Origin of the sequence: Pseudomonas sp. GL-B-26 (assembly GCF_019947405.1) — a bacterium.
In the GTDB taxonomy this organism is placed as follows: Bacteria; Pseudomonadota; Gammaproteobacteria; order Pseudomonadales; family Pseudomonadaceae; genus Aquipseudomonas.
This window is the reverse complement of sequence record NZ_JAGYGJ010000011.1, coordinates 113,849-162,218: the sequence shown is the minus strand read 5'-3', so window position 1 is coordinate 162,218 and position 48,370 is coordinate 113,849. Positions and strand designations below refer to the sequence as shown.

Annotated in this window: 42 protein-coding genes and 6 pseudogenes (1 of these 48 only partly in view); 24 read left to right on the top strand and 24 right to left on the bottom strand. The window is 57.7% G+C overall.

Translation table 11 applies throughout. The annotated features are described in order from the left end of the window. The 8 genes and pseudogenes from KGB23_RS10185 to KGB23_RS10155 form a co-directional block, all read left to right on the top strand. Positions 1 to 755: PfkB family carbohydrate kinase (locus KGB23_RS10185; protein WP_223430949.1), on the top strand; the 755-nt coding region annotated here is incomplete at its 5' end. A 560-nt stretch (positions 756 to 1,315) separates the two neighbouring features. After that, positions 1,316 to 2,980 (top strand): glucose-6-phosphate isomerase, encoded by a 1,665-nt coding sequence (gene pgi, locus KGB23_RS10180; protein WP_223430947.1) that lies wholly within the window; start codon positions 1,316 to 1,318, stop codon positions 2,978 to 2,980. Positions 2,981 to 3,108: 128 nt separating this feature from the next. After that, positions 3,109 to 4,341: pseudogene (locus KGB23_RS30390) on the top strand (chemotaxis protein); the annotation flags it as partial. A gap of 150 nt (positions 4,342 to 4,491) precedes the next feature. Continuing rightward, positions 4,492 to 5,247 carry a methyl-accepting chemotaxis protein gene (locus KGB23_RS30385; RefSeq protein ID WP_411741493.1) on the top strand — a complete coding sequence of 252 codons (756 nt, stop codon included), beginning with the start codon at positions 4,492 to 4,494 and terminating at the stop codon, positions 5,245 to 5,247. A 211-nt stretch (positions 5,248 to 5,458) separates the two neighbouring features. Continuing rightward, the gene (locus KGB23_RS10170; RefSeq protein WP_223430944.1) at positions 5,459 to 7,993 is read left to right on the top strand and encodes an EAL domain-containing protein; all 2,535 of its coding nucleotides are present in this window, start codon (positions 5,459 to 5,461) and stop codon (positions 7,991 to 7,993) included. A 256-nt stretch (positions 7,994 to 8,249) separates the two neighbouring features. Further along, complete coding sequence (locus tag KGB23_RS10165; RefSeq protein ID WP_223430943.1) at positions 8,250 to 9,221, top strand: magnesium and cobalt transport protein CorA; 972 nt, start codon at positions 8,250 to 8,252, stop codon at positions 9,219 to 9,221. Positions 9,222 to 9,441: 220 nt separating this feature from the next. Continuing rightward, positions 9,442 to 11,067, top strand: coding sequence for a methyl-accepting chemotaxis protein (locus tag KGB23_RS10160; protein ID WP_223430942.1), 1,626 nt, complete (start codon positions 9,442 to 9,444; stop codon positions 11,065 to 11,067). A gap of 395 nt (positions 11,068 to 11,462) precedes the next feature. After that, positions 11,463 to 11,823: pseudogene (locus KGB23_RS10155) on the top strand (histone-like nucleoid-structuring protein, MvaT/MvaU family). A gap of 280 nt (positions 11,824 to 12,103) precedes the next feature. Here the strand turns inward: KGB23_RS10155 and KGB23_RS30380 are convergent. Next, on the bottom strand, positions 12,104 to 12,190 hold the full coding sequence (locus tag KGB23_RS30380; protein ID WP_223430958.1) for a DUF2934 domain-containing protein: 87 nt from the start codon (positions 12,188 to 12,190) through the stop codon (positions 12,104 to 12,106). A gap of 474 nt (positions 12,191 to 12,664) precedes the next feature. Here KGB23_RS30380 and KGB23_RS10145 point away from each other — a divergent pair, with 474 nt between their 5' ends. Next, on the top strand, positions 12,665 to 12,982 hold the full coding sequence (locus tag KGB23_RS10145) for a hypothetical protein (protein WP_223430941.1): 318 nt from the start codon (positions 12,665 to 12,667) through the stop codon (positions 12,980 to 12,982). Positions 12,983 to 13,511: 529 nt separating this feature from the next. On the opposite strand, the gene KGB23_RS10140 is transcribed toward KGB23_RS10145, so the two are convergent. Continuing rightward, positions 13,512 to 14,801, bottom strand: coding sequence for an MFS transporter (locus KGB23_RS10140; protein WP_223430940.1), 1,290 nt, complete (start codon positions 14,799 to 14,801; stop codon positions 13,512 to 13,514). Between the two features lie 209 nt (positions 14,802 to 15,010). Next, positions 15,011 to 15,214, bottom strand: coding sequence for a hypothetical protein (locus KGB23_RS10135; protein WP_223430939.1), 204 nt, complete (start codon positions 15,212 to 15,214; stop codon positions 15,011 to 15,013). 609 nt (positions 15,215 to 15,823) lie between these two features. Between KGB23_RS10135 and KGB23_RS10130 the strand changes: the two genes are divergently transcribed. The 5 genes and pseudogenes from KGB23_RS10130 to KGB23_RS10110 all read left to right on the top strand — a co-directional run. After that, positions 15,824 to 16,009 carry a hypothetical protein gene (locus tag KGB23_RS10130; protein ID WP_223430938.1) on the top strand — a complete coding sequence of 62 codons (186 nt, stop codon included), beginning with the start codon at positions 15,824 to 15,826 and terminating at the stop codon, positions 16,007 to 16,009. Beyond that, positions 16,006 to 17,034 (top strand): LacI family DNA-binding transcriptional regulator, encoded by a 1,029-nt coding sequence (locus tag KGB23_RS10125; RefSeq protein ID WP_223430936.1) that lies wholly within the window; start codon positions 16,006 to 16,008, stop codon positions 17,032 to 17,034. The genes KGB23_RS10130 and KGB23_RS10125 overlap by 4 nt, the downstream gene beginning before the upstream one ends. A gap of 312 nt (positions 17,035 to 17,346) precedes the next feature. Then, complete coding sequence (locus tag KGB23_RS10120) at positions 17,347 to 17,484, top strand: hypothetical protein (RefSeq protein ID WP_223430934.1); 138 nt, start codon at positions 17,347 to 17,349, stop codon at positions 17,482 to 17,484. A 47-nt stretch (positions 17,485 to 17,531) separates the two neighbouring features. Then, positions 17,532 to 18,866, top strand: a complete 1,335-nt coding sequence (locus KGB23_RS10115) for an MFS transporter (protein WP_223430932.1) — start codon at positions 17,532 to 17,534, stop codon at positions 18,864 to 18,866. Between the two features lie 205 nt (positions 18,867 to 19,071). Beyond that, positions 19,072 to 19,362 (top strand): annotated as a pseudogene (locus tag KGB23_RS10110) (aminotransferase class IV); the annotation flags it as partial. A 45-nt stretch (positions 19,363 to 19,407) separates the two neighbouring features. Here KGB23_RS10110 and KGB23_RS10105 read toward each other — a convergent pair. Continuing rightward, positions 19,408 to 20,184: pseudogene (locus tag KGB23_RS10105) on the bottom strand (LysR substrate-binding domain-containing protein); the annotation flags it as partial. Positions 20,185 to 20,247: 63 nt separating this feature from the next. Between KGB23_RS10105 and KGB23_RS10100 the strand changes: the two are divergent. Continuing rightward, positions 20,248 to 20,586 carry a hypothetical protein gene (locus tag KGB23_RS10100; protein WP_411741491.1) on the top strand — a complete coding sequence of 113 codons (339 nt, stop codon included), beginning with the start codon at positions 20,248 to 20,250 and terminating at the stop codon, positions 20,584 to 20,586. Here KGB23_RS10100 and KGB23_RS10095 read toward each other — a convergent pair. From KGB23_RS10095 to KGB23_RS10085, 3 genes and pseudogenes are all read right to left on the bottom strand, one after another. Next, positions 20,552 to 21,027: pseudogene (locus tag KGB23_RS10095) on the bottom strand (DEAD/DEAH box helicase); the annotation flags it as partial. The gene KGB23_RS10100 and the pseudogene KGB23_RS10095 sit on opposite strands and share 35 nt — an antisense overlap. Continuing rightward, positions 21,024 to 21,236 (bottom strand): annotated as a pseudogene (locus KGB23_RS10090) (hypothetical protein); the annotation flags it as partial. The pseudogenes KGB23_RS10095 and KGB23_RS10090, both read right to left, overlap by 4 nt. Positions 21,237 to 21,746: 510 nt before the next feature. Further along, positions 21,747 to 23,411, bottom strand: coding sequence for a GMC family oxidoreductase (locus tag KGB23_RS10085; protein WP_223430931.1), 1,665 nt, complete (start codon positions 23,409 to 23,411; stop codon positions 21,747 to 21,749). 121 nt (positions 23,412 to 23,532) lie between these two features. Here KGB23_RS10085 and KGB23_RS10080 point away from each other — a divergent pair, with 121 nt between their 5' ends. Together KGB23_RS10080 and KGB23_RS10075 are read left to right on the top strand one after the other, a co-directional pair. Next, the gene (locus tag KGB23_RS10080; protein WP_150657463.1) at positions 23,533 to 24,417 is read left to right on the top strand and encodes a LysR family transcriptional regulator; all 885 of its coding nucleotides are present in this window, start codon (positions 23,533 to 23,535) and stop codon (positions 24,415 to 24,417) included. A 76-nt stretch (positions 24,418 to 24,493) separates the two neighbouring features. Beyond that, a complete protein-coding gene (locus KGB23_RS10075; protein ID WP_223430929.1) occupies positions 24,494 to 24,709 on the top strand; it encodes a DUF4287 domain-containing protein in 216 nt (71 codons plus the stop codon). A 34-nt stretch (positions 24,710 to 24,743) separates the two neighbouring features. Here the strand turns inward: KGB23_RS10075 and KGB23_RS10070 are convergent, their stop codons facing one another. Further along, complete coding sequence (locus KGB23_RS10070) at positions 24,744 to 25,847, bottom strand: DNA alkylation repair protein (protein ID WP_223430928.1); 1,104 nt, start codon at positions 25,845 to 25,847, stop codon at positions 24,744 to 24,746. Between the two features lie 198 nt (positions 25,848 to 26,045). Next, on the bottom strand, positions 26,046 to 27,857 hold the full coding sequence (locus tag KGB23_RS10065) for a monovalent cation:proton antiporter-2 (CPA2) family protein (protein WP_223430926.1): 1,812 nt from the start codon (positions 27,855 to 27,857) through the stop codon (positions 26,046 to 26,048). Between the two features lie 294 nt (positions 27,858 to 28,151). Here KGB23_RS10065 and KGB23_RS10060 point away from each other — a divergent pair, with 294 nt between their 5' ends. Continuing rightward, on the top strand, positions 28,152 to 29,057 hold the full coding sequence (locus KGB23_RS10060) for a LysR family transcriptional regulator (RefSeq protein ID WP_223430924.1): 906 nt from the start codon (positions 28,152 to 28,154) through the stop codon (positions 29,055 to 29,057). On the opposite strand, the gene KGB23_RS10055 is transcribed toward KGB23_RS10060, so the two are convergent. The 4 genes from KGB23_RS10055 to KGB23_RS10040 form a co-directional block, all read right to left on the bottom strand. Beyond that, complete coding sequence (locus KGB23_RS10055; protein ID WP_223430923.1) at positions 29,047 to 29,823, bottom strand: substrate-binding domain-containing protein; 777 nt, start codon at positions 29,821 to 29,823, stop codon at positions 29,047 to 29,049. The two genes, KGB23_RS10060 and KGB23_RS10055, sit on opposite strands and share 11 nt — an antisense overlap. Before the next feature lie 23 nt (positions 29,824 to 29,846). Continuing rightward, positions 29,847 to 31,151, bottom strand: coding sequence for an MFS transporter (locus tag KGB23_RS10050; RefSeq protein ID WP_223430922.1), 1,305 nt, complete (start codon positions 31,149 to 31,151; stop codon positions 29,847 to 29,849). 158 nt (positions 31,152 to 31,309) lie between these two features. Beyond that, entirely contained in the window at positions 31,310 to 33,232 is a 1,923-nt protein-coding gene (locus KGB23_RS10045; protein ID WP_223430921.1) for a M48 family metallopeptidase, read from the bottom strand. 24 nt (positions 33,233 to 33,256) lie between these two features. After that, positions 33,257 to 33,853 carry a LemA family protein gene (locus KGB23_RS10040; protein WP_223430920.1) on the bottom strand — a complete coding sequence of 199 codons (597 nt, stop codon included), beginning with the start codon at positions 33,851 to 33,853 and terminating at the stop codon, positions 33,257 to 33,259. Between the two features lie 554 nt (positions 33,854 to 34,407). Between KGB23_RS10040 and KGB23_RS10035 the strand changes: the two genes are divergently transcribed. Further along, positions 34,408 to 34,872: a hypothetical protein gene (locus tag KGB23_RS10035; RefSeq protein WP_223430919.1), complete on the top strand. Its 465-nt coding sequence runs from the start codon at positions 34,408 to 34,410 to the stop codon at positions 34,870 to 34,872. Between the two features lie 5 nt (positions 34,873 to 34,877). Here KGB23_RS10035 and KGB23_RS10030 read toward each other — a convergent pair whose 3' ends face one another. The 3 genes from KGB23_RS10030 to KGB23_RS10020 all read right to left on the bottom strand — a co-directional run bounded on the left by KGB23_RS10030 (position 34,878) and on the right by KGB23_RS10020 (position 37,439). Then, a complete protein-coding gene (locus tag KGB23_RS10030; protein WP_223430918.1) occupies positions 34,878 to 35,951 on the bottom strand; it encodes a sensor domain-containing diguanylate cyclase in 1,074 nt (357 codons plus the stop codon). A 103-nt stretch (positions 35,952 to 36,054) separates the two neighbouring features. Then, the gene (locus KGB23_RS10025; protein WP_095128151.1) at positions 36,055 to 36,378 is read right to left on the bottom strand and encodes a protealysin inhibitor emfourin; all 324 of its coding nucleotides are present in this window, start codon (positions 36,376 to 36,378) and stop codon (positions 36,055 to 36,057) included. Next, a complete protein-coding gene (locus KGB23_RS10020; protein WP_223430916.1) occupies positions 36,375 to 37,439 on the bottom strand; it encodes a M4 family metallopeptidase in 1,065 nt (354 codons plus the stop codon). Before KGB23_RS10020 ends, KGB23_RS10025 begins: the two co-directional genes overlap by 4 nt. A 146-nt stretch (positions 37,440 to 37,585) precedes the next feature. Between KGB23_RS10020 and KGB23_RS10015 the strand changes: the two genes are divergently transcribed. Continuing rightward, entirely contained in the window at positions 37,586 to 37,924 is a 339-nt protein-coding gene (locus KGB23_RS10015) for an FKBP-type peptidyl-prolyl cis-trans isomerase (protein ID WP_223430915.1), read from the top strand. Positions 37,925 to 38,028: 104 nt separating this feature from the next. Here KGB23_RS10015 and KGB23_RS10010 read toward each other — a convergent pair whose 3' ends face one another. From KGB23_RS10010 to KGB23_RS10000, 3 genes are all read right to left on the bottom strand, one after another. Beyond that, positions 38,029 to 38,364: a hypothetical protein gene (locus tag KGB23_RS10010; RefSeq protein WP_223430913.1), complete on the bottom strand. Its 336-nt coding sequence runs from the start codon at positions 38,362 to 38,364 to the stop codon at positions 38,029 to 38,031. Next, on the bottom strand, positions 38,361 to 39,599 hold the full coding sequence (locus KGB23_RS10005; protein WP_223430912.1) for an S-type pyocin domain-containing protein: 1,239 nt from the start codon (positions 39,597 to 39,599) through the stop codon (positions 38,361 to 38,363). Before KGB23_RS10005 ends, KGB23_RS10010 begins: the two co-directional genes overlap by 4 nt. Before the next feature lie 122 nt (positions 39,600 to 39,721). Next, complete coding sequence (locus tag KGB23_RS10000; RefSeq protein ID WP_223430911.1) at positions 39,722 to 40,753, bottom strand: D-cysteine desulfhydrase family protein; 1,032 nt, start codon at positions 40,751 to 40,753, stop codon at positions 39,722 to 39,724. 138 nt (positions 40,754 to 40,891) lie between these two features. Here KGB23_RS10000 and KGB23_RS09995 point away from each other — a divergent pair, with 138 nt between their 5' ends. Both KGB23_RS09995 and KGB23_RS09990 read left to right on the top strand, forming a co-directional pair. Beyond that, on the top strand, positions 40,892 to 41,773 hold the full coding sequence (locus tag KGB23_RS09995) for a LysR substrate-binding domain-containing protein (RefSeq protein ID WP_223430910.1): 882 nt from the start codon (positions 40,892 to 40,894) through the stop codon (positions 41,771 to 41,773). 81 nt (positions 41,774 to 41,854) lie between these two features. Then, on the top strand, positions 41,855 to 42,331 hold the full coding sequence (locus KGB23_RS09990) for an MEKHLA domain-containing protein (RefSeq protein ID WP_223430909.1): 477 nt from the start codon (positions 41,855 to 41,857) through the stop codon (positions 42,329 to 42,331). Between the two features lie 15 nt (positions 42,332 to 42,346). Here the strand turns inward: KGB23_RS09990 and KGB23_RS09985 are convergent, their stop codons facing one another. Next, positions 42,347 to 43,468 (bottom strand): cytochrome P450, encoded by a 1,122-nt coding sequence (locus KGB23_RS09985; RefSeq protein ID WP_223430908.1) that lies wholly within the window; start codon positions 43,466 to 43,468, stop codon positions 42,347 to 42,349. An 82-nt stretch (positions 43,469 to 43,550) separates the two neighbouring features. Between KGB23_RS09985 and KGB23_RS09980 the strand changes: the two genes are divergently transcribed. Next, complete coding sequence (locus KGB23_RS09980) at positions 43,551 to 44,315, top strand: ArsR/SmtB family transcription factor (RefSeq protein WP_223430907.1); 765 nt, start codon at positions 43,551 to 43,553, stop codon at positions 44,313 to 44,315. Here the strand turns inward: KGB23_RS09980 and KGB23_RS09975 are convergent. Then, positions 44,312 to 44,920 (bottom strand): LysE family translocator, encoded by a 609-nt coding sequence (locus KGB23_RS09975; RefSeq protein ID WP_223430906.1) that lies wholly within the window; start codon positions 44,918 to 44,920, stop codon positions 44,312 to 44,314. The genes KGB23_RS09980 and KGB23_RS09975 overlap by 4 nt on opposite strands. A 105-nt stretch (positions 44,921 to 45,025) precedes the next feature. Between KGB23_RS09975 and KGB23_RS09970 the strand changes: the two genes are divergently transcribed. Next, positions 45,026 to 45,952, top strand: coding sequence for a LysR substrate-binding domain-containing protein (locus KGB23_RS09970; protein WP_223430905.1), 927 nt, complete (start codon positions 45,026 to 45,028; stop codon positions 45,950 to 45,952). Here the strand turns inward: KGB23_RS09970 and KGB23_RS09965 are convergent. From KGB23_RS09965 to lpdA, 3 genes are all read right to left on the bottom strand, one after another. Then, complete coding sequence (locus KGB23_RS09965) at positions 45,942 to 46,283, bottom strand: hypothetical protein (RefSeq protein ID WP_150657482.1); 342 nt, start codon at positions 46,281 to 46,283, stop codon at positions 45,942 to 45,944. The genes KGB23_RS09970 and KGB23_RS09965 overlap by 11 nt on opposite strands. 134 nt (positions 46,284 to 46,417) lie before the next feature. After that, positions 46,418 to 47,437 (bottom strand): branched-chain amino acid aminotransferase, encoded by a 1,020-nt coding sequence (locus tag KGB23_RS09960; protein ID WP_223430904.1) that lies wholly within the window; start codon positions 47,435 to 47,437, stop codon positions 46,418 to 46,420. A gap of 299 nt (positions 47,438 to 47,736) precedes the next feature. Next, positions 47,737 to 48,370 carry the end of a dihydrolipoyl dehydrogenase gene (lpdA, locus tag KGB23_RS09955; RefSeq protein WP_223430903.1) on the bottom strand. Its footprint extends 749 nt past the window's final position, so only the last 634 of its 1,383 coding nucleotides appear in the window; its start codon lies beyond the right edge, outside the window — the gene reads right to left on this strand; it ends in the stop codon at positions 47,737 to 47,739.

Genomic DNA, 48,370 nt, shown 5'->3' with positions numbered 1-48,370 from the left:
TGAGCATGGATTCACTGGGTGACGAGATAGTTTCGCAGTCGGAAGCGGCAGCGTTAGATATGAGGTTTATCCAACGGGTAGACCGAGATCCTTTGGTCGCCATTGTTCCATCAAGCCGTCCTCCAAAGTACTTTTTTGCTGGAGATGCCGATCTGTTTTTTGATCCTGATCTGATGCCCGAAGGATGGATCAACCAAGCAGAGCTGTGTCATTTCAGCTGCATCAGTTTGGCTCGACAGCCACTCGCAGACAGGCTGGTTAAAATTGCTCGGCAGGCCAAAGAAGCTGGTAAACGGATTAGCTATGATCCGAACTGGCGCAATTTAATGGATAGCCATTATCGGGAGCAGACCTTCCCTACGATGACCACCCTTGCTGACATGATTAAGCTTTCCGACGAAGACCTTCGGCAAATTTATCCAGGGCTGACCGAGCACCAGGCAATGGATGAGCTTCGCGCTCTCAATCCTCAGGCGCAGATCCTGTTTACCCGAGGGGAACACGGGATGATTCTCCACACCCCGGACAGCCAACTCGAGCAGCCGGCTATTGCCGTGAAAGTGGAAGACACGGTTGGAGCAGGAGACGCTTGTATGGCTGGTTGGCTGGCGGCGGAGTTGCTGGGGATCTCAGACTTGAGCGCGCGCCTGCGATTTTCAGCGGCTTGCGCATCCATATCTTGCCGGTATGCCGGAGCCCATGCTCCAGCGCTAACTGATGTGGAAGGTTTGCTTCAGCGGCTAACACGTACCTGACCATGGTTGTCGGCGTCGAGGAGTTGTCCAAGTAAAACGACGCAACTCGTGGTTGTCTGATAGACCTTTTAAGCGTGAGCCCCTGAGTATGGGAATGCGGAACCTTCCCATACTCAGGGGCTTGGCCGCAGAAGCGCAGGCATGCGAGAGATTTAGCGACAGTCGTTACTTCTGTCGCCCTGCTGCACGACACGGATTGTCGCTAGGTTCGATGGTGAAGTAAGGCTGGTCGCGTTCAGCGTTGCCGACCTGAACTTTACGATGGTTTTACCTCGATGGAATGCTCTGCTTGGAGTTGATGAAGTTCTGTCCGGAAGGCGGCGGAGGTCGCCAAATAGAAAGTGGCAAACGTACCTCGCTGATGGACAGGAGAGTTAGGTGGCAAACGCGGGCGTAGTAATCGCCCCGTCGATTAGTTCAGCCAGAAGAGATGTCTTGTGGTGTTATTTCTGGCGAGCGAAGCAGGGGCGATGATCAACGGCGCGACCTAATTGTAGATGGTGGTTGCACCATCCAGGTGACACCAGTGAGCGAACAATTAATTATAGGCAGTGATTTTAATGGTGCATTACTCAAACTCTCATGATGTGACACTGACGCCCGGTTGGAAGGCGCTCTCCCGTCACCGTGAAGCGATGCAGGATTTCAGCATGCGCGAAGCCTTTAATGGCGATCCGCAGCGCTTTACCCAATTCACTCTTAGCAGCTGCGGCCTGTTTCTCGACTACTCGAAAAACCTGATCAACGCCGAGACCCGCAACCTGCTGGTGGGCCTGGCCAACGAAGTCGACCTCAAAGGCGCGATCAAAGCGCTGTTCGATGGCGAAATCGTCAACTCTTCCGAAGGGCGCCCGGCGCTGCACACCGCACTGCGCCGCCCGGTGGGCGACAAGTTGTCGGTCAACGGCGTCAACGTGATGCCCGATGTGCACAAGGTGCTGAACCAGATCACCGACCTCGTGGGCCGCATCCATAACGGTTTGTGGCGCGGTTACACCGAGAAGCCAATCACTGACGTGGTAAACATCGGCATTGGTGGCTCGTTCCTCGGCCCTGAGCTGGTGTCCGAAGCGCTGCTGTCCTACGCTCAGAAAGGCGTGCGCTGCCATTACCTGGCGAACATCGACGGCAGTGAATTTCACCAATTGACCATGAAGCTGCGCGCCGAGACCACGCTGTTCATCGTCTCGTCGAAATCCTTCAACACCCTCGAAACCCTGAAAAACGCCCAGGCTGCACGCGCCTGGTACCTGGATCAGGGTGGTTCGGAAGCCGAGCTGTACCGTCACTTCATTGCCGTTTCCAGCAACAATGCGGCGGCGATGGCATTCGGTATTCGCGAAGAAAACATCTTCCCGATGTGGGACTGGGTCGGCGGGCGTTACTCGCTGTGGTCGGCTATCGGTTTGCCGATTGCCCTGGCCATCGGCATGTCGAACTTCAAGGAACTGCTGTCCGGTGCCTACACCATGGACCAGCACTTCCAGAGCGCGCCTTTCGAACAGAACATGCCGGTGCTGCTGGCCTTGCTCGGTGTCTGGTACGGCAACTTCTGGGGCGCGCAAAGCCACGCGATCCTGCCGTACGACCACTACCTGCGCAACATCACCAAGCACTTGCAACAGCTGGACATGGAATCCAACGGCAAGAGCGTGCGCCAGGACGGCACGCCAGTGTCCACCGATACCGGCCCGGTGATCTGGGGCGGCGTCGGCTGCAACGGTCAGCACGCTTATCACCAATTGCTGCACCAAGGCACCCAGCTGATTCCGGCCGACTTTATCGTGCCGATCGTCAGCTTCAACCCGGTGTCCGACCACCACCAGTGGCTGTACGCCAACTGCCTGTCGCAAAGTCAGGCGCTGATGCTGGGCAAGACCCGCGCCGAGGCCGAAGCCGAGCTGCGTGACAAGGGCATGAGCGAGGATGAAGTGCAGAAGCTGGCGGCACACAAGGTGATCCCGGGCAACCGTCCGAGCAACACCCTGGTGGTCGAACGCATCAGCCCGCGTCGTCTTGGCGCACTGGTGGCGCTGTATGAACACAAAGTCTTCGTGCAAAGCGTGGTCTGGGGCATCAATGCCTTCGATCAGTGGGGCGTGGAACTGGGTAAAGAGCTGGGCAAAGGCGTCTACAACCGCTTGGTCGGTAGCGAAGAAGCGCCGGCCGAAGACCCGTCAACGCAAGGACTGATTAGGTACTTCCGTAGCCTTCACCGTGGCTGAGAAGCCCCATATTGTTTGAAAGAAGTCTTCCTGCTCCAGCGATTAGGCTCTCTTTTATTAGTCCTCAGTCGCAACCGGGTCGGGCCCCACTCACAGCCAATACTTCATCCATTCGCGAGTTCGCCCCAATGTTCGACTCTCTTTCCATCCGCCTGAAAATCGTTCTGCTGTCCGGCCTGTGCCTGCTGGGTGTGGTCTTCCTGATCGTCGGCATGAACATCTACCAAACCAATCGCAACGTTGAACTGGTCAGTGCCTCCAGCAGCAAGATGCTCACCGCCAGCGTGCAGGATTTGCTCCAGGCCAAGGTGGCCGAGCAAGCCATGCGGGTACAGAAGACCTTTGGCGAAAGCCTGTTGGTGGTGACCGCACTGGCCGATCAGATCAAAGACCTGCGCACCATGGCCGCCAAACGTTCGCTGGCAGCCAGCGTCCTGCGTGAGGAGTTGAACCAGAGCCTGAAAACCGCCTTCGAGCGCAACAGCAAAGTGCTGGGGATCTGGCTGGCATTCGAACCCGACGGCCTGGATGGCAAGGACAGAGAATTCGCCAATGATGCAGCTCGTCAGTCCAATGAGGCCGGTCGCTTCGCCAGTTATTGGAGTCGTGTCGGCGGTACCGGGATCAATACGATCATGGTCGAAGACGACATGACCAAAACCACTCTGAGCCTCAGCGGCACGCCTTACAACAGTTGGTACACTTGCCCCCGCGATAGCAAGCAAACCTGCCTGTTGGATCCGTATGCCGATACGGTTGCCGGTAAGGCAGTGCTAATGACCACCATTTCCGTACCGCTGCTGGTGGACGGCAAATCCATCGGTGTGGTCGGTGTGGACATCGCCCTCGATGCCCTGCAAGCCGCGGCGGTCGATTCACAGCGTGACCTGTTCAACAACGCCGGGCACATGCTGATCGTATCCGGCAGCGGTGTGCTGGCCGGTTACAGTATTGACGCGAGCAAGGTCGGCAAAAGCATTGGCGACACCTTGGGTATAGACGGCCAGGAGATTCTGCAACTGCTCAGCGCTGGCACGCCAAAAATCATCGAACAGGGTGACCTGATCCGTGCGGTGTACCCGGTCAGCCCAATCGCCGAGTCCAAAGCCTGGGGCGTGGTGATCGACCTGCCGAAACAAGTGATGCTAACCGACTCGGTAAAACTGCAAGCGGTGCTCACTGACGCACAGCAAAGTGGCACGATCAAAGCAATGCTGGTGGCAGTCGTTGCCGGCCTGGTCGGTCTGTTGCTGATCTGGCTCGCTGCTTCGGGCGTGACCCGGCCGATCAACAGCGTGGCCGAAATGCTCAAGGCGATTGCCAGCGGCGATGGTGACCTGACCCAACGCCTGCACTACAGCAAGAAAGATGAACTGGGCGAACTGGTCAGCTGGTTCAACCGCTTCCTCGACAAGCTGCAGCCGACCATCGCGCAGATTAAACAAAGCATCACCGACGCCCGTGGCACCGCCGACCAGTCTTCGGAAATCGCCCGTCAGACCAGCGAAGGCATGCAGGTGCAGTTCCGCGAAATCGACCAGGTTGCCACCGCATCCAATCAAATGAGCGCCACCGCCCATAACGTCGCCAACAGTGCGTCGAACGCGGCCAATGCGGCCAAAGGTGCCGACCAGTCGGCCCGCGATGGCATGTCGATCATCGAGCGCAGCACCCGTGACATCAATCAGTTGGCTGAAGAGGTCAGCAAGGCCGTGACCGAAGTCGAAGTGCTGGCGGTCAACAGCGAGCAGATCGGTTCGGTACTGGAAGTGATCCGCAGCATCGCCGAGCAGACCAACCTGCTGGCGCTCAACGCGGCAATTGAAGCGGCGCGTGCCGGTGAGAGCGGTCGCGGTTTTGCAGTGGTGGCCGATGAAGTGCGCAACCTGGCCAAACGGACCCAGGATTCGGTGGAAGAAATCCGCATCGTCATCGAACGCATCCAGACCGGCACCCGAGGCGTGGTCGCCACGATGCATTCGAGTCAGACCCAGGCCCACAGCAACGCCGGGCAGATCCAGCAAGCGGTCCAGGCGTTGAGCAAAATCAGTGAAGCGGTCACGGTGATCAGCGACATGAACCTGCAAATCGCCAGCGCTGCGGAACAGCAAAGCGCCGTGGCCGAAGAGGTCAACCGCAATGTTTCGGCCATCCGCACCGTCACCGAAACCCTGACGGGACAAGCCACTGAATCAGCGCAGATCAGCAGCCACCTCAACTCCCTGACCACCCAGCAGTTGAAATTGATGGATCAATTTCGGGTATAGCAAATACTCACAAATCACTGCGGGGGCTGTCTTGCCCCTATTCCGTAATGATGGCAAGTCACTTCTTACCGTCTGATTGACTAACAGGTGCCATCAGCGCATCGCCGCACCGACGATAGTCTCTTATCGTCGAGGCGATGTGGCTTACCACGACTCGCTCAGGCCTCTCATGCTTAAATCTGCTAATACCACTCTTTACCCGTGCGCTGAAATGCGCACCAGTGCCGCATTGGCAAATGCCTCTTTGATCACGTTCTCTGCGATTCTTACCGTCGTCTTTGCAATGGCGGTCTCACTGCTGTTGTATTTCGCCCAAGGCTTGAATCGTACGGAGATGGAACAAGCGCAGTCCCTTATTGAGAAAAGCATAAATGGGGCTGAAAAGTCCTTGCACTTGACCATTAAGGACTATGCATTCTGGGGTGATGCCTATAAGCATTTGCACCGTACTGTCGATTTCGATTGGGCGTATGTGCGAGAAAATTTCGGTCCGGCCCAATTTGATGACTTTGGTTTTCAGGGCATGTTCGTCCTGGGACCTTCCGATCGTACCGTATACTCCGTGATCGAGGGCAAGTTCAAGGATATATCGGCCGCGGAATGGATCGGGCGGCCTATCGGTGAGCTAGTAAGCGACGCTCGCGCCGAGTCCAAGTACGAAGAAGTTGTAACCCTGATTACGACGCTCAAAGGGACGCCGACATTGATCGCGGCAGCGGCCATTACGCCAGGCACGGACCCCACTGTAGAGCCGGATGGCAGGCCATCATCGGTGATGATGATCGTCAAAATACTAGATCCCGCCAAGTTGGATGCAATCGGCGAAAATCTGGGTATCAAAGGGCTACGCATTGCTACAGACAATGACACGACTGTGCCACGCGTCATATTGCATGGTGACCACAACAACGTCATTCAACTGCAATGGAGCGCAGTGAAACCAGGACGGCAATTGGTTATCTTCGTGCTGCCGCTGATAGTTCTGGCAGGGCTCACCATCTTTCTAATGACTTGGATCATTCTGCGTCGCAACACAAAGGACGCGCGCGCTCTGGACGAGAACCATGAGTTGTTGAGAAACAGCCAAGCCGCCCTTGCCATAAGCGAATCGCGCTTTCGCGACGTGGCGGAAGCCAGTTCTGATTGGATATGGGAAACTGATATTGAAGGGCGAGTAACTTATTTGTCCGATAGGTTCGAGACGGTAACCGGTCTGTCAAAGACCCAATGGTTAGGCATTCCGATCGACAATCTTGTCGACTTGCAACATGGGACGCTGTTGGATTGGCTTCGAAGCAACAATAGACTTTGTAACACGACCACGGAATGCAGCTACACCGATGTCCATCTATGTAAACGAATCGCCAAAATAGCAGCGCGCAATATTGATAAGCAGGGTTTTCGCGGCACCGCGACAGACGTAACTGAAGAAATAGAATCGCGCCAACGCATCGAATACCTTTCTAAACACGACGTGCTGACGGGGCTACCAAACAGGAGCCAGTTGCGCGAGTTTCTTGACAGCAAATTTTCCACAGTGCTTGCATTAAACTCACCATTGGCCATGCTGACCATCGACCTTGATCGGTTCAAGCCGGTCAATGATCTTCTTGGGCATGCTGCGGGGGATCGTGTGCTGAACAAGATTGCGGCTCGACTCAAACAGTGCGTCCGTAATGAAGACATTGTGGCTAGAGTGGGCGGTGACGAGTTTGTCATGGTCATCTCCGGCAAGGTTGAGCATTCGGAAGTCGAAACCATTTGCCGTCGATTGATTGGTTTGATCGAGCAAGCAATCGTGATAGATGGTCAAAACATCTTTGTCAGCGCTAGTGTGGGGATTGCAATGGCACCCCGGGACGCGTCGCAGGCAATTGAATTATTGCGCTATTCAGATATTGCGCTGTATGAGGCCAAAACCAGCGGCCGCGGTATCTGGCGATTTTATGATAGAGAGATGAATGATCGAATCATCGAGCGTAGACGACTAGAAAGTGATCTTCGATATGCTATCAACCATAGTGAGCTGCGACTTCAATTTCAGCCCAGGTTTCGAATTTCTGACGGCAAGATGATGGGAGCCGAGGCATTGGTTCGTTGGGAACATCCTATACGGGGCCTATTGACCCCTGAGGAGTTTATCCCGATCGCCGAAGAAACAGGGCTCATCACTGCATTGGGTGATTGGGTCTTGCACACAGCTTGCAGTCAAGCTATTCGCTGGCCCGAGGATCTATTCGTATCGGTCAACGTTTCCTCGAAAGAATTTCAGGGAGGTCAGTTGGTCGAGCGCGTAAAAACTGCCTTGATCACATCTGGACTAGTAGCGGCACGGCTCGAACTGGAAGTGACTGAAAGCGTCATGCTGGAAGATACCGATAATGCACTTCTCTTGATGCGAACCCTGAAATCACTTGGGGTCAGAATTTCGATGGATGATTTTGGTACGGGTTACTCATCCTTGAGCTATTTGCGGTCGTTTCCTTTCGACGGGCTTAAGATCGATCGTAGCTTTGTCAATAGGCTGAGCGAGGACCCAGTTGATCTGGCGATCATCAAAGCCGTGATCGGGCTGGGCCGAGCACTTTCGCTCACGGTGACCGCCGAAGGTATTGAAACACTTGAACATCTTCAGTTGCTCGATTCAGTTTCATGTGATGAAGGCCAAGGTTATTTTCTGTGTCGACCAATGTGCGCGAGCAAATTCGACGACTTGTTGCTATCAGCTAAGCATGTCAGTCGGTAGATGAAGATTGGCGACTAGTACTTGGATTTCAACGCCTATTAATACTGTGTCTATTAGCCGTGACGTTTACGTCACCGCCAATATTTAAAAAAACGAATACATTACTGACTGGCATTATCCTGTGCGGGTTTTCTTTTGTCTGCGAACTCTACAGATGTTGCTGACTCTGAAACAACAGACAAGATTAAGCTGAATCCCACTAGGCACTGCCAGTCTTCATCAATAGAAAGTGGCTAATAAGAAGTGAATCATCATTATGGGTAGAGTTGTTGCTGCTGCGGTTTACAGCGCCGGTAAAAAAGTCACCAATATCACCCTCGACGAAGGCGCTGCCTGGGCTGCGAAGCCTGGCCACTTTGTGTGGATTGGCCTCGAAGAACCGAACGCCCAGGAGCTGTTCAACCTGCAACGCCAGTTCAATCTGCACGAGCTGGCCATTGAAGACGCCATGGAAAAACACAGCCGGCCGAAGCTGGAAACGTTCGGCGACGCGCTGTTTATCGTCACGTATTCGCCGATCCGCAATGAAGGTAAACTGCAGTTCATCGAGACTCATATCTTTGCCGGCAAGGGCTACATCATTACCGCACGCAATGGTCATTCGGCGTCCTACGCCCATGTCCGACAGCGTTGTGAGGCGCGGCCGCTGTTGCTGGAGCATGGGGAAGATTTCGCACTCTATGCCATCCTCGACTTCGTGATTGAAAACTACCAGCCGATGGGCGAAGCGATCCATGCCGAGATCGATGAGCTGGAACGCAGCGTCATGTTCGGCTCTTTGAACGAGCACGACATTCAGAAACTCCACAGTCTGCGCCGCGATGTATTGCGCTTGCGCCGGTTTGCGGGACCGATGGTGGAGATCGGTGAGGAGCTGCAGAACCTGAGCTTTCCATTTATCGACAAGAACATGCGTCCGTATTTCCGCGATGTGCAGATTCACGTCACGCGGCAAATGGAAGACCTGACGACCCTGGCAGACATCGCCAGCCAGACCATCGAGGTCGGGGTGTTGCTGGAGGCGTCACGGCAGAGTGTGGTGCAGCGCAAGTTTGCGGCGTGGGCGGCGATTCTGGCGTTCCCGACAGCGATAGCCGGGATTTACGGGATGAACTTTCAGGACATGCCGGAGTTGAGTTGGCATTACGGGTATTTCGCGGTGTTGGGGTTTATCACTGTTGGGTGCGTCGGTTTGTGGACGAGTTTCAAGCGGTCGGGGTGGTTGTAGTCAATCCGATCTCCTTCGAACGCTTTGCACAATTGATTGATCCCGCATGGATCGAACAGGCGCTGGCGTTGACCGGTACGATCGAATAAGCGGGCAGAATCGCGAATTACCTTAGTCAGCTACATAGACGTTCGTAATGCCGTTTGGGCCGCGTCCGCGGCCCAAACATCCATTCACGCCCAACCAGGCGTGCCTTATCCCTGTCATGAGATATCACTCGATGTTTTTGCAAAAATCCCTGAGAGCACAAATTCTCGCCCTGTTGAGCGGCAGCCTGTTGGCGATGTTGCTGATCGCTTTGGCCTGCTTTCACTTTCTGTCCAGCGGCGTTCAGAGCTACGTGAACCTGATCGAAGGTCCGTTGCACACGTCGCAATTGATCGATGAAGCCAACCTGCAATTCAAGGTGCAGGTTCAGGAGTGGAAAAACGTGCTGCTGCGCGGCAAGGAACCTGCGAACCTGGACAAGTACTGGAAGCAGTTCGAGGAGCGCCAACGCGACGTGCAGGGCATCCTCGGTGAACTGGCCGGGCAGAAGGGCATCGAGCCGCAACTCAAAACTCGCATCGAACGCCTGCGTGAAGAGCATCGTGTATTAGGTGCGGCCTATCAGAAGGGCCGTGATGCCTACGTCGCTGCCGGGGCCGACCCCGCGGCCGGCGATAACGCGGTCAAGGGCGTGGACCGTGCGGCCAGCGAACAGATGAATGAATTGGTCAGCGAACTGCGCAAGCAGGGCATGGAGCAATCGAAGCTGATCAGCGCCAGTGCTGATGAAACGGTGTTGCTGGGGATCATCGTGATGTTGGTGTCGGGTCTGCTGATTGGCCTGTTGAGCCTGTGGCTGGTCAACCGCAACCTGGTGGAGCCGATCCGTAAACTGATCGACTATGTGGCACAACTCAGCCAGGGCCGCTTTGCCGAACGCGTGGCCAGTACCCGTCAGGATGAGTTGGGCAACCTGGCCAAGGCCGCCAACACCTTGCGCGATTTCCTCGCCGAAACCTTCAATCGTTTGCAGCGCAGTGCGACGGATCTGAACACCGCCAGCGGCGAGCTGAATTCGATTGCCGGCCTCATGGCCAGCGGCACCAACGAGCAGTTCAGCCGTACCGATCAGGTGGCCACGGCGATGAACGAAATGTCCGCCACTGCGCAAGAAGTCGCGCGCCACGCCGCCGACGCGGCACGTGCGGCCGATGATGCCGACCAGTCCGCCCAGCAGGGCGAAAAGGTCATGCAGGGCACTATTCACACCATCACCCAAATGCGTGGCGAAATTGCCAACACCGCCACGGTCATCCGTCGTCTGGAAGCCGACAGCGGACGCATCGGTAAAGTGCTGGAAGTGATTCGGGGCATCGCTGAACAGACCAATCTGCTGGCGCTCAACGCCGCAATCGAAGCGGCCCGCGCCGGTGAAGCCGGGCGTGGTTTTGCGGTGGTCGCCGATGAAGTACGCAGCCTGGCCCAGCGCACAGCGGCATCGATCATCGAGATCAACCAGATCATTCAAACCGTGCAAACCGGCGCAGTGGACGCGGCTCAGGCTATCGAAAGCGGCCAGTCGCGCAGCGAAGAAAGTGTCGAACAGGTGACTCAGGCTGGCGCCATGCTCGAGCGCATCACCCATGCCGTGGAAGCCATTCGCGACATGAACCGCCAGATCGCCACCGCCGCCGAAGAGCAGACCTCGGTGGCCGAAGACATCTCGCGCAACCTCACCGAAATCACCAGCATCGCCAGTACCAACCTGGACCACGTGCAGCGCACCGAGGCAGCCAGCCACAATCTGCATGGCTTGTCGGGGCAGTTAAATGAAGTGACGGCACGCCTTAGCGCCTAGTCGGGCCGTTGGGGGTTAGATCGGCTGCTTGCTGAGCTGCCATGTTGGAAGACATCGAGCCCCATATTTGGTCATAGACTTGCTCGGGGCAATGTAAAGACCAAAAACTCTCATCATTTGTGTAAGCTTCCGGCAGTGATACTTAATCTATTAAACGTGTGCTGTATTCCACTTTGGGCTAATTCCCAGTCAGTTAAGCCCTCCAGTTTTTTTTGGGGGTATTTGACTGGCCTAGGCTTGACAAGCCAGTCTAAGAGTCGGCGCCGTCGCAGCAACGTTTGCGCCTGTGCGAAGCCATGGATGTGTGATTTGCTGAACAACGCTAAATACGCATACTTCATACAAATCAATGTTTTTGGTGTAACGTTACGAGACTTATCACATAGAGATTTCCCATGTCCAAACTTGCAGAATTTCGCCAACTGGAAAAACATCTCGCCGAACAACTCCAAGCCCTCGAAGCTCTGAAAGGCGATGCTGGCCTTCAAAAAGAAATCGATTTCGAAAAGAAGCTGCGCAACTTGCTTGCCAAGTACGGCTACAGCCTGAAAGACGTAATCAACATGCTTGATCCACAAGCCGGTCGTCGTGCTCCCACTGCCCAGTCCAATCGGGCACGCGTAAGCCACGCCAGGTGAAGGTCTACAAAAATCCGCATACCGGCGAGATGATTGAAACCGTGGCAACCACAAAACATTGAAGGAGTGGAAAGCTGAGTACGGCTCTGACACCGTAGAGTCTTGGCTGACCAAGTGATTTTTGATTTGAGTACAGAGGGGCTCTGCGGGGCCCTTTTTGCTGTACGGGTTTTATGAAAGCAAGGTTTCTGCGCGACGATAGCGCGATCTCGACGATGCACACATCGATGGGCGAGATTCCATTATCGTCCTCTCACATGAACCATGGTTTCAGCGTACGTTCTCGTTTTTTACTTTACTACCCGAGGTGGAATTCCCTACAGACGAGTTAGTTCGTTTACTACTTGGCATCATCTGTGTGGGTGCATTATTGGAGGTTTTCTTCGGTCACTAATTATTCAGCAATGAACCAATGCTTGTCCTTGCGGTTTGCCTTGCTTTTCCCAAAGCCGATATGCCGCTTCTCGTATTTTTTGTTCGTCCATTTCAAATTCCTGCCGTTTTCCCAGTACAAAACGTGATCACCAGATCAACGATGACGTCGCCAGTTTGATCCGCGGTTTCCTGGCATTTGACTGTCCTGCATTCGTTTTCGCTCATGATCGTTTGACTCTCATTCCATCGTAGGAAAGGTTTCAATATGCTCATGTTGAGTTCTACTCGGACGTATATTACCGGCCGGTTCAGCACTCAGGCAGCGACGTGACTCGCGTCCGAGCCTCACCCTCAATGAATCGCTTCATGATCGCCCCCGATACGATCTAGACGATCAAAGGTTAGACAAACACTGGCGTTTTCACACCCAAAGCAGGCAGTGAAGAGTACGTATAAGGCCTTTTGTGACACGTTATCGACAATGAGTGGAAGGTCTGGGTCATTGTCTTTAAGCTTGGACGCCAGTGCTTTTTTTAAAAATTTGAAAAACTGGTCAATTATCGAAGGTGCAACGAGGCTTCTCAATGAAAGAAAATCTTAGCGAGGAAGAAATGCGCCAAGCGCTTTTTGGTTTGGGCAGCAATGAGACAATTCCAACGATTCAGGATTCGCTCATCACAGCAGACTCGCAACACGTGTCAAAACCTCGCAAGGTTGCCACCTCTCGGTCACCCAAACTGAGGGTGACACTGCGTGTTACGACAGAGTTCGAGGGCAAAGCGGACACGTTCGTCTACGAGGCGAACACGCTTAGTAGTCTTATCGCGGAACAGGAAGCAAAGGCTGAAGCAAAGAAGAAAAGATTTAAGTATTTTGAGCTGATCTCGATCAAAGCAATCTAGTAATCCTCTTGTCTGGAATCCCATCCACATCTAAATTTTGTAGAGTTGAATGCAGCTTAAGGAAGGCCCCTGACCTTTGATCTACACGCGGAATCAATGCGGTTCGAAAGATGGCAAAAAAACAGATACTGGCTTCCTATTATTTGTCTTTCGTATTTTTGAACAGAGAAGCAAAGAATCCAGGCTTTTTTCCTTGGTTTGGCAATAGGGCGGTGCGCAGCATGAATGGGTTGCAGCTTCAGGAGTTTTACGAGGCCTCAAACGACACCGTCATCCTTTTGCTAGTCGATGACCAGCAAATGAATTGGGTGAATTGAAGCGACTCGTTAATTCTGATGGGTTGATAGATTTAGCAAACTGCAGACATTTTGACGAACTTCTACAAGCCGAATTGCAGAGCGCTAACGAAGCACAACAACGAACGGCTGCACTCGAAACTGGGATACCTGCCACCGACCGTTTACGAGCGGGCGATGGTGTCGACCTCACCTATCAAGGTGTCCGGAATTTGTTGACCTCTACACACACTCTATTGGGCATGCTCAAGCCTCTTGAAACAAAGCAACCCGATCATGCTGACAAAGGCGAAGACGAGCCAACCCATGCTGATCGGCGTCCATCGTGCGCCCATACTCCCCAGATAGTTCCCCAATGCTCCGCCTATTGCCCAAGAGACTGCTGACGCGCCGAAATAGCTTCCAACATTGCTCTCGGTCGTCAGTTCAGCGAGAGCGATGTTCGACGCGGGTAAGATGAGGCTTTCACCGAACGTGAAAACTAAAGCTATGACGACGAGGATCACCAGAGACTGCTGTGAGTTCCATTCACGTAGGAAAATAAGCGCTGCCAGTGCAAAACAGGCGAGCAGCGCGAGATGACCGATTGACATCAGAGATTGCCACTTCGTGCGTTGAAACCATCGCATTCCCAGAAGCGCGGTTAAGACACCGAACAAAGCGTTCGCGATGTAGAACGGTCGCACACCGTTATACCCAGACACTCCCTGAGCGAAAGTCAGCGGGATGAAGACATAAATTTGCGTGTACACAGTCCAGAACGGGATAAGTGCGATGCAGAGTCTTCGAAATTGCCTGTCGTGGAAAGCATCAAAAAGCACAGAGGCAACACAGCTCGGTCTTTCATTCACGCGCGTTCGTACAGCCGCGAACGGTGCCACCAAAGCCAACGCAGCGAAAATATAACCGCTCACCTCAAATGGAAAAGCGCCGCTATGGGCAGGCAGTAAGAACAGCAGTGTTGGCCCGACCAGCGCACCCAGGTTAAGTACAAGATTATTCAAGACGAATACACGCGAACGAATGTCTGTTTTGAGGGTGCCGAACACGGAGTGCGCGGTCGTTTCATAGAGGGCTGCGCCGAATCCACTCAAGAAAGCACATGCGGCCAACGCGGGGAAATCGAGAACATGGCCCAAACCGATGAATCCCATAGCACGGCACACCAAACCCAACGAAGCCAGTACTCTGCTATTGAATTGGTCGGTAGCGGATCCTAGAATAAGTGGCAACAACCGACTCGACAGCAGGCTCACGGTGAGTACGCTCGCGACATCGCTGGCGCTCAAACCTCGCTCGATGCTCAGAAAGGCAGCCAGCAGCGGAAAAGACCCGAACACCGAGAGATTAACGAGAAACTGCAGAAAGAGCAGGACCGTTGTTGCTAAGCCGACTCCCCCCGTCAATCGATCAAAAAGCGGCGAAGCCCGGCGAACCTTCATTGATTGCCTGGCGTCACTCGCAGACCGAACGCTTTGCAAATCGAGTTTATTTCCCAATGCGCGGTGATCAAAATCGTCCATCCTTCTCTCCCTGATGTATTTATGGACCGGAAGGACGAAGAGCACAAAAAAGCCCCGTCCGTTTCCGGCGGGGCTTTTCGGTTAAATTATGGCAAGTGTTTAGAGCGCACAACCTCCCCGCGGCCCGCCGATGGCGGTCGTGGTGGTTGTCGTGGTGGTGACGAAAAGTGCGTTCATTAGATTCAACGTAACGCCTTCCGTATTGTTCGTCAAAGGCAGATTGGTGTTTTTTCTAAGGAAACTCTGAAAAACACCTCCAGATTTGGTGAAATACCCGCCTCTTCACCCCACTGAACGGTTGAGCCCCGATGATAAGTATGCCGGTATCCATCTTCAAACAGACGGATGATGGTATTGCCGTACGCATGGCCATCTTTGCCACGCTGCTGGGTGTTCAGAACCAGATCCAGCACTCATTACGCGATGTAGGGTGGCGTGTGCCGATCTTTCTGCGGCCGGACGAGGCAGCGCCATACCGGGAGCAGTGACCACGGGCGACTACTTTTGGCCGTTTTCTGCCTGTGTTGACCGGCTGAAATCGACCCAAACGAGACGGTCAACGCAGGTCTCGCAGGCGTCCGTTACCTTACGTAGTGCGGACGTGTCCCTGAAAGCTCTACCTTTAAGTTCGGGCCAAGAGGCGGTGTTCAGTCAACTGGAATTGATATGGCGGGATAAAAGTATTGGCAGTTCTCGGGTGAGCAAGTAGTGAATCGCTGACTATCAAAAACGCACTATTAACGATACTCAAAATGATCGTGAAAACATTGAAAAATTCAGCACCGAGCAGGGTTAAGATGGATCCGCGCACCAAGCCACTACAAGCGGCGCCCACCCGAACCTGGCCAAGCTGTACGATAAGCTGGCTGAGCGCGCCTCGTTCAAGGACACCGTGCCACAGTAAACGCCGCGCCACTGGACAATTAGGACGCGTTAAAAAAATGGGACGTTTTGGCGGACAACAACGGAGTGGAGCAGGGGTTTCACGGGGTCTGGCCCGTGCCTGCGCAACGGATCGCCACATGGCGATCCCCTCGATGCAGGGCACCAGGCGCGCCGCAGTGCGAGCACTGCAAGCGATTGGGAACGCGGCAGCGCGCCGGTTGCGGTCAGCAAAAACGGCCAAGTTGTTTTTTGACGCGGCCTTAGTGGAAAACGACGCGCCGCCCGGCTTCCAGGCGGCGTTTTTTATCGGAAAGCACGCATGAGCAAAACCCCCAACGACAAAGCCCAGCAGCGCCTGCAAATGGCCGACATCGCGCGCATTGCCGGCGTCTCCACCTCGACCGTCTCGCGCGCCCTCAGCGGCAGCAAGCTGATCAACGACAAGACGCGCCAGCGCATCCTGGAACTGGCGAGCTCGCTCAAGTATTCGATCAACATCGGCGCGCAAAACTTGCGCCTGAAGCAGAATCGCACCGTCGGCGTGGTGGTGCCGTACGACTCGCGCACGCCCCAGCACCTGTCCGACCCCTTCTTTTTGAGCATGCTGGGCAGCCTGGCCGACGCCCTCACCGAGCAGGGCTTTGACATGCTGCTGTCGCGGGTCGACGCCGAAACGCTGGACGCCGCCGCCCGGCCCTTCGACAGCGGCCGCGTCATCGGCGTCATCCTGATCGGCCAGTGGCGCCACCACGAGCAGCTCAACGAGCTGGCGGCGCGGCGCGTGCCCATCGTCGTCTGGGGCGCGCAACTGCCGCAGCAGTTGTACTGCACCATAGGCGGCGACAACGCCGCCGGCGGTCGGCTGGCGACCGAGCACCTACTCGGGCGCGGCCGCCGCGGCATCGCGTTCTTCGGCGACACCCATTTGCCCGAGGTGGAGCAGCGCCACCGGGGTTACCGCGAGGCGCTGGCCGCGGCCGGCATGGCCAGCGACGAGCGGCTGCGCGTGCCAGTGTCGTTCCTGCCGCAGGGCGGCGCCGAGGCGGTCGACGAACTGCTGCGCCGCGGCGTGCCTTTCGACGCGGTGTTCGTCTGCAGCGACTTGCTGGCCATGACCACCATCAACGCGCTGCGCCAGCGCGGCAGGCGCGTGCCCGAAGACGTGGCCGTGGTCGGCTACGACGACATTGAACTGTCGAGCTACTTCCACCCGCCGCTGAGCACCGTGCGCCAGCCGGTCCACGCGGCCGGGCGGGCGCTGGTGGAGGCGCTGCTGGCGCTGCTCGACGGCGAAGCCGTCCCCTCGCGCCAGCTGGCCACCGAGCTGGTGGTGCGCGCCACCAGCTGAACGGCCGGCGACAGCGGCATCAGTGCCAGCCAAACCGCCGGCGACGCCACCTAAACCAGAAGCGTGAATCCGGGGTCGGACCTTAAAATCTGACCCCAGCTCTTTGCTGCCGTTTTTCAAGTGCCTCCAAACGATCGTATTGAATTCAGAAAAACATCAAATATTTATGCCGCGCTATGCAACATAAATCAGCGCGCAGTCTTGCCGCAACTACATGTTTTAGTTAGATAAACTCCCCAAATATTTGTATAAAAACAACGAAAAATCTTTTTTAAATTTACATGTGCAATCGATTGCACATATTTATTTTTAATGAATAATGTCGGCGGCACCGACGTGCGCTACCAGCTCGATTCGGGCAACTGGACCGATCGCCTAAGCGGCGAGATGTGCAGCGGCAGCGTCACCTTGCAGCCGTGGGCGATGCTTTGGTTGGAGCTGGCCATGTAACCGTGGCGCGGCGGCATCAAGTCAACAAAAATAAATATGAGACTAATATGACTAAAAACTTACAAACGCCGGCACAGCGCAAAGTGCGACTAACGTTCTGGCAGATCGTCAACATGAACATGGGATTCTTCGGCATCCAGTTCAGCTTTGGGCTGCAGCAAAGCAGCATGAGCCCGATCTACGCATACCTCGGCGCCGACGAGGCGAGCCTGCCGTATCTGTGGCTGGCCGGGCCGCTGACGGGGCTGCTGGTGCAGCCGATGATCGGCGCGATGAGCGACCGCACCGTCACCCGCTGGGGGCGGCGCACGCCGTATTTCCTCATTGGCGCCATTCTGTGCAGCCTGGGCCTGCTGGCCATGCCGTTCAGCCCGACGCTATGGATGGCCGCCAGCCTGCTGTGGATACTCGACGCCTCCAACAACGTCACGATGGAACCGTACCGCGCCTTCGTCAGCGACAAGCTCGACAAATCGCAGCACTCGCTCGGCTTCCTGATGCAGAGCGCCTTCACCGGGCTGGGGCAGACGCTGGCCTACCTGGCGCCGACGCTACTGGTGCTGATGGGGATGGACAAGGACGCCGTCAACGGCAGCCACATCCCGCACATCGTCATCGCCGCTTTCCTGGTCGGTGCGGTATTTTCGATCACCACTGTGCTGTGGACTCTCAAGACCACGCCCGAGTACCCCTTGAGCGCCCTGGAGCTTGTGGAGATCACCTCCCGGCCACCGGGCTGGCGCAACACCCTGGCCGACATCGCCCTGGCGGTGCGCGAAATGCCGGACACCATGAAACAACTGGCCTGGGTCAAACTGTTCCAGTGGTACGCCATGTTCTGCTACTGGCAATACATCATGCTCTCGTTGGCATCGAGCATGTACGGCACCGGCGACTCGACCTCGCAAGGCTTCCGCGACGCCGGCCTGCTCAACGGCCAGCTCGGCGCCTTTTACAATTTCATCGCCTTCGTCGGCGCCTTCGCCCTGGTGCCGTTCACCCGCCGCTACGGCCCCAAGAATATGCACAGCGTCTGCCTGGTGCTTGCCGGCGTGAGCATGCTCTGCATCCCGCTGATCCACAGCCAGGCGTTGATGTTCATCCCGATGGTCGGCATCGGCCTGGCGTGGGCCAGCATCATGGGCAACCCTTACGTCATGCTCGCCGGCAGCATTCCGCCGGCACGCACCGGCGTCTACATGGGCATCTTCAACATGTTCATCGTCATCCCGATGATCATCCAGATCTTCACGCTGCCGCTGTACTATCACACCTGGCTCGGCGGCCACCCGGAAAACGTCATCCGACTGGCGGGCGCGCTGTTGCTGTGCGCGGCCGTGGCCGTCCTGTTCGTCAAAATCAAACCCCCATCGCAGCCGTAATCGGGGGCCGAGGTGGCCGACGCGCCACCGGCGGCCGCGCTGGAGCCGCTGGGCCAGCCGTGGCAGGTCGCAGACCCCGGAGTTGCTCTGCGTCGACCGCATCCGCGGCCACGCCGAGCTCCGGCGTTTTGCCTTGCAGGCGCGCTTCGGCGCGCCGCGGCCGAAGCCGCCTGAGGCGGTCACGCTGATGAAGGCCAACATCGACGTGCCGGGCATCACCCGTCTGTCGTTGATCGAGCTGGCCAAAACACGTCTGGGCCTGGAAGTCATCGAAGGTGACGTGTTCATCGACAAGCTGTCCGACTTCAAGGAAGCCGGTGCTTGCGGTACTGCCGCAGTGATCACCCCGATCGGTGGCATCAGCTACAACGGCAAGCTGCACGTGTTCCACAGCGAAACCGAAGTCGGCCCGATCACCCAGAAGCTCTACAAAGAGCTGACTGGTGTACCGACCGGCGACGTCGAAGCGCCAGCAGGCTGGATCGTCAAGGTCTGATTTGACGTGGCCTGGCCCCAAGTGGCACATAGCCCATCCATCGCTTCAGCGGTGGATGGGTTTTTTTTTCGAAGGAAACGAGCATTTCGCTTCCCGGTCTATCTGGGCGAACATCCAGTCAATAAAGAGCTGAGTGTCCGGCACCGCCTCCTGCGAGACGCCGTAGTAATGGAAGGCGCAGGTCGGACAACGGGCAGATCAGGCGCCCGCTCGACAGGTCTTTTCCCAGCAGCGAAGCAGGACACAAAGCAACGCCAAAGTCCATCCATGGCAGCCTGAAGCACCAGATGCATGTGATCGAATCGCAGCGTCGCCTGAGTCGGCCGCCGCGCTATCGCGAAATGTTTGGCCCATTGTTGCCAGTCTGAGCTTCTGGTCTTGCCTGCCAGTAGGTTGTGTCGGCTCAAGGCGTTGACGTCGTCCAGGGGCAAGCTCCGGATCAGCGACGGTGCCGCGACCATCAGGATTTCATCTTCAAGCAACACGTGCGCGGGCACATTCGCAGACCAGCCGGCCTGACCGCGGCGAATGACGATGTCGAACACTTCACGGGACTGATCAGGCGCCTGAGTACTGGTGACCACTTCGGGCTGAATTTCCGGGGCCAGCACCATGAAATTCGGCAGCCGGGGGAATCAGCCAGCGCACGGCGAAGGATGGGTGGACATTGATTTTCACTTTACGCAACGAGGCACGCTGGGTGAGTGCCATTGCGGCATTGGCGATTTGCGTGAGAGCTGCGCTGACCTGTTCATAGAAGGTCTGGCCCGCGGGAGTCAGCACCGACTGTCGCGTCCGGCGCTCGAAAAGCAGCACGCCGAGGTTGACACAGCCATTTTCGACGGGGTTTGCCGGTCACCTCGCATCGTTCTGCTAGATAACCAGATGCTGAGTCTCAAAGAAAATTCTGCGATCGATAGCACCGTCAAACTGTTTTCCAGCATTGCTAAGCTATTGCGCGAATCTCCGGTCTCATATGAGGACCTGGTTTGTCATGAAGACGCGCTGAACCAGTTGCTTGACTTGGGAAGCAAGAAACTCGATGAAGTGCGAATGCACAAACCGAATGCTGCGGGCTTGGTTGTTGCTACGAATATCGAGCATGCTCACCAAATTGCGTTGGCGCTAAAGGACAAGGGCGAAAGCTTTCAAGTCGTGACCACCAGAACCCCAGACGCACAGCAGGTCATGAGCGCCATGGAGTACCCGACAAAGCCAGGGTAAAGCAGCCCGGTCCTGCATTTTCAAAAGAATTTGCTGCCCCCAAGCGTTGCTCAAAAGCGGATCATAACCTGAACAATGATGGATCTCGTCGAATACCGCAAACACACGGTAGTCATCGAAAAGCCTCCAGAAGGCTTCATCCTGATGTTCCATCGCTTGATAGGTACTTGCAGTTCCAACGGCACCGATAAGTCCATCCAAGCGCCTCCCCAATACAGTGGAGAATGTCGAGCGAAAGCCGTCAACGACTTGGCATGACGGAGCAAAACAGAGCACGAGATCAATCTTTTCCTGCTCCAACAGCTGTCGAGCCAGCTCTGCGGCCATTCGCGTCTTCCCAGCCCCTGGAGTGGCTTGACAGAAGAAATGCGGCATTGCGGTGTAGTGCTCCAGCGCAATTTCAATGCATTGGCTCTGCCATTTTCTCGGCGATGCTTTCATCGTGCGGACATGACTGTCTTGAGCGTCTTTTCCACCGCTCGGAGATGTCCTAGAAGACGGGAACTTTGGTCTCGAGCCTCAATATACTCATCTTCGACTTGGTCTTTCAGATGCGGCATTTCGTCGAGCAACTGTTTATAGCGCTCCGCCTCTCCCATTGAGGAAAGGAAGTCGAGCCGAATCTCTTTGAGTATGGATTCCAAGTGCTCGATTAAACCTGCCCCTGGCTGCACTGGGTACACGCAAGGACATGCAAGCGGTCTCACGTCGCTGTTCCGGAGGATTGGAAGCTGCGTGCAAGACTTTGGCCGCTCGGGATTGGGATCGTCTTTTCTCTGCTGATGACAACTCCCAATCCGTGTAAAACCGCATGGCGTCGCTCCAATACGACAGTTCAACAAAAATGGCTTCGATGCAGGCCCGGCTTTTGTCAGATGAGTTCCAGACCGGCCCAACGTATCGAGAGGTGCTCCAAATTCAATTAATAATGAAAAAAGTTCAAAGAATCGTGAAAAACTACGGCGCTACGCACGGCTTCCAGAGGCTGAACATGTTCTGACATATCGGTATCCCTCACAGTGATTGTTTTTTTTGTTCCACTGGTGTTGCGTGTTCCTTGCAGGGTTAAAGCTCAATGTCCGTGAATCAAATACAAATCCCCTGTGGGAGCGGGCTTGCTCCGGGCGGCGTTCCGACGAAAGCGGTGGGTCAGTCGACCTCTATGTTGAATGTAAAGCCGCCTTCGCGAGCAAGCCCGCTCCCACAGGGGATAGGTCTACTGTCGAAGGGTTAAGGATCAGTTGTGCTGCCTTTTCGGCAATCATCAGCGTAGGCGAGCAGGTGTTGCCCGAGGTGATGCGCGGCATGATCGAGGCGTCGGCGATGCGCAGCCCCGGGATGCCGTGGACTTTGAGTTGCGCATCGACCACGGCGTCCGCGTCGTTGCCCATGCGGCAGGTGCCGGCCGGATGGAAGATGGTGGTGCCGATGCGGGCGGCGGCTTCGTGCAATTGTTCTTCGCTCTGCAAGCTGTCGCCGGGCAAGTACTCCACTGGATTAAACGCTTGCAGAGCCGGTGCGGCGACGATGCGCCGGGTCAGGCGAATGGCATCCGCTGCCACCCGCAAGTCTTCCGGATGGCTCAAGTAGTTGGGTTGAATCAGTGGCGCTTCCTGCGGATCGGTGGAGCGAATCTCGACGCGACCACGGCTTTGCGGGCGCAGATCGCACACCGACGCCGTGAAGGCGGGGAACGCATGCAACGGCTCGCCGAAACGCTCCAGTGACAGTGGCTGAACGTGGTACTCGAGATTCGCCGATGTCTGCTCCGGTCCCGAACGGGCGAAGGCCCCGAGTTGGCTCGGCGCCATGGACAGCGGGCCGCTGCGGTCATACAGGTAACGCAGGCCCATGCCCATCTTGCCCCACAGGCTGCCGGCGATCTGGTTAAGGGTGCGGGCGTTTTCCAGTTTGTAGATCAGCCGCAGCTGCAGGTGATCCTGCAGATTGCCACCCACGCCGGGCAGCTCATGGGCAACGCCGATTCCCAATCGTTGCAGCAGCGGGCGAGGGCCGATCCCGGAACGTTGCAGGATGCTCGGTGAGCCGACGGACCCGGCGCACAGCACAATCTCTTTGCGCGCCTTGAAGGTTTTCGCCTGACCCTGCCAACGCGCACTGACCGCTGATGCACGGCCATTTTCCAGCAGCACTCGATCCACTTCGACATCGGTCAGCACGGTGAGATTGGGCCGGTTGCGGATCGGTTTGAGAAACGCCTTGGCCGCGTTCCAGCGAATCCCGGCCTTCTGGTTGACCTGGAAGTAGCCACAGCCTTCGTTGTCGCCCTGGTTGAAGTCATCGATGCTGGCGATGCCGCTTTGCTCGGCGGCGCTGCGGAAGGCATCGAGAATCGGCCATGACAGCCGCTGACGTTCGATCCGCCATTCTCCGGCGGCACCGTGGAATTCCGAGTCGCCAGCAAAGTGGTTTTCGCTCTTTTTGAACAATGGCAGCACGTCGTTCCAGCTCCAGCCGGGATTGCCATCAGCGGCCCAGCCGTCATAGTCGCCGGCCTGGCCGCGCATGTAGATCATGCCGTTGATCGAGGAGCAGCCGCCGAGCACCTTGCCACGTGGATAACTCAGGGCGCGGCCTTGCAGGCCGGGTTGCGCTTCGGTCTTGAAGCACCAGTCGGTGCGCGGGTTGCCGATGCAGAACAGGTAACCCACGGGGATGTGAATCCACGCATAGTTGTCGCGGCCGCCGGCTTCGAGCAGCAACACGCGATTCTGCGGGTCGGCCGACAACCGATTGGCCAGCAAACAACCGGCCGGCCCGGCCCCGACCACGATGTAGTCGTATTCATCCAGGGAAGTCTGCATCCGTGACCTCAATTTGTTGTTCTTGTTGTCGGTCATCCTAGTTGTTAGCTTTCGTCAAAAGAATGTTAGTTTTTGCGCAGCCGCTGTGCGTTTTTAAACAGCCCCACCTCAAGGACGGTTCATGTTCGACTGGAATGACCTGCGGTTTTTTCTCGAGTTGCAGCGCAGCGGGCGTCTGCTCACCGCTGCCCGCCGTTTGAACACCACCCACGCCACCGTGGCCCGGCACATCGAGGCCATCGAAAAGAGCCTCGGTACTGCGCTGTTTGTTCAGCACGCCCAGGGTTATGAGTTGACCCCGGCGGGCGAAGCGTTGCTCAAACATGCCGAAGCCATGGAAAACGTCGCGTTGCTGGCGCAGGAAGAAATTACTCAGTCCACGGCGCCGCTGGGCAAGATCCGCGTCGGCGTGACCGAAGGGCTGGGCATCATGTTCCTCGCCAGCCGCATGAACGGGCTGTTCGAACGTTATCCGGGGCTGGAAGTGGAACTGGTGGCGGTGCCGCGCTTCGTCAGCATCCTCAACCGCGAAGCCGAGATCAGCATCCACCTGGAGCGTCCGGCCGCCGACATGCTGGTCACGCGCAAACTGACTGACTATCGATTGGCGCTGTACGCCAGCCAGGAGTATCTGGATCGTTCGCCACCGCTGCGCAGCCGCGAAGACCTCGGTCGCCACGCCTGGATCGGCTATGTCGATGACTTGCTGTTCAGCCAGGAACTGATGTTCCTCAACAGCTTCTGCCGCAATCCGCAGGTGGTGTTTCACAGCACCAGCGTCATCGCCCAACAACAGGCCGCTCGTTCCGGGCTGGGGATCGCCGTGCTGCCTTGTTACATGGCCAGCGCCGATCCCGGCCTGGTGCCGTTGTTGCCGGATGAAAGCATCCAGCGCAGCTACTGGATCAGCACGCGGCGTGAGCTGCACAAGTCGGTGCGGTTGCGGGTGTTGTGGGATTACGTGGTGGGGTTGTGTGAGGCGGAGCAGGGGTTGTTGCTGGGATAAGGTTTGTCGTCCAGTCTATTGGATGACGACAAGGAGCGTTATCCGACACTCCGTCGCGATAAAGGGAGCTTGCAGCATGACCGAAGATACAAAAGTGAAAGGCCCGGCGTCGTACTTCCCGTCAATCGAGAAAAAGTACGGGCAGCCAATCAGTCACTGGCTGGATCTACTGGGAACAGTGAGCGGTAAGAAGCATATGGAAATGGTGGCGTGGCTGAAGACTGAACATGGTATGGGGCATGGCCATGCGAATGCGTTGGTTGCGCATTATTTAGCGAGCGCTAAAACGTGAGCCACCTGTAAGTGCTCCTACAGGGGAGCGTGTTTCAGGCGAGGATTTCGAATGAGGTGCTGGCCAGGCGCTCCCCATTCACCAGCACGTGCACGGCGTGTTTGCCCACGTAGTGTTTGCGGGTGGTGAGTTCCTTGATCTGCTGGCTACGGGCAATGGTCTCGGTAGCGTTACCGGAAAGCGTCAGCGCCTTGAGCTTGAACACCTTCGCCGACGTGCTGCCATTGGCTTTGACGTAATCGATGGCGTAGTCGATCACCAGTCGCTGACTGTCCTGGACCGTGGATTTCACGGCGAAGGACAGGGTGATTTTTTCACCCAGGCGAATCACCGCCGGTTCCACCTTCACATCGATGATCTCGACCTCAGGCTTGCCACCCGCGCCAATGATCGCCAATGCGCGTTGGTTGCCCTGTTTGATCAGGCTGCGCAGGGCGTGTTTGGCGATCCACGCGGTGTGTTTGTTGTCCAGCGACCAGCCTTCGATCAAGTCCAGCACCCATTCGGGATGATCCTTGGTGATGTCGTTGAGGTGGTTGGCCACGGACTTGCGCACGTAGAGGCTGTCGTCGGCCTTGAGGTTGTCGAGGATCGCGGCCGCCAATGTCGGGTCAGCCTGAATCTGTTCCAGCCGAAACGACCACGGCAGGCGCGGTCGGCTGCCTTCACTGGCCAGGCGGCGGACATGCTCGTTTTCGTCCAGGGACCACTCGTGCATGACCGCCAGTGAGCGTTCGATGTCGCTGCGCAGGTAATGGCGGATCGCGAACTCCGCGGAGCCGAAGGTGGTGAAGTATTTCAGCGCCTCCATGGACTGTTCGAAGGCATGTGCGCCGTAGGTCGCGACGTAATGCGGTAATGAGATGCTGACGAAGCCGCTGTTCAGCCGCGGAGCGAGGGCGCGCAGCACTTCAAGCGTCTCTTCATAGCTCAACGGCAGGACCGCGTGCAGGCATTCGCTGACCCGGGCCATGCGCTGCATGATTGATAATTTGGCTAGCCCGTCGTTGGCCAGTTTCAGGAAGGCCTTGGTGTTGAACGCTGGGTAGACGGCGGTCATCTCGGTGGCGATGTGCTTGAGGCGGTCGGCGTTGAAGATTTCTTTTAGGGCGGGGGCGGGTTGGTTGGTGGTGGTCATGGGATGGGTTTGCTCGAATGGTTGTGTGTCAGTTAGATCCACCCCCTCTCCCCACGGGGGAGAGGGGGAAAGGGAGCCGATCTCCATTGCTTTCAAATCCTGAGTTCGACTTGATATCTCAGGTCGATGTAGCTCTTAAGAACAACTCGGTCAGTCCCCTCGCCCCCCTGGGGAGAGGGTTAGGGTGAGGGGTGATTCTCAAGCCTTACCCGATTCCTGTTCCCCCAACTGATCCGACTCAAACAATCTCGCCAGTTCCACCCGGGCTTCCTGCGCCGTCTGCAATACCTTCGCCGCATCGTCATAAATCGCATGCTGGGCCTCCAGCACCTGCTCGTCGTGATGCTTGAAACGCTTGATTCGCGCATCGGCCTGGGCTTGGGTCAAACCGAGGCCAACCAGCGTGCGCCGGCTCATTTCCAGACTCGAATAATAGGTTTCCCGAATGGCCTCGGCGCCAAGGTCCACCAGCCTATGCACATGCTGACGGTTACGGGCCCGGGCGATGATTTTGATGTGCGGATAGAGTTTGTGCACCAGTTCGGCGGTCTTGATGTTGGTGTCCGGGTCGTCGGTGGCGATGACAAAGTATTCCGCCTGCTCGACCTTGGCCGCACTGAGGATCTCCGGGCGCATCGGGTCGCCGTAGAACACCGGCACGCCGCCAAAGCTGCGCGACAGTTCGATGGTTTCCACCGAGGTGTCGAGGGCGACGAACTTGATGTTCTGCGCGCGCAAAATCCGCGCAACGATCTGCCCCATACGGCCCATGCCGGCGATCACCACGCGTGGCGTGTCGGTATCGATCGCGCGGAATTTCTCCGGCACCACCACCGGTTGAACCCTGGGGCTGACCAGTCGAGCGCACACCAGCAACAGCAGCGGCGTCACCGCCATGGACAAGGTGATGGTCAGCACCAGCAAGTCGTACAGGTGCGGTTCGAACAGCCCCTGGTCGCGGCCGATCTTGAACACCACAAACGCAAATTCACCACCGGCCGCGAGTACGATGCCGAGGCGAATCGCACTGACCTTGCCCAAGCCACCGGCCAACCGCCCGACGACAAACAGCAGCGGCAGTTTGATTGCGATCAGCAACAAGGTCAGGCCCAGCACCGTGATCGGCGCGCTCAGGAGCAGACTCAGGTTGGCGCCCATGCCGACACTGATGAAAAACAGCCCCAGCAGCAATCCCTTGAACGGCTCGATTTGCGCTTCCAGTTCGTGACGGTATTCGGAGTCCGCCAGCAACAACCCGGCGAGGAACGCCCCCAGTGCCATGGACACGCCGACCAGGTCCATCAGCCACGCCGTGCCAATCACCACCAGCAACGCGGTGGCGGTCGAGACTTCCGGCAAACCGGTCTTGGCCACCACCCGGAACACTGGGCGCAGCAGATACCGGCCACCGATCACCACCACCGCGATGCTGCCCAGTACGCGCAAGCCGTGATTGACGCCTTCGCCAGCGCTGCTGGTGTGATCGCCGCCCGCCAGCAACGGCACCATGGCGATCAACGGGATAGCGGCGATGTCCTGGAACAACAGAATCGCGAACGCCAAGCGCCCATGGGGGCTGGTCAGTTCCTTGCGCTCGGCCAGGCTTTGCAAACCGAACGCCGTGGACGACAGCGCCAGGCCCAAGCCCAGCACGATCGCGCTGTTCAACGGTTGGCCGAACACGAACAACGCCAGCACACCAATCACCGAGCCCGTCAGCAGCACTTGCGCCAGGCCGACGCCGAACACCGATTTGCGCATCACCCACAAACGTCGCGGCGACAGTTCAAGGCCAATGATGAACAGCAGCAACACCACCCCGAGTTCGGAAATGTGGCTGACGCTTTGCGGATTGCCAATCAAGCCCAGCACCGACGGGCCGATGATCACGCCGGCAAACAGATAACCCAGCACCGCCCCCAGTTGCAGGCGCTTGGCCAAGGGAACGGTGAGCACGGCCGCGAACAGAAACACGACAGCGGCTTGCAACAGGTTGCCTTCATGGGGCATGACAAAAACTCCATTAACTCGGTACGGCGGGGGGGACAAGGATAAAGGGTGATGCTTCATGCGTCAGCCATGACATACAACGATGTTGCCTGATCCACCGCCTTCGCGAGCAAGCCCGCTCCCACAGTGGATCTCCAGCGAGCATGGAACTCGTGGGCGACGCTGATCAAATGTGGGAGCGGGCTTGCTCGCGAAGGCGGTGCATCAGGAGAAATAGATTTCGTTACATGCTGCATCAATTGGTTACATTCATAGGATAAGCTGATCAATCTTTCCCGTTCCCGAGTGCGCACCATGGCCATCAATTTCGACCTGAACGACTTGCAAGCGTTTCGCGCCGTGGTGGAGCAGGGCAGCTTTCGCAAGGCGGCCGACGCGGTGCGCATTTCCCAACCGGCGCTGAGCCGGCGCATCGAAAAACTCGAAGACGCCCTCGGTGTGAGGTTGTTCGAACGCACCACACGCAAGGTCAGCCTGACCCAGGCCGGACGCGGTTTTATGCCGAGCGTCGAGCGTCTGCTGGACGACCTGGATGTGGCGTTATTGGGCATCAGCGAAGTCGCCTCGACCCGCCTCGGCCACGTCACCGTGGCCTGCGTGCCTTCGGCGGCTTACTACTTCATGCCGCGAGTGATCGCCCACTACCACCGGCAGTTTCCACGGATCAAGGTCAAGGTGCTCGACTCCAGCGCCCATGAGGTACTCAGTGCGGTGGTCAACGGCGAGGCGGATTTCGGCCTGAGCTTCATGGGCACACTGGAGGCGGAAGTGGAGTTCGAGCCGCTGGTACAGGAAGGTTATGTGGTGGCGTGCAGGCGCGATCATCCGTTGGCCGGGCGCAGCAGCGTGACGTGGGATGAGTTTTATCAGCAGGACTACATCTCGCTGGACAAGACCTCCGGCAATCGCTTTCTGCTGGATCAGGCGCTCACGGGCATCGTGCCGCAGCGGCCGAGCATCTGCGAAACCCGGCATGTGACGACGATGATTGGTTTGGTCGAAGCGGGGTTGGGTGTGGCAGCGGTGCCGTTGATGGCGATGCCGGCGGCGGATCACCCGATCCTGACACGGGTGCCGCTGACCTCACCGCAGGTGATGCGCAGTGTCGGCTTGATCAAGCGCCGGGGTCGTACCTTGACCCCGGCGGCATTGGAACTGGAACGTCTGGTGGTGGAAATGAAAATCCAGGTCAGCGACTGACAGAGTCCAGCCCGGTGGCTTTCACATCTGGCTGAGCGGCGGAGGAGGCCAGGTAATCGAGCAATGCCTTGGCTTGCGCCGGGTGTTGCGCACCGACTGGAATGCCGGCAGCGAAACGCGTCACTGACTGTACCGACTCTGGAATCTTCGCCACAAAACTCACGCCCGGCACTGGCAGCAACTCGCTGACCTGCTGAAAGCCCAGTTGATAGTCTCCGGTGGCAACCACCGAGCCCACCGGGATTTTCGCAACCATCGTCGATTTGGGTTTGAGCTGGTCTTCGATGCCCAGTCGTTTGAACAGTTGTTCCTCGATGTACACGCCACTGGCGCTGTCGGAATAGGCCACGGACTTCGCGTCGAGCAAGGTCTTTTTCAGGCCGTCGACTGAGCTGATGTCCGGCTTCGGCGCGCCTTCACGTACCACCAGGCCGATCCGCGAGTCAGCCAGTTCGACCCGTGAGGCTGGGTCGACTTTGCCTTGCTTGATCAGGTCATCGAGGGCGTAGCCAACCATGATCACCACGTCGGCTTTTTCACCGCGAGCCAGACGATTGGGGATCGCTTCCGGCGCCTTGCCCATCGAAGGGCCGAGGGCGGTGTCCAGTGTGTTTCCGGTGGAGGCAGCGAATTTCGGGCCGAGAATTTTGTAGGCCGCGGTGAAACCGCCGGAGGTCATCACGCGGATCTCTTCGGCCTGGGCGACGCTGCTCAGACCGAGGGCGGCCACCAGTGCAAGGGCTGCAAAACTGAATAGCTTTTTCATGGTCATTTTCTCGAAAGGGGGGCTCAAGACATCGCCGGTTGCAAGCGACCGGTCGAACGGCGATAGAGATACAGCGTCGCGCACAGGGCACAGAACGCGGCAAAACTCATCCAGTAACCGGGCGCAGCCTTGTCGCCGGTGTACTGGATCAGGAAGGTCGACATCGCCGGGGTGAAACCGCCGAACACCGCCGTGGCCAGGCTATAAGCCAGGGAGAAACCGGCAACCCGAACTTCGACCGGCATGATTTCCGTCAGCGCGGCGATCATTGCGCCGTTGTACAAACCGTAAATGAACGACAACCACAGCAGCACCAACAGCATGTTGATGAAACTCGGCGCCTGCACCAGATACGTCAGCGCCGGATAGGCCGTGGCCAATGTCAGCAGGGCCATGGCGATCAGCACCGGGCGACGGCCGATGCGGTCCGACAGTGCACCGCCAATCGGCAGCCAGAAGAAGTTCGAAACGCCTACCAGCAAGGTCACCAGCAGCGCATCAGACGTGCTCAGGTGCAGCACGGTTTTGCCGAAGGTCGGTGCGTACACGGTGATCAGGTAAAACGCGGTGGTGGTCAGGGCGACCATCATCATTCCGGCGAACACGATCACCCAGTTCTGCGCCAACGTGCGGAACACATCGCCCATGCTCGGGCGGTGTTTGCGGGCGGCGAACGCTTCGGTTTCCTCAAGGTTGCGGCGCAGGAAGAAAATGAACGGCACGATCATGCAGCCGACGAAAAACGGAATCCGCCAGCCCCAGTCGGCAATCATCGCCGGCGCCATCCATTGGTTCAGGCCATAGCCCAACGCCGCCGCGACAATGATCGCCACTTGCTGGCTGGCCGACTGCCAACTGGTGAAAAAGCCTTTGTTGCCGGGCGTGGCGATCTCCGAGAGGTACACCGAGACGCCACCCATTTCTGCGCCGGCCGAGAAGCCTTGCAGCAAGCGGCCGATCAACACGATGGCCGGGGCGAACAGCCCGATGGTTTCATAGCCGGGCACCAGCACAATCAAAATCGTGCCGCTGGCCATGATCGACAGGGTGACGATCAACCCTTTGCGCCGGCCCACATCATCGATGTAAGCACCCAGCACTACGGCGCCCAACGGTCGCATCAGAAAGCCTGCGCCGAACACCGCGAAGGTCATCATCAGCGAGGCGAACTCGCTGCTGGCCGGGAAGAACACGGCAGCAATCTGCGTGGCGTAAAAGCCGAAAAGGAAGAAGTCGAATTGTTCGAGGAAGTTGCCCGAGGTAACCCGGAAAATCGCACTGGCCCGGGAGCGACCGGAAGTCGCGGGCCGTTGGGTTGATGCTGTCATAGACGTGTACTCCACCGCTTTTATGACGTGCACCGCCTGGACGCGGCGCACGGTTCTTATTGGGGCGGATAGTGGAGCAGGGTGATCGATATGTTAATTGCATTGTTGGCATGTATTAATGCGTGAAGCGGATCAATGCGAATGCGCAGCCCTGCGAATCAATTTGTAGTCGTTGGCGCGATATCGTGTTGCGCAAACAGCACAGGCGGCATGGGGCAGTCCAGCAGGTCTGCGATTGCCCGCATCAATTGCGCTTCCGCCACGGTGACCTTGCCGTCATGCTCCACACAGCGAACCAAGGCGTTCAACAGGGCGGGTTTTTCCTCAGGCATAAGGTGACGCAGGCGCTTGAGTGCCGCTTCGAGGTTTTCCAGTTCGCTCGGCAGTTCGTGCCCGCGTTCGAACGGCAGGCCTTCCCAGGCGTATTCAAGGGCTGCTAAAGCGTCTTTCGGGTCTGGCTGGCCCGCGATGGCCAGGGTGCTCAGCAGTACGGTGAGCTCGTCGGCGCACTGGAACAAACCGAACTTGAATTGAACGGCGGGCGCGCCTTCGACGTTGCGCTCGACGATGCGCAGAAGGGTCCACTCCAGCAAATCGACGTCGTTATCGGCTTCAATCAACAGGCTCAAGTTACGTTTAACCGCCGCAAAGGGTTTTTTACCGAGCTGCTTGAGGCTCGGTATCGCCAGATCCAGCAGCGGTAAACGCAACCCGGGGTTGAGGGTCGAGAGCGAATCGCGCAACAGGTCCAGGGTATTGAACACCGTGCTGTCGACCTGTGGCTGCAGCGTCTCGAGTTGCATCGCCAGCAGCGGCGCGGAAGGTGATAACACCAGACCATAGAGCAAGGCCTCGGCGCCGTCAGTACTGCGAGCCGCGAGTTTGAGCGCCTGCGGAATGTCTTCCAGCAACCGGCGAGCCTCGGTGATGTGCTCGGGCTGTGGGGAACCGATCATCGCGATCGACGCCTGCACTGCGCTGACGTCGTAGAGCACCGCTGTGGCGGCAGCGGGCAAACCACTGAAGGCGTCAGACACCGGCAATACCATTGCGACGTCCATCGCCGCCAGCGCCGGTGCTTCGATTATCGGGAAGCTGCCGTCCCAATGCGCGTCAATGCGCCGGATGCGCTCACTCAGTTCAGGGTGGGTCGAGAACATGCCATCTATCGCCGTCGACACGCCCGCGCCAAAGTACAAGTGACTGAATTCGGCGGCAACGGGCGATTTGAGGTTCGAACCCTGTTCATACCCGCCGATCTTTTTCAGCGCGCCGCTAATGCTTTGCGGGTTTCGGGTGAACTGCACCGCAGTCGCATCGGCCAGGAACTCTCGTTGTCGGCTGACGGATGCCTTGATCAGATTGCCAAAAAAGCTTCCGGCAAACCCGACCACACACAGCACCATGCCCACGACGAAAGGCAGCAGCACCAAGCGGCGGATTGCCACTTGGTCGACCTTTTCCAGTTTGCGCAAAATGAAACCGCCCGTCAGGCTAAGCACCAGAATCCCGTGGACGATGGCGATCAGTCGGGTATTGAGGCGCATGTCACCGTTGTAGATGTGGCTGAACTCGTGGGCGATCACGCCTTGCAACTCATCACGAGAGAGCAGCGAGATCGCCCCCTGCGTGACGCCGATGACGGCATCCTGAGGCGTGAAACCGGCGGCGAAGGCGTTGATGCCGGGTTCCGGCAGCAGGTACACCGACGGCACAACGGTGCCCGAGGCGAGGGCCATTTCTTCAACCACGTTAAGCAGCCGCTGTTCTTCCAGGGTGCGTGCACTGTGGTTGATCAAGCGGCCCCCGAGGCGCCGGGCGACCACTTTACCGCCTGTGGCGAGCTCGGAATATTTCGCCACACTGCCCAGCAGCACAATGCTCAATACGACCGCCGAAACCACCGTGACGAGCCGCAGGTCCAGGGTCAGGTATTGTCGCAGGACGTAGGGGATTTCTTCCATTGGCAGGGTCAATGCCAGGCAGGTGATGGCGATCAGGCTGAACACGGCCAGCGTCATCAACAACACGAGCAGCACTGTGCGGCGCTTGGCCTGGCGCTGTTGTTCAAAAAAATTCATGGGTCCGTCCGTGGATAAGGGGCGTCAAAAAGAGACTTTCGGAGCGTCCTGAATCACCGCGCTGTCGGCAAATTCCAGCAGGCTGGCGTCGGCGCCATGGCCGAAGATGGCAGCCAGCAGCACGGCCGGGAAGCTCTGCTTGAGCGTGTTGTAGGCCATGACCGCATCGTTGAACGCCTGACGGGCGAACGCCACCTTGTTTTCGGTGCTGCTCAACTCTTCACTGAGCTGCTGCATGTTCTGCGAGCCCTTGAGATCGGGATAAGCTTCCATCGTCACATTCAGGCGTCCCATGGCGCTATTGAGCGCACCGTCCGCAAGGCTCAATTGCGCGATGCTGCCCGCATCACCCGGTTGTGCCCGGGCGGCCTGGAGTCCGGCCAGTGCGGTGTTGCGCGCGGCGATGACAGCTTCAAGGGTGCCACGCTCGTGGGCCAGATAGCCCTTGGCGGTTTCCACCAGATTGGGGATCAGGTCGTAGCGACGCTTGAGCTGCACTTCAACCTGGGCGAAGGCATTCTTGAATTGGTTGCGGCGGGCGACCAAGGCGTTGAAGACGCCAATGGCATAGAGAATGAAGAGGGCCAGAATGACCAGAATAACGGCGCTGGAAGCTGCCATGTGATGTCCTTATCAGCGTGCGGGATGGGGCGCGGGATGTTATCTGAAATCAGCAGGTTTGGCTGCTGCCGGTCGCCCCGATTGAAATGATTGGGCGTCACTACGGTCCCGGATCGGGTACCACGAATTTACTGGGGGTTCATCGATGAACAACAAGACCCTTATCGCCAGCCTCGCCCTTGTCGCAGGCATTGCCGGTATCCAGCCCGATCGTTCAAGCGGATGACCCACCGCAAATAACCGTTCAGCCAGGGGTTAACAACTCCCAGGATTTAGTGGTCGCGCCCGCGCCCCGGACGTTTTTCAGCGCAGCGCAAAGGCCTTGAGTAACTGGAAACAGAAAGGTCTGAAAGCCCCGAAGGGGCAGGCGCAATGAGTGCAGAACAACGACAAGTACATGATGGTGATGATTACTAACGGGACGATTATTGCTATCACGCCAGTGGAGCGTTAAACCGCCAGCAACAATTGGCCATCGAGGGTTGATTGAAATTGCCAGCGGTTCCGGTAAAGCTCTGCGGCGATTTCATTGACTGGATGTCAGGAGCGACTCGTTGGAAAAGAAACCCCTTTACCGCAAGGTTAATACCCGCACTTGGGGTGTCCGGTGTAACGAAATCACGGGGCATTACCGGCATCAGCGCAATACCAAGACTGAAATCCAGAACGATGCGCTCCGGGGATCGATGCATGGGACTCGTCGGCACGGGTTCGATTACACGCCGTTGTTCCGGTTTTTGCTGTCCCGCGTCGGTGGGCGGTGGGATGAAGTGTTCAGCGAAGCGGTGGCTCGCCTCGATCGACCTGAACCGGTGTTCTGGATGGTGGCTCTGCATGAAAACGAAAGGCAGGAGCAGGTGCGATTGGGGGAGTCGAGCTACTTCAGTGGCTTGTATGTCGATGATCAAGGGTGTCTGCGGATCGTCAATCCCGAGCTGACGGCCGAGCGCATGACACCTAATTGTTATTGCTGCACCCACACCTTCAACGGCATTCCATTCGGCCAGCGCAAGGATTGAACGGGTCAATCAACCCGGCTAGGGCTCATCGATTGTTCACCCAACCGATACTGATTATTCCCACTGCGCTTCGCCTCATACATCGCCAGATCCGCAATATGAATCAACCGGTCCATGCTCGGCGCATGGTCCGGGAACACCGCGACCCCCAGGCTGGTGCCGATGTGGCGTTGATCATTACCGATGGTCACCGGTGGCGACAGTTCGACGAAGATTTTCTGGCAGATGCTGCGGGCTTCGTCTTGCAGGCTGTTGCCCTGGGGCAGGCCTTGAAGGATGACCACAAATTCGTCGCCACTGATCCGGGCGACGGTGTCGGTTGAACGCAGGATTTTCTTCAGGCGGGTGGCGGTGGTGATCAGTACCCGGTCGCCGGCGGCATGGCCGTAATGGTCGTTGATTGCCTTGAAACCGTTGAGGTCGACAAACACCAGCGCAACCCTCGTGGCGCTGATGCGCGCCTGTTCCAGCGCTTCCGACAGACGCTCCTCGAGCACCAGACGATTGGGCAGGCCGGTCAGCGGGTCGAAGTGGGCCAGGTGTTGCAGGTAGCTGGCGGAGGCTTTTTCCTCAGTGATATCGCGTACCACGCCCATCATCTTGATCGTTGCATCGTGGTCGTTCTTGACCACATTGCCGGTTTCCCGAAGCCAGCGGATCGTGCCGTCGGGCCAGATCACCCGGTATTCCTCGTCATGGTTGTCGCCGGTTTCCAGGCAGCGCAATTCCCCGGCCCGGACCCTGGCCCGATCGTCGGGGTGAACACATGAGCAAAACAGGGCGTAGGAGGGCGTTACTTCGTCGATCTTGAAGCCAAACATGCCGTAGATCGCGTCCGACCAGTAGAGCTTGTCGGTGTCGACATCCCAGTCCCACGTGCCGATGCGGGCGAAGTACTGGCTACGCTTGAAGCGTTCGGCATCGCCGTCCTGACGGATGTTTTGCCCGTCAGTCAGGCTGGTGATCAGCACGCGATACTCGGCCAGCTGCTTTTGCAGCGAGCGCTCGCGACAGATCAACGCGACGATCAGGGCTAGCATCATTGAGCCGATGGCGGCGCTGGTCCAATCCACATTCATTCAGGTTTCGCCATCGTGGCGTATCAGCCGTATCGGGAGAGATGTGCCTATGTTAGTTCACACGGCCTTCGATCATCAGCCTCTATTACGAGGGGCGCCAAACTTATAGCAGTTCACCTTTGTCCCACAGATGCACCAATTCCCCTGGCGCCTGATCTTCAGGCACCTTCATCACCATCCGGTCGTCCTGTTCGCCGCTGCGGTAGCGCACTTCGATTTGATAGAAGCGCTGATCGCCCCGACCGGCGGAAGAACTCGTCATAAGCAGGCAACCCTCGAGCAACGAACAAATGCGGGTGCGTTGGTCGGCATTGCATTGGGCGAATTCGATCTCTCGAGGGCGGGTCAAGGTGTGGATCGCCGCTATGCCGCCCTGGCGGGAGACACAGACCACCGCGTTATCGTCCAGTGTTGGCAAGGTTTTCATTGTTCCTCCGGCGTCAGGTCGACGCCCACTTCAGACCAGCCGTGCCGCACCGCCTCGACTGCCTTCGCCCCAAATCCTTGCCGGGCATGCTCGACGGTCAGTTGCGCGAAGGCACTGAATGTCGCTTCGCTACTCAGGCGTTTGTCGCACAGCGCGTCGTACCAGATGCGGCCGGTTCTTTCCCAGGCAAAGCCGCCCAGCGCCATTGCGGCCAGATAAAACGCCCGATTAGGGATGCCCGAATTGATGTGCACCCCTCCATTGTCTTCCTGGGTGATGACGAACTTGCGCATGTGATCCGGTTGCGGGTCCTTGCCAAGCAACGGGTCGTCATAGGCCGTGCCCGGATGGGCCATCGAGCGTAAACCGATACCTTTGATGCGTGGTGCCAGCAGGTCCGCACCGATCAGCCAGTCAGCCTGTTCGGCGGTCTGGCCCAGTACATGTTGTTTGATCAGTACCCCCAAAACGTCCGATATCGATTCGTTCAATGCGCCGGACTGGCTGGCATAGACCAGACCGGCTTCGCTTTCGATAACGCCGTGCGTCAACTCGTGGCCGATCACATCCAGAGAGCGGGTGAAGCGCTCGAAGATTTCACCATCGCCGTCGCCGAACACCATTTGCGCGCCGTTCCAGAATGCGTTCTGGTAATCCAGGCCGTAATGCACGCTGCCGATCAGGGCAAAACCCTTGTTGTCGATGGAGTCCCGACCCAGCACCTTCCAGAAGAAATCATAGCTGGCACCCATTGCGTCGTAGGCCTCGTCGACCGCCGGATCGCCGGTTGTCGCCTGGCCTTCAAGTCGCACAGGCATCCCCGGCAGAAGCATTTTCCCTTGCGCGTCATGAATGCTGCGCTGTGCCAGGCCGGGGCGGCCGGGCAGCGGCAGGATCGCTTTGGCGGGTGGTCGCGATGGCGGGCCGGGATTGTGCCGCAAACGACGGACATGGATCAGTGTGGTCTGGGCGCTGGAGCGCTGACGGTCGGAACCGTGGGCGATGATTCGGTTGAGGATGTAGGGCGGGATGAAACTGTACAGCGGTGATGAGTCGGTCATCAGAGCATCCTTTCCTTAATACGAAGTCGTTATTCATGTGAGCCGGATGACGGTCTTTCGGTTCCGTGGATTGCCTTGCGCGCCGGTTTCTGCGAAAACCTCCGTCCGCGCCCCAATCACTGGGCGACAGTGAACGAGTAGGAATCATGAACGACGAGTTGCAAATCATTGACCTTGAGCCGGGCGACGGCAAAGCCGCCGTCAAAGGCGCGCTGATTACCACCCAATACCGCGGCTGGCTGGAAGACGGGACTGAATTCGATTCTTCCTACAACCGGGGCAAACCTTTCCAGTGCGTGATTGGCACGGGGCGGGTGATCAAGGGTTGGGATCAGGGGATTATGGGCATGCAGGTCGGCGGCAAGCGCAAGTTGCTGGTGCCGGCGCATCTGGCCTACGGTGAACGGACCATGGGCAAGATCACGCCGAATTCGAACCTGATTTTCGAGATTGAGTTGCTGGAAGTGCTGACGCGCGATGATTGATTTGTTGGGTGTGGGCTGAAATGGCGAACCCCGCCATCTCTGTTAGAAGAAATGGTGGGGTTTTTATGTGTTGGGAGGGTGATTTCTGGTTTTGATTTAGTGAGTCAGGTGAACATTTCAATATCGTCGAGCGTGTCAGCAACTGTGGCTTCTAGTGCAGGGAATTTTCCTTTCACGTAATCAAGGGCGGGCATCACGGCTTGTATTTCAAGCTCACCGAATCTGCGGGCTACATGGCCGAGTGCGGTGATTGCTGCCGCAGCCACCGACTGAGTGCCACTCTCGAGATGTTTCAGGCAAATGGTCTGAGCCCAGGCACTGTCTTGCTCATTTAGTCCGATGGAAATCAGCGCGGTGACAATGTTCTTTTCTAAGCCGCTATCAAAGAGACTGATTGCTTCGTCATGGCTAATCGACGGATCGTGGTAGATAAGACTCACTGTTTAGCTCCCAGGATGTTTCCCTTGGTGTCGGCTTTTTTTGCCTTGATCAATACATTTTTCATATCTTGATGGAGTTTATTCCATGCTCTGACATGTCCGTGGTAGTCGTCCCCTCCCGTATGATCAAAGACGACAAACTCGTTGGTTTTGGGATCAATACCAATCCTGCGTTCCGATGTAGGTTTTATCTGTACCGAATTATCCAAAGCTTCCTGGCCATTCTCGGGACCCTTACTTTTAACTGGTGTATCCGTCTTTCCATGGTACCTGGCAGCATCGAATCGCAGGGAAAAGACAATGTAAAGAGGCTTGATGCCGGAATCAGCCGGGAAAACAAGGATGAAGTCCTTGTACTCAGGCGGATAGATTGGGTTAACAATGATGCTGTCAGCCGCTGGTGTAGGCGGATAAACCCAGATTTGCGGAGCTTGTGGAGCTCCTTCTAGCGGCGGGATTCCCGAAGTGCTCGACGGATCTACGGCTGGTGTCCATATCAGCGTTACCCCGTTACCAAAGTCAGCCACTTGCTGAGAGCCTTGAGCTACGAACTGCACGACAGGAATCATTTCCCAGTCGCTGCGCTTTTGAGTGTTGTATCCGTATGCCTTCAAGGTGCCATTGGCCTGGTGTTCAATATGCAGGCGAACTCGGGTGCGACCTTCTTTGAGTGATTTGAGCTGTACTTCCGAATACAGGGAACTGTCCCCGAGCGTCGATGGCCAGAGCAACGCAACGACTCCCGCCAAAGCGCCAGCAACAACACCAGCCGTCACTACCCCCGCACCGCTTGCAGCCGCCCCGGAGCCAGCAGCTCCTACGCCACCCAAAATCAGTGTTCCAAATGAGCGAGGTAATGCGCTACCACTGATTTTTTTTAGAGGTATGTTTCCTGCTTCATCCCTTTCACGGCCACCTAAAAGCGAGAACTTTCCGTAGTCGGCCAATTTCTCGACCGGGACAAACCCGGTTGGATTGTCGTGGTTGATTACGCCGTCGGGGAGGTTGCAGCTTTTGGCGAATACGCAACCCATGGAGCTGGGCTGGTCATGTTGCTGAGGTTGCCTTATGAAACGGTCTTCATATGCCTGTTGTCGGGCCAACATGTCGTCATATTTTTTTTGTCTGGCGTCCCGCTCTGCCAGTTCGGTGGCGTTCATGTAGCGGCTGGTGACGTGATGCCCGTCGCCTGACGGTGGGTTTTGAATCCTGGGTATGCCTGTTTTGCTAGCCATGAGCGTCCTTGTTTCATCATTTGAAAACGATGCGGACGCTATATCAACGGACATTTGATAGATGTAGGACGGGTCTGAAACTCTATGAGTTAGTGGAAGGACTGACGCGCGACGATTAACCGCTAAGACTGAAAGGTCTCCCGGTAGGCATAAAGGCCCGGTGTTCCACCCGTCATCACGAACAGCACATTGTCCCCAGAACGGTAACGTCCTTGCCTGAGATCGGCCAACAGCCCAGCAAACGCTTTGCCGGAGTAGACCGGGTCGATCAACAAGCCTTCGGCGCGAGCCATCAGGCGCACTGCTTCCTGCATGGCCGGCGTTGGCAGACCGTAACCGTCGCCCAACTGACTGCCGTCAATGGCGATCTCTTCAGCCTGAACGACGGCGCTGCTGCCCAACAGCGCCAATGCGTCCTGGGTCAATTGCCGGGTTCTGGCCGCTGACGTGTCTCGATCGGACAAAACTGAATAGGATTTTACGATCGAGGTGCCTCGGCCCAGCAACTGGAAGCCGGCCGCGAGCCCGGCGTGGGTGCCGGCGCTGCCGTTGGGCACCACGACTTGATTGAGGGTGAGGCCGAGTTCCGTCTCCTGCTGCGCGATCTCCGCCGCGCAGCGCGCATAACCGAGACTGCCCAGCGGCGTTGAGCCACCGGTGGGAATCACCAGCACGTTGCGCCCCGAATCCCGAAGTTGCGTGGCCCGTGTTTCGGCCACGGCGAGTGAGTCGCTGCCCCCGGCAAGCACCTGTAGCTGTGCGCCAAACAACTGGTCGAGCAGAACGTTGCCGTTGAGTTCGTAATCCACATCGGTTTTGGGTACCGCGCGGATCAGGATCAGTTCGCAGGCAAGGCCCAGGCGCGCGCACACCGCGGCGGTCAGGCGTGCATGGTTGGACTGAATGCCGCCCACGGTGATCACCGTGTCGACTCCGGCCGCCAGCGCTGCGCCGATATGGAATTCGAGTTTGCGCAGTTTGTTACCGCCACCGCCAATCAGCATATGATCGTCGCGCTTGAGAAACAGGCCGATTCCCTGCGACTTCAAGCCCAGCAGGTGTTCGAGGCGTTCGGCGCGCTGGATGGGCGTGGGGCCTTGCAGAAGGTCTGCCCGCGCAAAAGAACTCAGTGACGTGTCCAGTAGGGTTTGCATCAATGGAGCCTCGTTGTTCACTTTAATCAAGTGACTCTAGGGAGAAAGCCCTTCGTGATAAACGCATTGCCGGTTATTACTCCTTTAACCTGATGTACTTAATCAAGCGTTCAGTTTCTCCCTTCACAAGGCATGGTCATGAGCAAACTCAGGCAAATGGAAGTTTTCGTCGCCGTGGTCGAGGCGGGCAGCTTTGCCGATGCGGCCAGTGACGTCGGGATGTCGGCAGTCATGGTTGGACGGCATATCCAGAGCCTGGAGAAAACCCTCAACACCCAGCTCATTCAACGCACCACCCGACGGCAATCCATCACCGGGGAAGGGCGGTTGTTTTATGAAGAAGCCAAGCGGGCACTGGAGCAGGTGAAGTACGCGTTCAGCCGGGTGGAGGCGTCGAACCCGGAGCCCAGCGGCCTGTTGCGGATCACCGCACCGATGACCCTCGGCGTGGCATTGGTCGGTCCTCTGGTGTCGGAGTTCATGCAGTGTTATCCGCAGATTCAGGTCGAGCTGATTCTGAGCAACGAAGTGGTGGACCTGTACGAGACGTCATTCGATCTGGCGTTCAGGATCTCCGAATTGATCGGCGTGAATCTGCTGGCCAAGCCATTGCCACCGTATCGAATGGTGATCTGCGCATCGCCCCGGTATCTGGAAAAATGGCAGGAACCCCAATCCCCCGAAGACCTGCACCGACACAGAATCCTCACCCACACGTCCTGGAATAACCGGTTTGCCTGGCCTTTGCAAAACGGCGCCAGCGAGGTTCCCTGGCCTGAAGGGGCGGTGTTGAAAAGCAATGACGGCCAAGTGTTGCTGCAGGCGGCCGTGGCCGGAGAGGGGATTTTGATGCAGCCTGATTTCCTGGTGTCGGCCGCGTTGGCTAAAGGTGAACTCGTGCGGATCCTCGACGCCTATGCTCCGCCGCCCAAGCCGGTACAAATGGTTTATCCACGCTCGCGCAAATCACTGCCCAAGTTGAAAGCCTTTATCGAATTTGTTGCGCAGCGACTGGCGTGACCGTTGCGGATGCGGATTTTTCAGCAGGGTTTCGATAGGCTACGGCGCATCAAAAACCAACGCCTTTGCGTGGGAGGGCGCGTGTCGCCAATCAACGAATATGCAGCTGCTGTTCAACTGCTGGACGAAGCTTACCGGCGCTGGACCGGCCAAAGCCTGCCATCCCCTGAGTCGCTGACCGGACCTGAGCGCTTGCACTGGTTGCACGCGCACGCGCCTTACAGTCTGCTAGCGCATGGTACCGAAGCCGATCCTTGCTTCTTCTACGCCAATGAACAGACGCTGGCCTGTTTCAAATACGATCGCTCGCAGTTCCTCGGCATGCCATCACGGTTCAGCGCTTCGCCACTGGACCGAGCCATGCGCCAGACGTTGCTGGAGCAGGTCACGGCCAACGGGATTGCTCATGGATACAGCGGTTATCGGGTGGATCGGGATGGCAATGCCTTCATGATTCACGAAGGCAAAGTCTGGACGCTGATCGATCAGCACGGTGAGCATCGAGGGCAGGCGGCACTGTTCTGGCCGGATGCGGAGCGTGTTGGTCGGGTTGATTAGTAGGAACGATCGGGCTTACGGCAAATAGCTAAACAGCGGAATACGCCCGTTCAGCGAAGGTCGGTAATGCCAGGTCAGGCGATCCAAAGCAGGCTTTAACGTCAGAATCTCCCTCAACGTGGCGCTGGCAATACTCAACGCCAACAACTGCCCCGGACATTGATGCCGCCCCGCACCAAAGGTAAAGCTGCGCCGGTCTGGACGATCAAGAAGAAAGACGTCGGGATGGTCATTGAGCAGCGGATCACGATTAGCCGAGGCCAGCAGCACCAGAATCATGTCGCCTGAATTGAGGCTTACCCCGTCGATTTCACAAGTCGCAGCGACAAAGCGGCGGGTGTTCTGCACCGATGGATCGAAGCGCTGAACTTCAGCGATCAAGTCGCCCACGGGTGTCGATTCGCTGTGCAACGACGGGATTCGAATCAACGCCAACAGCGCATTGCCGATCAGCCCGGCGGTGGCTTCATAGGTCTGGGAAAACAGCCCGATCAGGTTGGCGATCAACGTTTCAGCGTCGTCAGAGGTTGCCGCGAAGCGCTGGCGGATCCCGGCGAGCAGGGCGCTCTGAGTGCTCGGGTCATCCAGCAACTCAACGAAATAGCCGCTCAAGTGTTCCGCCGCAACATGAGCTGCATCCCGTTGCGCCTGATCGCCAAGGGGTGACAGGCACGCGACGAAGTCCCCCGTCAGTTCGCTGATAGCCCGGCCCTGAGCCGGCGAGAACCCCAGCAATGCAGCCACCACGCACACCGGCCCGCGGAACATCGCCTTGAACAGCCCATCGGCGCCCGGAGTGATCAGGCGAGCGCGGACCAGCGCATTGACTGCATCTGCATCAATCAACGCCAACCCCGGTTGAATCGCCGACCTCGGGCAACGCTGCCGTTCGCCCTCATTCATCCGCATCAACTGACCAAAGACCTTGCCGGCCATTCCGCCAACAATCGCCTTGGGCACCGGTTCGTGGGACGGTCGAACATGGCAGTCAGGATGCGCCAGCACAGCCGCAACGACTCGGGCGTTACTCGCAATCCACATTTTTAGTCCTTGATGAAAAAACAGCCCGCCGTCCGCGCGCAGTTGCGCGTAATAGGGATAAGGATCGGCATGAGTCGCAGCGATGATCGGGTCCATGGGTCGCAGCCTTGTTCGTGGTTGGAAAAGTGTTGCTACTATCTCCAGTCCGAAAGGGCCTTGATTCGTCCGGGAGCGAAATATGAACGTAGAACAGCACGACATCGGCGTCTCTCAGGTGGCTGCGGCGATCGCGGAACCGGCCCGGACGAAAATCCTCTGTTCGCTGATGGACGGCCACGCCCGCACCAGCACTGAGTTGGCGGCGATTGCCGAGGTCAGCGCCTCCACCGCCAGCGCGCACCTGGCCAAACTCAAGGATTTGGCGCTGGTGCGGCTGCACGTGCAGGGCCGACATCGCTATTACAGCCTGACGGACAAGCGCGTCGCCCAAGCGCTGGAAGCGTTGATGGTGATCGGCCAGAACGCCGCGCCGACTTTCAATCCGCGCACCCCGGATCGCCTGCAATTCGCCCGCACTTGCTACGGCCACATGGCCGGCACGTTGGCAGTGCTGCTGCATGACCGGATGATCGAAGCGGGGTGGCTGCTGGAAACCGATGAACAGGTCTATCAGCTCAGCGACAGCGGTGAGGCGTTGTTTGAAGGGTTGGGTATCGAGGTCAAGGACTTGAGCACGCTGCGTCGCCGCTTCGCCTGCCCATGTCTGGACTGGAGCATGCGTCGGCCGCATCTGGGCGGTTCGTTGGGGGCGGCGTTGCTGCAAACGGCGATCAAGCGCAAATGGGTGACACAGGACCTGGACAGCCGCGCGCTGGCGTTGACGGCGACGGGGCGAAAGGAACTCAGCAGCCGGTTTGCCGTTGAACTGCCGGTTCAGGTATCGACAACACAACCCGTTTCCACCGAGACCCGGCGTCGCGCGCACGCCAGTTCTGCACCTTAGCGACTGGCCGAGGCCATGAGTACGCCGAAACCGGCGAAGGTCACGCCCGAGACTTTCGCCGCCAGCCAGGAACCTTTCGGGCTGGATAACCAGCCTTTGGCGGCATTGGCGAGCAAGGCATAGCTGCCATGCACGAGGATCACCAGTACGCCATAGGAGGCGACCAGTTTGAAAAACTGGGTGGAGAAGTGCGCTGAGGGGTCGATGAATTGCGGGAACACCGCCAGAAAGAAAAACACTGCTTTGGGGTTCAAAAACTGGATCGAAGCCGCTTCAAGGAAGCGGTAGCCCGGGCTTGAAGGGCGCGCTTCAAGCAGCGTGTTGAAACCAGCCGAGCGCCAGCTTTTGTAACCCAGGTACAACAAATAGGCGGCCCCTGCGTATTTCAACGCGGTAAAGGCGTTGGCGGAGGTGCTGAGGATCAGGCCGACACTGGTGGCGCTGATGGCGGCGACGATAAACGCTCCCGACGCGATCCCCAGAATGCCCGGCACTGCCCCGGTCCAGCCGTGGCGCACCGCGTTGGACAGGGTCAGGAGCACGCCAGGCCCTGGACTCAAAATGGTCAGGGTGGCAAACAGTAGAAAGAGTCCGTAGCTGTTCATGTCTTGCTCCGTCAGGTGGCGCTGGCTGCGTGCGAGCAGATTGGCGTGGCGACGTGGGCGTGACAAACGCTTTAATTGCGGTGCATATGTGACTAAATTAGACACATGATGAATCCACTACCGCCGCTTAATGCTGTTCGCGCCTTCGCTGTTGCTGCTCGCCATCAGAGTTTCAGCCTGGCGGCCGAAGAGCTGCATGTCAGTCACAGTTCCGTCAGCCGGCATATCAAATTGCTTGAGGAGCACCTGGGTGTGTTGCTGTTCGAGCGGCGTATCCGTCAATCGGTGCTGACACCGGCCGGTCAGCGCTTTTATGAGCAGGTCAGTGCCGGGCTGGCGCAGATCGCCAACGCCGCGGCTGAACTCAAGCAGCACGCCTCGCTGCCGACCGTGAAGATCAATGTCCGTCCGTCCTTTGCCATGCTTTGGCTAACGCCCAGACTGGAGGATTTCATTGCGCAGCACCCGGACATCAAGCCGCAGGTGATCACCCAAACCCAGGCTCCCGATCATGCACGCGACGGGTTCGACATCGTCATTCGCCGTGGTCGTGACGACTGGGCGCCGGCGATTGAGGCGCGAGCGCTTTTCGAAGACGAACTGTTGCTGGTCGCGGCACCCTCGCTGATCGAACGCCTGGCCCTTGAGGACCTCGCGTCCCTGAGCCGGCACACGTTACTGACGGCCAAGGCGCGTCGCGAAGATTGGCACAACTGGGCCCTGCATTTTGCTCAAGGCCAGCCAGGCACTCAGGTCACCCGGCAGTTTGATCACATGCACCTGGTGCTTAAGGCCGCCGTGGATGGACAGGGCGTTGCCTTGTGCCCGACCTCTTTGCTGGGCACCCACCTCTCGAGCGGTCGCCTGATTTGCCCGTTACCCGACTTGCGGATGCCGCTGCCGCGTTATTACTACGGTGTCGCGCCGGACGTGACCGTGCAGACACGGGTGTTTGTGGAGTGGTTGTTTGCTCGCATTGCTGAGGATGAGCTGCGTTGGCAAACACCTCGTGCTGTGACCGCTACGCCCTGAAATTCCAGACAATCTCCACCACCCGCACCGCCAACACCAGGTAGACCAGAAACAGAATGATCTGAAACGCCGTGTGATACGGCAACCTGGACAGCCGACGCAGGCCGTCGCTGACATTAAGCAGCATCAGCACCGCTGACAGCAGGATCAATCCCCAGCCGGCGAGGCTTGAGGTGAGAAACCCCATAAACAAGTACTGATCGCTGTGTAGCGCGTTGGTGCCCGCCGCGAACAGCAGGGCACACACCAGCAGGTTCTTGATGTTGTCGAACACTTGCGTGGTGAAGTCGGTGTCCAGCAAGGCCAAATACTTTCGCCAGAGTTTGCTCATGGTTGAGGTGGCACCTGTTAATGGCTATTGAACGTGGCAGTCTAGAGACGTTTTCCGCGATATGCGGACGAAAAAAAGCCCGGCCTTCAACGTGATGGCCGGGCTTTTGTGTTCAAACGGACAGTGGCGTCAAATCAAACCTTGACGATCCAGCCCGCTGGCGCTTCGATGTCGCCGGTCTGTACGCCCGTCAGCTCTTTATAGAGCTTCTGGGTGACCGGGCCGACGTCGGTTTCGCTATGGAACACGTGCAGTTTGTCGTTGTAGCTGATGCCGCCGATCGGGGTGATCACCGCAGCAGTACCGCAAGCACCGGCTTCCTTGAAGTCGGACAGCTTGTCGATGAACACGTCGCCTTCGACCACTTCCAGGCCCAGACGCGTTTTTGCCAGCTCGATCAACGACAGACGGGTGATGCCCGGCAGCACCGACGGCGAGTTCGGGGTCACGAACTTGTTGTCGTGGGTGATCCCGAAGAAGTTGGCCGAGCCGACTTCTTCGATTTTGGTGTGGGTCATCGGGTCCAGGTAGATGCAGTCGGCGAAGTGGGCTTTCTTGGCCTGGGAACCCGGCATCAGGCTGGCCGCGTAGTTACCACCGACCTTGGCTGCACCGGTGCCTTGTGGGGCGGCGCGGTCGTAGCTGGAGATCAGGAAGTTGTGCGGGGTCAGGCCGCCCTTGAAGTAGGCACCGACCGGGATGGCGAAGATCGAGAAGATGAACTCGGGGGCGGTACGCACGCCGATGTTGTCACCCACGCCGATCACGAACGGACGCAGGTACAGCGCGCCGCCGGTGCCGTAAGGCGGGATGAAGCGCTCGTTGGCGCGGACCACTTCCTTGCACGCTTCGACGAACTGCTCGGTGGACACGTGTGGCATCAGCAGGCGCGCGCAGCTGCGTTGCATGCGTGCGGCGTTCTGATCCGGGCGGAACAGATTGATCGAACCGTCCTTGCAACGATAGGCCTTCAAGCCCTCGAAGCATTGCTGGCCATAGTGAAGGGCAGTAGAGCCTTCGCTGATGTGCAGCACATTGTCTTCGGTCAGGGTGCCTTTGTCCCACTCGCCATTACGCCAGTGCGACAGATAGCGCTTGTCTGTCTTGATGTAGTCAAAACCCAACTTGTCCCAATTGATGCTTTCGTTACCCATGACACCCTCTATCACTTAACAACCGCCGAAACGGTTCAAGGCTTCTGACGTTTTTCTGGATGGGGACAACAATACTTCATTCCGGGCCCATTTCGCAGCCGGAATTCAATCTCTGCGACCATCGATGCACCCGATGTAGCAGCTGTCGAGCAACACGAGGCAGCGTTCGGCGACGAAGTCGTCGCAAAACCGGCCATCGCGTTCTTTCATGTAGACCGCGTGGGGCGAATTACGACGACTTCGTCGCCGAACGCTGCCTCGCGTTGCTCGACAGCTGCTACAGGGTTTTGTGTGCGTCTTTACAGGTGCAACGCGTGGCCGAGGGCACGCAAAGCCGCTTCCTGCACAGCTTCGCCCAAGGTCGGATGCGCGTGGATGGTGCCGGCAATGTCTTCCAGCCGCGCGCCCATTTCCAGGCTCTGACCGAACGCCGTCGACAATTCCGACACGCCCGCACCGACCGCCTGCCAGCCGACAATCACATGATTGTCACGCCGCGCCACGACCCGCACGAAGCCGCTTTTCGATTCCAAAGTCATCGCCCGACCATTGGCCGCAAACGGGAAGCTGGAAACGATGCAGTCCAGACCCGCAGCCTTGACGTCGTCCGGTGTCTTGCCGACCACCACCAGTTCCGGGTCGGTAAAGCACACGGCGGCGATGGCAGTCGGGTTGAATTCACGGGATTTACCGCTGATCAGTTCGGCAACCATCTCGCCCTGAGCCATGGCCCGGTGGGCCAGCATCGGTTCGCCGCTCAGGTCGCCGATGGCGTACACGTTGCGCATGCTGGTCTGGCCGCGGTTGTCGATCTTGATTGCCGAGCCGTTCATGTCCAGGTTCAAACCTTCGAGGTTCCAGCCTTGAGTGTTCGGTTTGCGGCCAACGGCCACCAGCACCTGGTCGGTTTCCAGGTTCAAGGTGTCGCCATTC

Bases quoted from the DNA above. Each gene is read 5' to 3' on its own strand.
- KGB23_RS30385 (WP_411741493.1), top strand. From the start codon at position 4,492: ATGCAGGTGCAGTTCCGCGAAATCGACCAGGTTGCCACCGCATCCAAT.
- KGB23_RS09965 (WP_150657482.1), bottom strand. From the start codon at position 46,283: ATGAGCAAACTCTGGCGAAAGTATTTGGCCTTGCTGGACACCGACTTC.
- KGB23_RS09995 (WP_223430910.1), top strand. From the start codon at position 40,892: ATGAGCAAACTCAGGCAAATGGAAGTTTTCGTCGCCGTGGTCGAGGCG.
- KGB23_RS10100 (WP_411741491.1), top strand. From the start codon at position 20,248: ATGCTGAGTCTCAAAGAAAATTCTGCGATCGATAGCACCGTCAAACTG.
- KGB23_RS09960 (WP_223430904.1), bottom strand. From the start codon at position 47,437: ATGGGTAACGAAAGCATCAATTGGGACAAGTTGGGTTTTGACTACATC.
- KGB23_RS10060 (WP_223430924.1), top strand. From the start codon at position 28,152: ATGGCCATCAATTTCGACCTGAACGACTTGCAAGCGTTTCGCGCCGTG.
- KGB23_RS10045 (WP_223430921.1), bottom strand. From the start codon at position 33,232: ATGAATTTTTTTGAACAACAGCGCCAGGCCAAGCGCCGCACAGTGCTG.
- KGB23_RS10075 (WP_223430929.1), top strand. From the start codon at position 24,494: ATGACCGAAGATACAAAAGTGAAAGGCCCGGCGTCGTACTTCCCGTCA.
- KGB23_RS10070 (WP_223430928.1), bottom strand. From the start codon at position 25,847: ATGACCACCACCAACCAACCCGCCCCCGCCCTAAAAGAAATCTTCAAC.
- KGB23_RS10120 (WP_223430934.1), top strand. From the start codon at position 17,347: ATGAATAATGTCGGCGGCACCGACGTGCGCTACCAGCTCGATTCGGGC.
- KGB23_RS10170 (WP_223430944.1), top strand. From the start codon at position 5,459: ATGCGCACCAGTGCCGCATTGGCAAATGCCTCTTTGATCACGTTCTCT.
- KGB23_RS10055 (WP_223430923.1), bottom strand. From the start codon at position 29,823: ATGAAAAAGCTATTCAGTTTTGCAGCCCTTGCACTGGTGGCCGCCCTC.
- KGB23_RS10085 (WP_223430931.1), bottom strand. From the start codon at position 23,411: ATGCAGACTTCCCTGGATGAATACGACTACATCGTGGTCGGGGCCGGG.
- KGB23_RS09970 (WP_223430905.1), top strand. From the start codon at position 45,026: ATGATGAATCCACTACCGCCGCTTAATGCTGTTCGCGCCTTCGCTGTT.
- KGB23_RS10115 (WP_223430932.1), top strand. From the start codon at position 17,532: ATGACTAAAAACTTACAAACGCCGGCACAGCGCAAAGTGCGACTAACG.
- KGB23_RS10005 (WP_223430912.1), bottom strand. From the start codon at position 39,599: ATGGCTAGCAAAACAGGCATACCCAGGATTCAAAACCCACCGTCAGGC.
- KGB23_RS09980 (WP_223430907.1), top strand. From the start codon at position 43,551: ATGAACGTAGAACAGCACGACATCGGCGTCTCTCAGGTGGCTGCGGCG.
- KGB23_RS10040 (WP_223430920.1), bottom strand. From the start codon at position 33,853: ATGGCAGCTTCCAGCGCCGTTATTCTGGTCATTCTGGCCCTCTTCATT.
- KGB23_RS30380 (WP_223430958.1), bottom strand. From the start codon at position 12,190: ATGGACGAACAAAAAATACGAGAAGCGGCATATCGGCTTTGGGAAAAG.
- pgi (WP_223430947.1), top strand. From the start codon at position 1,316: ATGGTGCATTACTCAAACTCTCATGATGTGACACTGACGCCCGGTTGG.
- KGB23_RS09985 (WP_223430908.1), bottom strand. From the start codon at position 43,468: ATGGACCCGATCATCGCTGCGACTCATGCCGATCCTTATCCCTATTAC.
- KGB23_RS10160 (WP_223430942.1), top strand. From the start codon at position 9,442: ATGTTTTTGCAAAAATCCCTGAGAGCACAAATTCTCGCCCTGTTGAGC.
- KGB23_RS09975 (WP_223430906.1), bottom strand. From the start codon at position 44,920: ATGAACAGCTACGGACTCTTTCTACTGTTTGCCACCCTGACCATTTTG.
- KGB23_RS10140 (WP_223430940.1), bottom strand. From the start codon at position 14,801: ATGGACGATTTTGATCACCGCGCATTGGGAAATAAACTCGATTTGCAA.
- KGB23_RS10020 (WP_223430916.1), bottom strand. From the start codon at position 37,439: ATGACCGACTCATCACCGCTGTACAGTTTCATCCCGCCCTACATCCTC.
- KGB23_RS10125 (WP_223430936.1), top strand. From the start codon at position 16,006: ATGAGCAAAACCCCCAACGACAAAGCCCAGCAGCGCCTGCAAATGGCC.
- KGB23_RS10080 (WP_150657463.1), top strand. From the start codon at position 23,533: ATGTTCGACTGGAATGACCTGCGGTTTTTTCTCGAGTTGCAGCGCAGC.
- KGB23_RS10145 (WP_223430941.1), top strand. From the start codon at position 12,665: ATGAAAGAAAATCTTAGCGAGGAAGAAATGCGCCAAGCGCTTTTTGGT.
- KGB23_RS10030 (WP_223430918.1), bottom strand. From the start codon at position 35,951: ATGAATGTGGATTGGACCAGCGCCGCCATCGGCTCAATGATGCTAGCC.
- KGB23_RS10065 (WP_223430926.1), bottom strand. From the start codon at position 27,857: ATGCCCCATGAAGGCAACCTGTTGCAAGCCGCTGTCGTGTTTCTGTTC.
- KGB23_RS10000 (WP_223430911.1), bottom strand. From the start codon at position 40,753: ATGCAAACCCTACTGGACACGTCACTGAGTTCTTTTGCGCGGGCAGAC.
- KGB23_RS10025 (WP_095128151.1), bottom strand. From the start codon at position 36,378: ATGAAAACCTTGCCAACACTGGACGATAACGCGGTGGTCTGTGTCTCC.
- KGB23_RS10015 (WP_223430915.1), top strand. From the start codon at position 37,586: ATGAACGACGAGTTGCAAATCATTGACCTTGAGCCGGGCGACGGCAAA.
- KGB23_RS10050 (WP_223430922.1), bottom strand. From the start codon at position 31,151: ATGACAGCATCAACCCAACGGCCCGCGACTTCCGGTCGCTCCCGGGCC.
- KGB23_RS10130 (WP_223430938.1), top strand. From the start codon at position 15,824: ATGGCGATCCCCTCGATGCAGGGCACCAGGCGCGCCGCAGTGCGAGCA.
- KGB23_RS10165 (WP_223430943.1), top strand. From the start codon at position 8,250: ATGGGTAGAGTTGTTGCTGCTGCGGTTTACAGCGCCGGTAAAAAAGTC.